This window comes from Archangium sp., from assembly GCF_045802675.1.
Classification (GTDB): domain Bacteria; phylum Myxococcota; class Myxococcia; order Myxococcales; family Myxococcaceae; genus Archangium.
Genome location: NZ_JBJMQO010000042.1, coordinates 1 through 56050, shown reverse-complemented (window position 1 = coordinate 56050; position 56050 = coordinate 1). Strand labels below are relative to the sequence as shown.

Here is a 56050-nt window from a genome sequence, read left to right as displayed (position 1 = left end):
TCCGGCGTCCCGCGCCGTGCGCCAGGGAGCGAAGCGCTCCATCGCGTTCTCGAGGGCGTGGGTCAACGCCCGCGCGCTCAGCGAGCCCCGCTCGAGCCATTCCATGGCCCCCGCCCGCAGCGCCGCCCGCTCCAGCTCACGCCCTCCCGCCGGGGCCACGGGAAGGACGACGACCGGGCAGGGCGGGACGGGACGGTCCTCGCGCAGCGCGGCCAGCACCTCCAGCGCATCCACCGCGGGCGGTTCGTGGGCGAGCAACACGCAGTCGGGCGCTCCCTCCCCGGTGGCCACGGCGTGCACCCCGGCCGCGCCGGTCGCGGCCTCGGCGAGCGCGTAACGCCCCTCGCAGTCTCCCTCCACCCACTGGCGTAGCTCGGAACGCAGCCCCGCGTCGTTGGCGATGATCAGGAGTCTGCCGGTCTGCCCGCTCACGTGGTGCTCTCTCATTCCAGTCCGGAAGCTGTGCATGAACGCGGCCCGGCTTCAAACGCCACGCCGTGGACGACAACGAGGTGGACGCCCTCCGCGACCCGCCAACGTCTCGCAAGACAGCTCCCTTGCCCTCCAAGCAACAGGGGAGCACGGCCATCGGTAGGGAACGGCTGTGAGGGGGGGGGCTCTTCCCCGTAGATGCAACAGGGTTGAATCTGGTTCCGGGGGACCCCTCACCCCGGCCCTCTCCCCAGGGAAGAGGCGGAGGCCTTCGCGAGGGCCGTGAGCAGCGCGGCCATGTCGCCCGGGGTGAGCACCTGGCTCGCCGCGCCCCGTGCCCTCGCCGCCCCCGGCATGCCGTCCACCACGCAGCTGGAGCCCTCCTGCGCCACCGTCAGCGCCCCCGCCTGGTGCATCGCCAGCAGGCCCCGCGCCCCGTCCTCCCCCATCCCCGTCAGCAGCAGCCCCACCGCCCTCGCCCCGTAGAAGCCCGCCACGCTCTCGAAGAGCACGTCCACCGAGGGCACCGCCACGCCTCGCGACGGCTGCGTCTGCAAGCGGCCCCCTCGCACCGAGAGGTCCCGGTCCGCTGGCGCCACGTACACCGTCCCCGGCTCCAGCCACTCGCCGCCCTGCGCCACCAGCGTCCGGTGTCCCGTGCCGCCCAGCCACTTCGCGAACCCTGGCTCGAAGCCCCGGACGATGTGCTGCGCCACCACCACCGGGAAGGGCGCCGGCACCGGCAACGCGCGCAACAGCTCGTACACCAGCGGCGGCGCGCCCGTGGAGCCTCCAATCGCCAGCAGCGAGCACGGCTTCGTCTCGAGCCCCGGCGCCACCGGAGGCGGCACGGGCTGCAACGCCTGCAGGCGCGGCGACGTCGTCCGCCTCCGGCCCACCACCCGCGCGTGCGCCATCACCCGCACCGTGCGCAGCAGCCGCTCGCGGAACTCCTTCACCGCCTCCAGCCCGCCCGCCGTCGGCTTGCCCAGCACGTCCACCGCTCCGGCCCGCAGCGACTCGAAGGTCCTGTCCCTCCCCGGCATGCCGAGCTGCCCGCTCAACACCACGATGGGGCACGGCGCCGTGGCCATGATCTCCGCGATGGCCTCCACCCCGTCCATGCCCCCGGGGAGCACCAGGTCCATCAGCACGAGCTGGGGATTCCAGCGCTGCACCGCCGCCACCGCGTCACGGCCATTGCCCACTGCCGGCAGCAGCTCGAGGTCCGGCTCGCGGCGCAGTATCTGCTCGAGGAAGGCGACGACGGAGCGCGAGTCCTCAACCAGCAGCAGCTTCAACGGTGCGGCCTCCCAACCCGTGAGCTCTCCACCAGGCCGAGGGGCCTGTGCGGCCCCAATCCTTATCACGTGCGCGGGCCGCACCGCCCGCTTGCCGTGTCACTTCTTGCCGGAGGCCTTGCCGGGGCTCTTCTTGAGCTGCGCCGTCACCTTCACCAGCGCGTCATGCGGGCAGAGCGTGGTGTGCTTCGCCCGCTCGTAGCCGCGCAGGGAGATGGAGACGATGACGGGCGTGCCCGGCAGACACTCGAGCCCCACCGACACCGGCGTCTCGCCCTGATCCCTCCCATCCACCAGCACGGTGGCCCCGGAGGGCTCCGAGTCGATCATCAGGACGGCGCCGTCGAAGTCGGCGCGCTCCTCGCGCGTCACCGAGCCCGGGGGCGCCTCCTGGGGAGCGGGCGTCTCCGCCGCCACGGGGGGCGGCGCCACCGGCTCCTCGGAGAAGGTGGGCTGGAGGGTGAGCATCCGCGGCGTCAGCGACAGCTCGCCGAGCAGCAGCGGGCGCACGACGAGCCCCACCGCCGCGAGCGCGCACAGGGCCGAGGCCAGCTTCAGCCCCGCGGCCAGCCACTCGGTGCGGGAGGGGCCCGGGGAAGCGGGGCCGCCCGGCTGCACGGGCCGGGGAGGGCCTCCATCCGAGGCGCGTGCCATGGGGGCGCCGCCGGGCAGGGCGGGCTCCGCCGTCTGTCCCGGAAGCTGCTCGGGCGCCCGCTCCGGCGCCTGGGGTGCATGGGTGCCGCTCACGACTCCACCTCCCGCACTGCGCCGCGCTCAGCCCACCACACGGAAGACCTCCTTGAGCGTCGTGGTCCCGGCATTCACGCGCGCCAGGCCCGCGGCCAGCAGGGGCACCATGCCCTCCTGCACGGCGACGTCCTGCGTGCGCGAGGTGGGCACCTTGGTGTTGACGCACTCGCGGATGGCCGGGCTGACGCGCAGCACCTCGTAGAGCGCGGCGCGTCCCAGGTAGCCCGAGCCGCCACAGCGCGCGCAGCCCACCGGCTTGAAGAAGGGCCCCGCGGTGGACAGCCCCGCGGCCTCCAGCCGGGCCAGCTCGTCGATTTCCAGGCTGCTGGGCACGCGGCAGTGCGGGCACAGCGCGCGCACGAGCCGCTGCGACACGCTGGCCACGGAGGCGGACGCGAGCAGGAAGGGCTCCACGCCCATCTCGATGAGGCGGTTGAAGACGCCCGCCGCCGAGGTGGCATGCACCGTGGTGAGCAGCAGGTGTCCGCTCAGGCCCGCCTGGATGGCGGTGCGCGCCGTCTCCGCGTCGCGAATCTCTCCCACCATGATGACGTTGGGGTCCTGCCGCAGCACCGAGCGCAGGCCCTGGGCGAAGGTGAAGCCCTGCTCGGCGTTCACCTGCGTCTGGGAGAAGAGGGGCACGTCGTACTCGACGGGATCCTCGATGGTGGCGATGCGCGTGAGGTCTCCGCGCGTCTGCTTGATGTAGCCGAGCGAGGAGTACAGCGTCGTCGTCTTGCCCGCGCCGGTGGCGCCCGCCACGAAGATGACGCCCTGGGGCGAGTCGAGCAGGCGCTGGTAGGACTCGACCACGCCCGGCGGAATGCCCAGCTTGACGAGCTCCGGCAGGCGCACGGTGCTGCGGGCGATGCGCAGCGCCACGGACTCGCCGTGGTTGGTGGGCAGCAATGACAGACGGATGTCGGCGGGGCCCTCGGGGGTGCTGATGCCGAAGTGGCCGTCCTGCGGCTTGTCCGAGCGGAACAGCACCACCTTGGCCAGCACCTTCATGCGGTTGATGAGGCGCGGGTGGTGCTCGCGCGGCATCATGAAGACCTCCTCGAGCACGCCGTGGACGCGGAAGGCCACGCGGGTGCCCGTCTCCAGCGGGTGCATGTGCACGTCGCTGGCGCCCACGCGGATGGCCCCGTCCAGCAGCACGTCCACGAAGGCGATCATGTCCGGCTCGGAGCGGGAGACGTAGCCGCGCAGCACCTGCTGGAGCTCGGCGAGCATCTCGCGCACGGCGAACGCCACGTCCGCGTCCACCACCGCCAGCGGCGAGAGCGCGGGCCGGCGCGCGAAGGCCAGGCGCGAGCGGCGTACGCGCGACTCGGCCCAGGCGCCTCCCGCGCCCAGCGCGAGGCACAGCCCCACGCACCCGAGCAGGGCCGGCGTGAAGATGAGCCCCAGGAAGCGCGAGCCCACGCGGCGCGCACTGTCCACGTCCGGGAGGGGATTCTGGTACAGCCACGCGCCGATGCTCCCCACGAGCACCAGCAGGGCCAACACCCAGAGGACCTGGGTGGCTCTTCTCAGAGGGTGGATCATTCGAGGCCTCGCACGCTAACAGGCGGCACCGCGTGCCTCAATGAACCGACACCCCGCGTGCGGGGCGGCGCGCGCGTCAGCGGAAATCCTCAGTTCAGACGAAACCGGGGGAGCCGTGAGATGATTCTTGCGAGCCGCACGGGCATCCCCGAAGGTGCGGCCCCTGTCAGACGTCGCGCGGCCGGGCTGCGTCTGCGCTCTTCCCTGGAGCCGTCTTCCATGTCTCGCCGAATCCTCGTCCTCTTGTGTGCGGTATTCGCGCCGGGCCTGGCCGTGGCCCAGGGCGGGAGCCCCCTGCCGACCTTTGGCCTGCAGCGCCTGCAGCTCGAGACCTCCGGGTTGGGCTCGCTGGTGGTGGGGACGGGCCGGACGCTGGACCCGGGCGTCGTGCGCGTCTCGGCGCAGGTGCACTACGAGAGCCTGCCGCTCAACTTCGCGCGCTCGTGGGACCCGGCCGTCAGCGCGAGCAGCACGGTGGAGAACAAGCTCACCGGGCACCTCACCGCCGCCGTCGGCGTGCTGCCCTGGCTGCAGGTGGGAGCGCAGCTGGCCTACGTCCTCGTGCAGGCGGGCCACGAGACGCGGAACGTCCCACCGCCCAATGGCCAGGGACTGGACTCGCCGTGGGTGTCGGTGCGCGCGGCGCCGCTGCAGGTGAAGAACGGGGCGCCGCTGAACCTCGGCGTGGAGCTGGCGGCGGCGCTGCCGGTGGGCCGGGCGGAGATTCTCGGGCGGGACACGTACGCGGTGAATCCCAAGCTGCAGGCGGGCCTCCAGGGCGAGAGCTACCAGGTGGGCGCCGAGGTGGGGGCCCTGCTGCGTCCGCGCCAGGATTTGTCGCGGCTGACGGGGCGCGAGCAGGACGTGGTGGGCAGCGAGCTGCGCGTGGGCACCACCGTCACCTCGCGAGGGAAGAACGACACCGCGACGCGGCCCGAGGTGAGCCTGCTGGTGAACCTGCCCCTGCAGGGCGGCCGGCCTGGCGGTGAGCTGCTGCTGGGCGTGCGCAAGCACACCGGGAGCACGCTGGACCTGTACTTCCTCGGAGGCTTCGGCCTCGGCACTTCCGTCGACCTGCCCGGCGTCCGGCTGCTGGCGGGCGCCTCGTTCGCCACCGGCGACGTGGACTAGCACCGCGGCGGCCAACGGGTGCGGGCCAGGCCCATGAGCGACGGCGTGGTGACGCTGGACGGCGACATCAACAGCCTCGCGGCCAGGCGCCTGGCCGGTGTGCCCGCCTGGTGGGTGCCCGGCGTGCGCGACGTGGTGCACGGCGAGCCGCGGCGCCGCATGGCGGAGAACGGCGTCTGGTACGTCTTCGGCGTGGACAAGGTGGAGAACCCGCTCACCGTCCTCGCGCCGTGAGCGGCCTGCTCCGGGCCCGGTGATGGCCCTACGGGACAGGCCAGGGTTACAGTGCTCGCCCGGGTGGACCCGCGTGGGGTCCCCGCCGCACTGGCACCACGAAGGAAGACTCGCCGATGAGCCGTCACCCCCTGCGCACCTGGATGCTGACCGGAGCCCTCGCGGGCTCCCTGGCCCTGTCCTGCACCTCCGAGGAGCCCTTCCCCAACGTCGACGAGCTGGAGCTGCTGCAGAGCCTGCACAGCCCCACGCGCACGCCCCCGAAGGACCCGACGAACAAGTATGGCGACCTCCCGGCCGCGGCGTCGCTCGGCCAGCGGCTCTTCAAGGACCCCGGCCTGTCAGGGTGCGGCAACATCTCGTGCCAGAGCTGCCATGACGGCGAGGGCCGCTCCGTGGACACGCCCAAGGCCACCGGCTGCGAGGGCCAGCTCACCGGGCGCAACCCGCCCTCCGTCCTCAACTCGGGCTACAGCACCTGGTTCATGTGGGACGGCCGCGCGGACCGGCTGTGGAACCAGGCCCTGCTGCCGCTGTTGAGCACCGTGGAGATGGCCTCCAGCCCCACCCTCCTCCGCGCCCGCCTCTCCGAGCTCTACGCCGAGGACTACCGCGCCCTCTTCGGCAAGCTGCCCTCGGAGGAGACGGACGACAACGTGCTGCTGGCCAACTTCGGCAAGGCCATCGCCGCGTACGAGCGCACGCTGGTGCGCAACGACGCGACCTTCGACCAGGACGTCATCCGCTTCCTCGAGGCGGTGCAGGCCGGCAAGGCCGAGTCGGACCCGGCGTACCTCGGGCTGAAGACGTTCGTGCGCACGGGCCAGTGCGCCGCGTGCCACAAGGGCCCCTCGCTCAGCGACGACCAGTTCCACAACATCGGCGTGAAGGACCTGAGCGACAGCAAGCGCGGCGTGGCGGAGGCGGCCGGCAAGATGCTCGGCTGGCCCTTCAACTCGGCGGGGCCCTACAGCGATGCGCCCTCGGGCGTCGAGTCCTCGCGGCTCCAGCGGCTGAGCAGCGACCTGCAGGAGAAGGGCCCGGAGCTGGAGGGCGCCTACAAGACGCCCACGCTGCGCAACGTGGAGCTCACGGCGCCGTACATGCACACCGGCGAGCTCAAGACGCTCGAAGACGTCGTCGAGCTGTACAACAAGGGCGGCGAGCCCGCGGGCAACTACGCCGGCGCGGTGTCGAAGACGATCAAGCCGCTGGACCTCTCCAAGGAGGAGAAGCAGGCATTGGTGAAGGTGCTCAAGTCGATGACGGGAGCGGCGAAGTAGGCCGCCCTCAGGGCTGCTGCGCGGCGGGGCCAGGGCCCTGCTGCGCGGGCGGCGCCGGAGCCGGCTTCACGTCCGTGTTCTGGCCGGCGACGATCCACCACCGGCCCCCCGTGCGCTTCATCACGAAGCGCATGCGGGTGCGCAGCACGCCCGGCTCGGTGGGCTGCACTCCCGGAGGCAGCCCCGTGTAGCCCGTCACCACGTGCTCCATGTCCACCACGGCCACGCCGGGCTCGAGGAAGCGCACCTGGCTCACCGTCACCTGCGTGTGGCTCTCCTTGAAGACGCGGGCGAAGACGAAGGCGTGCCGCTGCTCTATCTCCGCGCGGCCCCGGAAGACCGAGCCCACGATGTTGATGAAGTCCGCGTCCGGAGCGAAGTCCTTGCTCCAGGCCGCCGCGTCGTGACGGTTCCAGGCCTCGGCCTGCTCGGCCACCAACTGGCGCAGCACGGCCTCTTCCTTGGACTGTCCTCGTGCGCCCTCGGCGCGAGCGGGAGGGGCAACACAGAACGACAGGGCCAGGGCCGTGGCGGCCACGATTCGGAGGAACGGGTTCATGGAGGACTCCTCTACACTGGAGCGCATCCCCTGTGCACTTGCCACGCCATGGCGTGAGGGCCCGTAGCCGGGCCCGCTGACGTGTCAGTGGACGCGCCAGCCGCGCTTCACCCGCGCTGGGGACCGGGAGACTCCGCCGGCCGGGGCGCCTCGGCTCCAGCCCGGGGCGCCTGGATGAGCGGCCACGCGCGCTTGAGGGTGACGGCGACGGAGGCGGCGATGGCGGCCTTCACGCAGTCCCCGGGGACGAAGGCCAGCGAGCCCAACGCCGCCTTCGCCAGCGGCAGCTTCGCGGACACGGCGAGCCACGGAATCCCCACCGCGTAGATGACGCCGATGCCGCCGAGCACGTTGATGGCGAAGGCGAGCGGCACGGACAGCCGGCGCCAGGCGCGCTCGGTGAGCCAGCCGATGACGAAGGCCGCGGGCAGGAAGCCCACGAAGAAGCCGCCGGTGGGCCCGGGGTACACGGCGAGCCCGCCATTGCCTCCGGCGAGCAGCGGCAGCCCCGCGGCCACGAGCACGTGGAAGAGCAGCAGGGACAGGCCCGCCTTGCGCGCCCCGAGCGTGGAGCCCGCGAGCATCACGCCCAGCGTCTGCGCGGTGATGGGCACGGGGATGAAGGGCAGCGTCAGGGGAGGCATCAGCCCGAGCACGGCCATGAGGGCGGCGAACAGGGCGACATGGACGAGGTCGCGGGTCTTCACGAGGGTTCCTCGGGGTCGAAGCCACGCGCGTCGATGGCCTCGGCGAGCGTGTCCGCGGTGCGGAGGGTTTTCACGAGCAGCGGCACGAGCACCGCGACGGGGTTGGACTCCAGCCCGCGCACGCGCTGGGCCTCCTGGATTTCGCGCAGCCACTCGGCGAGCAGGGGGATGAAGCGCAGGGTGAGCGAGAGCAGCAGCCCCAGCCGCGCGGGATTCACCCCGAAGCGGGCCAGGGGACGCAGGGCGCGCTCCATCGCCTCGAGCATGTCCGAGGCCCGCGTCGTGAGGGACACGAGCGTGGCGAGCAGCAGCAGCACGGCGAGCCGCAGCACGGCCTCGAGCGCGGGGACCCAGCCGGAGAGCAGCGCGTGCACGAGCAAGAGCGGAACGAGCACGAAGGCGGAGAGGCGGAGGACGGGAGCCACCTCGCGCGGGCGCAGGCGGGCGAGCGCGTAGAGGCCGAGCGTCACCCCCAGTGCCGCGCAGAGGACGGGCAGCGAGGAGAAGAGCAGCAGCCCCGTGCCCGCCGCGAGCAGGCCGAGCATCTTCGCGCCCGCGGGGAGGGCGTGGAGGGGCGAGTCACGGTGGAGGTAGAGGCCGAGGCTCACGCCATCATCCGGACGTAGGCGTCGAGGGCGACGGAAGGGACGTCATCGAGGACGACGCGGCCCTCGTCGAACACGAGCACGCGGTCGAAGTCGCGCAGCAGTTCGAGGTCGTGCGAGACGACGATGGCCGTCTGGGGCATGTCGTGGATGACCTGGGCGAGCCGGCGCTTGTTGCGCAGGTCCAGCAGCGTGGTGGGCTCGTCGAAGACGACGTAGCGCGGCTCCATGACGAGCACCGAGGACAGCGCGAGCAGCTGCTTCTGCCCTCCGCTGAGCTGGTGCGCCGGGTGGTGGCGGAAGTCCTCCAGGCCGTAGCGGCGCAGGATGGTGGTGACGCGCGTGGAGATCTCCGCCGCGGGGAGCCGGAGGTTCTTCAGCCCGAAGGCGAGGTCCTCCTCGACGGTGGGGAGGACGATTTGATGGTCCGGGTTCTGGAAGACGAAGCCCACCTGGCGGCGGATGGCGCGGGCCTCCTTGCGGGTGTCGAGCCCATCCACGAGCACCTGCCCCTCGTCCGGCACCAGCAGCCCGTTGAGCAGCCGCGCGAAGGTGCTCTTCCCGCAGCCATTGCTCCCCACCACGGCGATGCGGCGCTCGGAGAGCGTGAGCTCCAGTCCCTTGAGGACGTGACGCTCACCGAAGTGGTGGTTGACGGCGTGGAGGCGGATCATCGCTACGGCTGGGGGCCGCGCGACTGTACCGCCTTTTCACGCCGTGGGGTGGAACCCGATTCCACGAGAGGGGAAGTATCCCCGCTCAGTGCACGTGCACCGGCTCGGACCCAGACGCCGGAGCCCTCGCGGTCTCGGCCTCCTCGGCGCGCTCCGCGGTGACCCCCGGGAGGCTCTTGGACTGGATGCGCGGCAGCCGGTTCGCGTGCAGGCCGGTGATGAGGCGCACGTCCCGCCGCTTGGTGAGATACGTGTACGCCCAGCCGACCATCACCGAGAGCTTGTTGCGGAAGCCCACGAGGAAGGTGATGTGGATGCCCAGCCACATCAACCACGCGGGCCGGCCACTTACGCGGACCTTGCCGTAGAGCACGCCGATCGCCGAGCCCCGGCCGATGACCGCGAACGAGCCCTTGTCGTGGTAGCGGAACGGCTCCAACGGCTGACCCTCGACCTTGCGGCGGATGTTCTTCGCCACGTACCGGCCCATCTGCATGGCCGCCGGAGCGATGCCCGGCACCGGCTTGCCGTCCTGCACCACCGAAGCGAGGTCCCCAATCACGAAGACGTCCTCATGGCCGGGCACGGTCAGCGTGGGCTCCACCTTCACCCGGCCCGCCTTGTCGAGCGGCACCCCCAGCGTGCGCGCCAGCGGCGAGGCCGCCACGCCCGCGCCCCAGAGCACCGTGCGCGCCGGGATGCGGGTGTCGCCCACGCTCACGCCCAGCTCGTCCACGCCGGTCACCATGGCACCGGTGCGCACCTCCACCCCCTGCTTCTCCAGGTCCTCGCGCGCCCGCTGCGAGAGCTCCTCGGGATAGGTGTTGAGCACGCGCGGGAGGCCCTCCAACAGGAGGATACGGGCGCTCGCCGTGTCGATGCGCCGGAAGTCCCTGGGCAGCGAGTGCCGCGTCATGAACGCGAGCGCTCCCGCCAGTTCCACACCCGTGGGGCCCGCGCCGATGATGATGAAGGTGAGCCACTCGCGCTGGCGCTCGGGGTCGGACTCGCGCTCGGCGGCCTCGAAGGCCAGCAGCACGCGCTCGCGGATGTCGCGCGCGTCGTCGATCGTCTTGAGCCCGGGAGCGAATCGCGCCCACTCGGGATGGCCGAAGTACGAGTGCGTCGCGCCCGTGGCGAGCACCAGCGAGTCATAGGGAATCTCGCCGCCATCGGAGACGACCACCTTGCGCGCCAGGTCGATGGACTGCGCCTCGGCGAGCAGCACGGTGGTGTTCGGGCTGCGCACCACCTGGCGGATGGGCGCGGAGATGTCACCCGGACTGAGCACCGCGGTGGCCACCTGGTAGAGCAGGGGCTGGAAGAGGTGGTGGTTGTAGCGGTCGATCAACGTCACATCCACGGGAGCGCGCTTCAGCCCGCGCGCCGCCTGGAGGCCACCGAAGCCTCCGCCGATGATGACGACGTGATGTCTTTCCCGGTTGCGTTCCATGGCGGCAAAGGTGCGGAGCCCTGGAGCCAGCGACCACCGTCCGGAAGGGACGGCCGGGCCTCTGGAAATCCCGCATGCCTGCTCGCCCTCGGAGCAGGAGCCCGAGCCACCGCCGGCCCCTCACCCCTTCAGGCGCCGTAACCCCATACCCAACGCGTAGAGCCCCGAGGCCCCGAGCAACAGGAACTTCATCCCCGCCGCGAGCGCCGCCAGGCGGAGCAGGGACTCGGGCGGCTGCGGGAACCGGTCCAGCGCGAGCCAGAGCGCCAGGTCCTCGAGCGCATCGAGCAGCGCCGCGACGAACGGGGCCACGGCGAGCCACGTCCCCAGCGCCGCGAGCCACCCGGACGCGGCCCGCGCGGCCAGCAACGTCAACGACGAGAACAGGAAGGGATAGACCAGCAGGTACGGCACGTCGTACCGCAAGGACGAGCGCGCCGCCTCCCTGCCAGCCTCGCCCCAGGCCGAGTACATCCGCATCGCCCGCTCGGCCGACCACGCGAATTCGTAGCAGACGATGCCGTACGGCTTCAGCGCCTCATTGATGGCGAACAGCTTCACCGACAGCACCGCCGTGAGGACCGCGGACAGGGCGGCGATGACCCAGAGTGTCCTGCTCGAAATGCCCGCGAGTCCCTTCATGGCGTGCGTCCCCTCGTGCGTGCCCGCTACTTCACCAGGTGGAAGGCGGTCTGCCGCTGGAAGGCCCAGCGTACCTTGCCACTCGCGTCGACGATGACGTCCTCCTCCTGCGCCGAGCGCACCTTCTGCCCGCCCCACTCCGGCACCGGGCTCGTCGCCTGCAACTCGATGGAGAACCACTGGTTGGCAATCACCTTGTGGTCCCCGTTGCCCGGCACGCCCTCCTGCCGGTCCCACAGGCCAATCATCGGTCCCGCGCCGTGCCCGTTGAGGCCAATGGGGTGCGAGTACACCGTGCCGTCGAGGCCCTCGGCCTTCATCCGCTCGCGCGAGGCCTCGAGCAGCTCATTGCCCGTCCGCCCCGGACGCAGCTCCGCGAAGACGATGTCCTGCAGCCGGTTGCTGCTCGCCAGCGCCGCCTTCAGGCCGGCGGGCACGTCCGTCTCGCCCTCGCGCAGCACGTAGCCCATGTGCTGCGTGTCCGTGTTCAGCCGCAGCGCCGTCACCCCGAAGTCGCAGTGCAGCACGTCACCGCGCTCGATGACGGGGTCCTCGCCCAGCTCCGCTTCCGTCTTCCCCTGCCGCTGCACCTCCACCGACGGCTGGAACCACGTCCCCAGCCCCAGGTCGTTCACCCGCTGCCGCATCCACCACACCACGTCGCTCGTGCGCGTCTTGCCCGGAGTAATCACCTGGTTCGAGAAGCCCGTCCCGATGATGTTCCACGCCAGCTTCGTCAGGTCCTCGTAGAAGCGCTCCTCGTCCGCGCTCCGCCACGCGATGAGGTCCACCGCGAGCCCCTCCGCGGGCTTCATGCGCGAGGTCCACCCGGTGCCCAGCGCCTCGGCCATGCCCTCGTACTCGCCATGCGACAGCCCGTCCGCGAAGGCGAACGTGCGCGACACGTTGATGCCGATGACCTTCGGCTCGCGCTCCTCGAGCACCGCCTTCAATAGCTTCCACTGGTCCGGGCCCCACAGCTCGGCCTGCCGCGTCACTCCGCCGCCGTCCACCTGCATCTGCGCGCGCCGGGCCTCGTACACCCCGCCCTGCGTCCCGCCGCCCAGCGCGAGCCGCTCCACGCCCTTCTCCGGCCCCCGGTCGTGGAAGACGTAGATGGTGCGCCGCCGCGCCGCGAACGTCGTGGGAGATACCAGCGCCGGGAAGACGGGATCCTCGTTGTACTCGCGCATCGGCACCACCCACAGCTCGATGCCGTACTGGCGCATCAGCGCGGGCAGCGCCGTGTCCATGCGCTCGCGCAACCACGCCTGCTGCCGCGTGGCCTGGTCTCGCAGCGAGCCGAAGGGACGCTCGGGCGCGGGGGATTCCGGTGCATGGGAGGCCGGGGCCGTGGTGGCACAGGCGGACGAGAGGAGGAACAGCGGGACGAGCAGACGACTCCAGGTGTTCTTCATGGCCGCGCAGCTTCGCACGAGCCGGCGCGGCTCGCGCGCTTCCGCGCCTTCACCCCGCGTCACGGCTCGGGCCGAGCGCCGGGTGTTAGCCTCGCGGGCCCAGGCCATCACTCGGAAGGCGCCCCATGCTCTCGCTCGTCTTACTGCTGCTCACCCAGGCTCCGATTTCGATTCCGTGCGCGCCGAATGACCTCACGGTGGTGTGCAGCTGCAAGCAGGGCGCACTGAGCGCGTGCCAGTCACTGTCGCTGAGCGAGCCGGAGCAGGCAGCGGAGCTCCTCAGGCAGTTGGAGCAGCTCGCGGCGCACGCGAAGGCGGAGGAGGAGTCCAGCCAGAAAGCGGAAGGGGAGATCCAGGCTCAAGCCCAGTCCTCCGAGGATTGTTCCGAGCCCGTTCAGTGCAAGGGGCAGTTGCACCACATCATCTCCAAGCGCATCGCGGATGCGCTGGATAACCATAAAGCCCTCAAGGGTCACTACACGGCCCGGGACCCACGCTTCGTCAGCCGGGCCGTAGATAAGAAATCCCACTGCGGCTACCAGGAGTGGCACCGGAAGGTGGATGCCGAGGTCGTCGCATGGCTCGATAAATACAGGCGAGCCACTCCCAAGCAGTTCGAGGACTTCCTTCGGGAGATCTACAATCGGCCCTTGATGCGAGCGAGATTCCCGAATGGCTTCTGAACCTCCGATGTCACCCCGGTTCTTCGTCCTGGAAGAAGGTGTCCTCGGGTCGCATTACGATGCCCAGGTCGACAAGGCCAGGCCCGTCAACCACGGGGAGGGAACCGACTGCTCCCGATGCGGTGGCCCCATCGGAATGCGGGAATGGCTCCCTCCCTACCGCGCGAACCTGAAGCTGTACGGTAAGGAGTTCGGCGACTACATCAAAGCGCTCGGAGACGACCTCCTCATCTCCGAACGCTTCGCCCAGGCTTTCCGTGACGAGGGCCTCAGGGGGCTCGAGGGCTTCCATCCCCTCGAAGTGCTCCGCGTCCGCAGGGGCAGGCGGGGCCCCAAGCCCTCCAGTGTTCCTCGCTACCTCATCGTCAGACCCTGCTTCGGCCGCGCGGCGGTGGACCTCGCGCGCAGTCACATCCGGGGAGCCCAGCCCCCCGCCTGCGAGGAATGCCGCCACACGCACTTCGACTCCATCTACGGCTTCACCCTGGAGCCCGGCACCTGGAATGGAGAGGACATCTTCCGTCCCCGGGGGCAACCTGGAGTCTTGACCGTCTCCGAGCGCTTCGAGCGCTTCGTCGCTCGCCATGGCTTCACCAACCTGCGGCTCACCCCCACCGAGGAGTACGTGTGGGATCCACATGCGCCCGAGCCGTTGCCCACCACGAAAGAGGGCTCGGCCTGAACCGGGCCTCCACGGGCCGTGTCATGGCGCGGCGCTGACCGGGAACTCCAGGCGCAGGCGCGCTCCGCCCTCCTCGCGGTTCTCCGCCACCAGCGAGCCCCCGAACTGCTCCACCATCTCCCGCGACAGCGCCAGTCCCAGCCCCGTGCCCTTCTCCGGCCCCTTCGTGGTGAAGAAGGTCTCGAACAGGCGCGGCAGCACGTGCGGCGGAAATCCCGGGCCGTTGTCCTCCACCCGCAGCACCACCCGCTCGCCCTCCCGCCGGCCGGTGATGCGCACCTCGGAGCCGTGCCGGCCCCGCGCCTCCAGCGCATCCCCCGCGTTCACCAGCAGGTTGAGCAGCACCTGCGCCAGCCTCCGCCGCACCGCGAGTACCGGCGGCAAGTTCTCCGCGATGTCCACCTCCAGCCGCGCCACGTGCTGCAGCCGCAGCCGGGCAATCCTCGCCGCGTCGCTCACCACGTCCGCCAGCGCGCACTCGGTGGGCTCCTCCTCGTCCATGCGCGAAAAGCCCCTCAAGTCCGCGATGATCTGCCGCACCCGCTCCACCCCGGCCCGCGTCTCCCGGAACACCTCGGCGAGCTCCTCGCGCGACACCTCCGCCCCGGACAGCACCTCGCGCTCCAGGTAGTCGAGGTTCGCTCCGATGAAGGCCACCGGGTTGTTGATTTCATGCATCACGCTCGCCGCGAGCTGGCCGATGGTGGCCAGCTTCTCGGAGTGCGCCCGGCGGCGCTCGCTGATGGCGAGTGTCTCCAGGGCCTCGCGGCGCGCGCGCTCCAGGCGGCCCTCGTTCTCCGCCCGCTGCGCCTCGCGGAACCGATGGACGCCATAGGCGCCGATGAGCGCCACCGTCACCACCACGCCCGCCCACAGGAGCACTTCGGAAGCCGGGCGGCCCTCCACCCACAGCAGGCCCGCCGCGCCCGCGCCACACAGCGCCCCGGACACGGTCGCCGCGGTCGAGTCCCGTGGATAGAGCAGGCACACGATAAGCGGGATGCACGGGAAGAAGTGGAAGTACGCGCTCGCGGTGGCCCCCGTGACGAGCACCAGCGCGGCGAAGGACAGGCTGGCCACCGCGCTCTGGAAGGCCGTGTGCAGGCGCACCGAGGACTCGGCGCGCTCGTCCAGCAGCAGCGCGGAGGTCACCATCCCCAGGGACCAGACGATGCGGACGGCCAGGGCCTGGAGGCTGTTGTGCCCCAACGCGAGCACGTCCAGCGAGTACTGGGACAGCACGCCCGCGGCGAACAACAGCAACATCTTCCGGCGCGGACCCCACTTCTCGGGTGAGGCCGGCGCGGACCCGACGGACCACACCCCGGACGGCTCCGGGTGGGCCCGAGCGCTGGAGCGGGAGACGGAGGGCCAGCCCATGGGTGTACCTCGACGGCGGAAAACACCCCCATGCTAGCCGGTTCTTCAGGAATCCATGCCACCTGCGTCCACGGCCTCAGCGCCTGTCCGTTGAGGCCCTACACGCACTTCATGGTTTCGCTGGTTCGAATCCAGCTCTCCCCGCTCCATGGGGAGATGGCCGAGGGGTCGAAGGCACCCGATTTCAACTCTGGCAAATCAATCCACACGGCTTCACCACTCGGGCGCATCCCTTTCTTCTCGTCAACTCCGCCTGTTGCGGCGGGCCGCGCGCGTGAGTGCCTCCAGCGCCTCGAGCAGCTTGCGGTACGAACGCGAGCGCCTCGCCATCGCGGGCGTGAAGGGAAACACCTCGGTGAAATCCGGCTGATCCGTCGTCTCCTCGTAGGGACGCCCGAGCAGCTGAGTCAGCCGCTTCTTGCAATCGCGAATGGTTTCGATGTCCGAGAGCGGCGCCGTCAGCCGGCTGGCGCGCGGGATGCGCGAGGCCCGACGCAGGCTGGCCAGGGACGCGAGAAACCAGGCCTCATACTCCCGATTGGCGACGACCACCTCGATGGGGATGTGGGGCGCGATGGCTCGGGCGCGCTGGAGGAGCTCGGGCCCGAGTCCAAGGGAGCGCTTCCTGGCGCGCTCCAGGCATTCGTCATCCGCGTCGAGCATGATGAGGATTCCATCGGGCCGCTCTCGGGCTGCCATCTCGACGTAGTACTCGATACCCAATTCGTCATCATCATCGTGGGCGCACTTGAGGGCCCCAGAGCCCGGAGCACGGATGGCGAGGTCCGGTGTCTCGAAGTCGCGGAAGCGGCGGTGTTGGAACCAGCGGCGCAGCAGCACGGGAACGGCTGTCTGCTCACCGTGTCCCTCGACGATGGCGAGAATCCGGAGCTTGAGACGCATGGTTACGGGGCCGCGAAGAAGTCGCCCTCGACACGCTCGGAGTCTCTCGCGGTGAAGAGCGCATTCGTCCGGAGCAGCTTGCCAACGGAACGTGGCGGCCGGCTCATCTCCTCCGCTCCCAGACTGAGCCTGAAAAGCGCACTGCTTCCCTCGCGCCACTCGACGACGCGAACCCGTTCGGGAGTCACGGCGGGGTGACTCAGAGCCTCGGGACTGTGTGAGGTCAGGAGAACCTGGCAGTGGCTGGTGCTCGCATCAATGGCATCCAACAGAACCCCCAGCGCCGCGGGGTGGACGGAGTCCTCGATTTCTTCCAGGCACACGAGCGCCGGGGTGGGCTTCTGCCGGAGCGCCAGGAGGAGGGCCAGACAGCGCAGGGTTCCGTCCGACATGTCCCCCACGTCGAAGACGACTCCGGCTGTCTTGCTCTTGTTGTAGCGCTGATGGAACCGGATGAGCCTGCGACCCGCAGCCGTCTCCGCTCTGACCCGGACGAGGCCAGGAACGATGGCCGCGAGGTGCTTGTTCAGCCAGGCCACATCCGCCTTGCTCCTCTCGAGGTGATGCAGCACGTCGCCCGCGTTGCTTCCGTTCCGGCTCAGGACACTCGCACCGCCGACGGGTGGCTCCGCCCGAATGGCGGCCGGTGAGAGGCTGTACGCACGGACGCTCGTCCTCAGCGCCTCCAATACGGCCCGCCACAGAACGTCAACATCAGCAACGAAAGGAAGTCCCAAAGCATCATTGCTCAATCGGAAACCCGGCCCCCCTGGCAAGGAAACAGCAGGTGAACGGTGCTGCTTCGCATTGCCAAGACCTCTCACGAAGTGTTGATGCTCGGAACGTGCAACCTCCCTCGTCACCACGAATCCCAACCCACCACGCTTGGGAGCGATGCTGAATCCATAGGTCACAAGGGTTCCATCACGCGAAGCGTCCGAAACAATGGGAAGCCTGGTACGGCCTTCCACTTCGTGGAGGTACCCGCCGGACAACCGCAGGTGAATGGCCACGGAGAGCACTTTCGCCTCGCGCGCACCGTGATGTAGCAGGGCCTGGATTCCGCCTCGGCGTTCCAGCGCATTGGCCAGTGAGTCGGTCAGCGCATCCCGGACAAACTCCAGCGCATCGAGGAGCGTGCTCTTTCCTGCCCCGTTCCGACCGACCAGCACCGTCAGGTCATCGAATTGCAAGCGGGCATTCTCGAAGGCCCGGTAGCCCGAGAGCCGAAGCTCTTCGATGTGGACACGCGCGGAGTCACTCATGCTCCGAGGGGTTTTACCCACTGCTCAGCGCGGTGCCTACTGGGGCCGCATGCAATCCCCTGCTTTGTCCGGCAACCGCGCGCGGAGCCCACCGGAGCCCGCTCCCCACGAGTGGGCCCCGGCGGCTCCCACCGTCTCATCGCGTGGCAAACACCAGGTCATCCACGTCGTCGAACACGCCGCCGGGACACGGCTCGGCGCTGCCCGCGTAGCGGAACACGCCTCGCACCGCCTGCAGCGCGCCCACCGGCAACACGTACGTGCCCGTCAACACCTGCTCGCCTGGCCGGCTCGGCGTGAGCGTCGTCAGGTACGTCCACGCCGGAGCCCGCGCGTCCGCCGCGTAGTACAGGTCCAACCGGTTCGCCTCCGGCTCCGCGTATGCCCACACCGTGGCCTCCACCCGCACCGTCTTCCCCGGCGCCAGCTGCCCCCCGTCCACCGTGCTCACCCGCAGCACGTCGAGCGTCTCGTCCCGCTCGCGCGTCCCGCCCTCGCCGTCCCCGCACGAGCCCCACAGCGTGTTGGGCGCGTTCGCCTCCGGGCCGAGCGGCCCCCGCCCCGTCAGCAGCGCCCCCGAGTGGCACACCGCCGCCGCCTCGTCGCACCGCGGCGCCCGCAGCTCTGGATCGAACACCGCCCGCTCCGAGCCACAGCCCTCCGCGCCACACGCCGGCACCACCTCGCACGGGCCGCACTCCAGCGTCCCGCCGCACCCGTCCGCCACCGTGCCGCACGTCTGGCCCGCCGCCTCGCACGTCAGCGGCATGCACACGCCCGGGTCGTACCCCTCGCTCGTGGCCAGCGTGCCCTCCATGTCGTTGGAGCCGCCCACCACCAGCACCCCGCCGTCCTCCAGCAACACCATCCCCGCGCCCCGCCGCGCCGACTGCAGCGCCGGCTCCGCGCTCCACGCGTCCGCCGCCGGGTCGTAGCTCTCCACCGACGCGAGCGCCCCCGTCGTCACGTGGAAGCCTCCCGCCACCAGCACCCGCCCATCCCCCGTCACCAGCGCCCCGTGCGCCTCGCGCGGCGTGCCCGGCGCCGCCACCAGCTTCCACCCGCCACCCGCTGGCTCATACAGCTCCGCCGTGGCCGCCGCGCGCGCCGTCGTCCCGCCCACCACCAGCACCCGCCCGTCCGCCAGCCGCGTCACCGAGTGCCCCGAGCGGTGCGTCCCCGCCGCGCCTCCCACCGGCCCCGCCTTCGTCCACTGGCCACTGGCCACGTCGTACAGCTCCGCCTGCAGCCCGCTCACGAAGAGCACCTTGCCATTGCCCAGCACCACCCCCGTGCCCGCGCCCCCGCGCGCCGACGTGGGCGCTCCCGTGCGCGACCAGCGGCCCGTCGCCGGCTCGTACAGCTCCGCCGAGCGCACCGGGTGCCGGTCCACGTCATAGCCGCCCACCACCAGCACGCGCCCGTCCGCCAGCGCCACCGCCGCCGGGTCGTTTCGCGCCTCGGCCATGTCCGCCACAACAGTCCACCGGCCCGTGCCGGGGTCGAACACCTCCGCGCTCGCCAGCGCGCCCAACGACGCCGAGTACGTGCCGCCCACCACCAGCACCCGCCCGTCCGCCATCCTCACCGCCGCGTGGTTGCGCCGCGCCGTGCGCATCGGCCCCACGGCGCGCCAGGCACCCGTCGCGGGCTCGAATACCTCCGCACTCGAGAGCGTGCGGTTGCCATCGTGCCCGCCCGCCGCCAGCACCCGCCCGTCCGCCAGCACCACCAGCGGCAGCAGCTTGCGCGGCGTGCTCAGCCCCTGCGCCACCGTCTCCCGCGACACATCGCCGGGCGGCGGCGCCGAGCTGCACGAAAAAACCAACGTGAAGAGCGCCAGCATGGCGCAGGACGTCGAAACCCTTTTCATGACCCTTCCCACTCCCTTTCGAGAAGGACGGGTCTACACGCCGGGTCTGACATCGCCGGGGCCGATAATCCTCGTAATTCCAAGGGTTTATCGTCCTCTGTATGACAGACCTGTCAGGTTGTGCGCGGCTCGTGCCGCACGCCGTCATGGGCGCGTCATGGCGGCGTCAGGGGCCCCCTCTCGGACCCCCTCACGGGCCCGCGTGCTGGGCCTCGGCCTCCACCTCCGAGAGGTTCACCGGCTCGCCCTCCAGGCCCTCGTGGTGGCGCGGCGGCAGCGCCCCGCCGTCGTCGTCCTCCAGCTTGAGCAGGTGCGGGGTGCGCTCGAGGTACAGCTCGCCGTCGCGCACGGAGCGCACGTCCGCGTACTCCACCAGGAACTCGTCGTGGGACAGCAGGCGCGGCTCGAGCTCGAAGTGGCTGTCTCCCACCGCGCGCACGCGGCCCACCTTGCGCCCGTCCACGTCCCGCACCACCATGCCCTCGCGTACGTCGTCCTGCACCACCATGGCGTCCTCCTCGCGCGCCCCGGCGCCCTCCCGCTCCGGACCGCTTCCTCTCTGAGTGGGGAACATCCGGCGCCGCGGCAACCGCCGAGGGCTGGCAGGAACAGCAACCCTCCAGACATGGGGTGGCCCCTCCCCCCGGCTCTCGTGCGACGGGCGCGAGCGCGGGCTCTCCCCACGCTCACGGTGCCTAACGTTTCCACGAAAGGAGAGCACCCCATGCTCCTGGAAATGAACGCCGTGGAGGCCCGCGAGCTCAAGGAAGTCCTCGACACGTCCCTGCGCGAGCTGCTCGTGGAGATCGACCACGCCGACAACCGCGCCTTCCGCGAGATGCTCAAGGAGCGCTACGACCGGCTCGAGCAGCTCGGCCGCAAGCTGGAGTCCTCCGGCGAGAGCGACCAGGTCTACGCCTGAGCCGCTCGCCCCGCCGCTTCCCTGGAGCCCGCGGCGGCTTCGATGAGGCCGTAAAACACAAGCCCCACGGGATGGGGGGAACGGCGCGGAAGCAAAGGTGCGTGCCCCGAGGACGTCCGGCATGCTTCCGGCCAGCGCGCCGGGAGTCCCGCCGCGCGCGGAGACACGCACGTGACGACACCGGCCGCTCCCATCCGCTTCCTCCTCTCCCCCTCGCTCGGGGAAGTGAAGGAGCACGTGCGCGCCGAGCTCTTCAGCCGGGCCCTCACGCAGCGGCTGGGCCGCCCGGTGGTGGTGGAGCTGGCGCCCACGTACGAGGCGCTGGAGCGGGAGTTGGTGGAGGGCCGGGTGGACCTGGCGTGGGCCACGGCCGAGCAGTGCACCGCCTTCGAGCCGCGGTCGCGCGCGGTGCTGCGCGCCGTGCGGGCCGGGCGCTGGTACTACCACGCGGCGCTCGTCTGCCGGGCCGAGCGCCCGCTCACCCTGGAGACGTTGAAGGGCACGCGGGCCGCCTGGGTGGCTCCGCGCTCCACCGGGGGCTACCTGCTGCCCGCGAGCCACCTCACCGCGCACGGCCTGCCCCCCGCGGACACCTTCGCCCAGGAGCGCTTCCACGGCACCTACCGCAAGGCGCTGCTCGCGGTGCTCGAGGGCGAGGCGGACGTGGCGAGCATCTACTCCAGCCACCCGGAGGAGAACACCGTGCGCGCCTACCTCGCCGAGCACGTGGGCGCGGACGAGCGGCGGCTCACCCCTTTCGAGTTCACCGAGCCCACGCTCGCCGACGGGCTCATCTTCACCGCCCGCATGCCGGAGGCGGACGTGACGGCGCTCGTGTCCATCCTCACCTCGCTGGCCGGCGGCGGCGCGGGGCTCGAGCCCCTGCTGGGCCTCTTCGACAGCGAGGGCTTCGTCCTCTCGTCCCCGCCCGGGCCCCGGGCGACGCCGGCCCCGCTCGGGGTGAAGCGGGCCGAGTACCTCGCGGCGGAGCTGGACGCGCGGGAGCGGTGCATGCGGCTGTGGACGCCCACGGGCCTGGCCTTCGGGCGCACCGTGCGCCACGCCGAGGGCCAGCCGCTGGAGGCGGTACTGGGGCCGGACGCGGGGGACGCCCTGGTGGCGCTCGCGCGCGCCGCGCGGCACAGCGGGGTGGGCGGCCGGGTGGAGTACCGCCTCGAGGTGGACGGCGAGACGCGCTGGTACGCGGCCGAGGCCACCGTGCGCGCGCCGGCCCCGGGCGCGCCGGGCAGCACCACCACGGCGCTGCTGGTGCGCGACGTCACCGAGTTGCGCGCGCTCGAGAACGAGCTCTACCGCCTGGCCTCCTTCCCGCTGCTGCACCCCGAGCCGATGCTGGAGCTGGGCCCCTCCGGCGAGCTGCGCTACGCCAACCCCGCGGCGCACACGGCGTTTCCGGACCTGCTGGTGCGCGGCACGGGGCACCCGCTGGTGGAGGCGGCGCTCGCATGGGCCCGGCGCGGCGCGGCGGTGGGCGAGACGCCCCCCACGGTGCACCTGGGCGGCCGGTACTGGGAGCTGACGGTGGCGCCGCTGGTGGACCCCGAGGGCCTGCGCGTCTTCGCCAAGAACGTGACGGCGCGCAAGCAGATGGAGGCCCAGCTCTTCAAGGCGGACCGGATGGCGGCGCTGGGCTCGCTCGCGGCGGCGGTGGGCCACGAGATGGGCAACCCGCTGGCGTACATGCTGGCCAACCTCGGCTTCGCGCGCGAGGAGCTCACGCGCCTCAAGCAGGCGCTGCGCGAGGAGGGCCATGCGCTGGCCGGGGACGTGGACGACGTGGTGGAGGCGCTCGTCGAGGCGACGGATGGAGCGGACCGGCTCAAGGCCATCGTCCAGGACTTGAGGATGCTCTCGCGCGCGCCGCCCGAGCACCGCGAGGCGGTGGAGGTGGTGCCGGTGCTGGAGCACGCGCTGAGCCTGGTGCGCGGCGAGCTGCGCCACCGCGCGCGGCTGGAGAAGGACTTCCGGCCGGTGCCCCTGGTGGAGGGTGACGAGGGGCGGCTGGGCCAGGTGTTCGTCAACCTGCTGCTCAACGCGGTGCAGGCGATGAGCGAGCTGGACGCCACGCGTAACGTGCTCCGGGTGGCCACGTACACGGGCCCCGCGGGCGAGGTGGTGGTGGAGGTGCAGGACACCGGCGTGGGCATGTCCCCCGAGGTGCTCGCGCGCCTCTTCGAGCCCTTCTTCTCCACGCGCCCGGCGAGCACCGGACTGGGACTCTCGGTGAGCCACGCCATCGTGTCGAGCCTCGGCGGCTCGCTGCGCGCCGAGAGCCGCGAGGGCGTGGGCACCACGCTCACCGTCATCCTCCCCGCCGCGCCGTCCACTCCCTCGCCCTCCGGGAGAGAGCCGGGGTGAGGGTATACCGGGGCCCCCGGGCCCTCCCTGTCACTCCCGCCGTCTGCGAGCCCCCAGCGAGAGCACGAGCACCCCGAGCCCCAGCCCCCACGCGCCTCCCGCTGGAGCCACGCCACACCCGAAGCCCACCTGGAGCGAGAGCCCCTCGCCCACGGTGAAGCCGAGCGCCTCCGAGGTGACGCTCCGCACGCGCAGCAGCTCGGCCCACGCGTGCACCTCGTGCGGCCCCTTCGCGAGCTCCACGGGCGAGACGAGCACGAAGTTGCCCGCCTCATCCGCCACCACGGGAGCCCCGAGTGGCGCGCCATCGAGGAACACCTGCACGCTGGCCCCGGGCGCCGTCCTGCCCTCGAACCGTGGCAGCGGATCCACGTCGTCCGCCCCGGCCCCGGGAGACACGAAGGAGGGCACGGCGGGCACGACGAAGCCCTGATCGATGACGGACTGGTCGCCCTCGAAGTCGGAGGCACCGTCGACGACGGGCTCGGCGCCCCGGGTGCCCTGGGGCGAGTTGCCCGCCAGCCCCGAACCCGCCGAGGCCGTGCACTCCGGCGGCACGCCCCCCGAGGACTGGACGAACAGCAGCCCGCCTCCACCGCCTCCGCCCGGCGCGGTGTCGCTGTCCGCGCCCGCGCCGCCCTTGGCCGACAGCCCGGTACAGCCGAGGCTCTGCGCCACGCGCACGTGCACCGTGCCGCCCGCACCACCACCGCCGCCGCCCCCGTGCATGCCGACGGACGAGGGCGCGGCCAGCCCGTTCGCGGTGATGAAGCCGCGCGGCTTGGGGCCTTGGATTTCCCGGGCGCGCACGAAGATGATGCCGCCGCCCGCGCCGCCCGCCGAGCCCTCGATGCCCGCGCCACCGCCGCCGCCGAGCAACAGCCGCTCCAGGGGCTCGTAGCGCAGCGCGGCGCCGCCACGGCCGCCCACGTCGCGCTCGGTCGTCTCCTGCGAGGAGCGGGCGCCCCGACCTCCCTGGCCAACATGGCCGCCGCCGCCTCCGCCCGAGTCATGGCAGTTGCCGCCCCCGCCTCCATTGGCGAGCTGCCCGTAGCCCCGCGTGGGCGCACCGGAGAGGGCACTGGCGAGGCCCTCGCCCTTGCGCGCGCCTCCGCCGCTCGCGCCGCCGCTGCCCGCGGGCCCGTCCAGCGCCGCGCAGTCGTAGGAGGAGCCAGCCACGCCCGCCTCGGCCGCGCCGCCCTGGAAGCCCATGCCGTCCGCCTCCAGCGAGCCCTGGTTGAAGACGGTGCCCGTGGCCAGGAACGCCAGCACTCCACCGCTGCGCCCGTTCCAGGCCGGGGCCCGTAGCGAGCCGGTGTTCTGGATGCGCACGTCCTTGTACTCGGGCACGAGCACCACCTGGGACGCGCGGGAGAAGGGGCTCACCAGCGGCGCGGTGAGGCGCAGCACGCCGGTGGCCACCTCGGACAGGCGCGCCAGCTCCCACCGGCCCGCGCCCTCGCCCGAGCGCCCCAGCTTGACCTTGTCGTCCCGGTACTCCGACAGCGGCTGCTCGCCGCCCATCTGCAGCACCATCACCAGTTGGCCCGCGGCGAAGCCCGAGGCGTCCACCACGCTCAGCTCGGTGACGCCCGCGGGGACGTCGGCGGCGAGGGGCGTGGAGGTATTGATGACGAAGCCGGGGTCCCTCACCTGCAGGGAGCCCTGCTGCGCATTGCCCAGGCCGAAGACGTCCGCCTCGGCGCGCCCCGGCGCGGGCAGCAGCGCGAGCACCAGGGCCAGCAGTCCGACTGGGAAGAAGGCCGGTGCGTGGTCCGGCACGAAGCGACGCGAGACGATGGGCGACACGGGCCCCCTCCGATGTCTGCCTCTCGTCATACGAGAAACAGGCGAGAGCCGCAACTCAGGCAACCTCGTCAGCTCCCGGCGTGCGTCCAGCCAGCGCGAGCCCGGAGGGGAACCCCCGTCTCAGAAGCGTCCCCGCGCGAGCGAGAACACGGGCACCACGCGGCCCGGCCGCGACATGTCCGGGGCGAGCACGGGGAGCGGAGCACCGAGGGAGACGCGCCGGCCCTCGACGTTGAGCAGCGAGGGCGAGGGGGCCCGGGAGGCGAAGAGGGGCTCCTGGGTGAGGTGGACGACGGCGGTCTGCACCAGGGCCACGAGGAACCAACTGGCCACGTGGGTGGGCCAGAGGATGAGCTCGAGGCCACCGTGGCGCGAGGGCTGGGCGGACTGCACGGCCCAGAAGGTGGCGTAGGTGGCGAGGCCGGAGAGCCACGTCCACAGGAAGCTGTGCGAGTAGGCCAGGTCCGTGCTGGCGATGAGCCAGATGGGCAAGGAGCTGAGCAGCGGGAGCACGGCGCCGTTGATGAAAATCATCGCCTGCGTGCCCACGCCGAGGACGACGTCCGTGCCCTCGCCACCGGTGAAGGCCGAGGTGAGGGCGGTGGCCCCGAAGAGGCCGATGACTTCCACGGCCCACATCGCCGAGCCCACGAGGAGCTGCGAGCCGAAGCCGGTGGATAGCTCCCCGAAGGCGCGCCAGAAGGAGAAGGGCGAGGAGCGCGCGGGCGTGCCGGGCACGTGCTCGTGCGAGAGCAGCCCGTACCCCGAGGGCGCGGCGGCGGCCGGAGCGAGCAGGCTCAACCCCCGGTGCTCCGAGGCGTCGAGCCGGGGCGCATCCGCCGGGGACAGTTGCAGCACGGAGAGGACGAGCAGGGTCGCGAGCATGGGGGCGGAAGTATGCCTTTGACGCCCGTCCGGAATGCGCGGAAGGCTGCCGGACGGGAATGTCCCCGCCCGGGGTTGTTGGTCATCGGACCCCGAGCCCCTTCCCCCCATTCCCCGGAGCCCTTCGCATGATGGTGCACATCCCCCACGTCCTCACCGCCGAGCAGGTGGCCCACTGCCGTGCCGTCTTCGATCAGGCCGCCTGGGTGGATGGCCGCGGCACCGCCGGACACCAGTCCGCCCAGGTGAAGAAGAACCTCCAGCTCCCGGAGGACAGCCCCCAGGCCCGCGAGCTGGGTGAGCTCGTGCTGCGGGCGCTCGAGCGCAGCCCGCTGTTCATCTCCGCCGTGCTGCCCCAGCGCGTCTTCCCGCCGCTCTTCAACCGCTACGACACGCAGATGAACTTCGGCTCGCATGTCGACAACGCCATCCGCCCCATCCCCGGCACGCCCCTGCGCCTGCGCACCGACGTCTCCGCCACCCTCTTCCTCTCCGACCCGGACAGCTATGACGGCGGCGAGCTCGTCGTCGAGGACACCTACGGCAGCCACTCGGTGAAGCTGCCCGCGGGAGAGCTCATCCTCTACCCGGCCTCCAGCCTCCACCACGTCACCCCCGTGACTCGCGGCGTCCGGCTGGCTTCCTTCTTCTGGATCCAGAGCATGGTCCGCGACGTCTCCCAGCGCGCCCTGCTCTTCGACCTCGACATGGCCCTCATGCAGCTCAACAAGGAGGTGCCCCAGAGCCCCTCCCTGGTCATGTTGACCGGCGTCTACCACAACCTCCTGCGCCAATGGGCCGAGCCCTGAGCCCGTGCGCCCCCGCCAGCCCGGCCCTACCTTGACGCCCCAACCAACGTGGGATATCTCTCCGCGCACTGCAAATGAGAATGATTCTCAATTTCCATATCGGGATGCAGGACGGAGTCACCGCCCCCGCCCAGGAGGTCCGGCCCGCCATGAGTCTCTTCCGTCTGGGGGAGCCCCCCGCGGGTGGGGGAGAGGGGCAGCGGTGGGGGTGGGCCGTCGTGCTCGCGGCGCTCGTCCACGCCGGGTTGATCCTGGCGTTCTGGGCCGCGCCCGCCGTGTCCGTGCGCGCGCCGACCGCCCCGCCCGAGGAGCCCGAGGTGGTGTTCTTCTCCTTCCCGCCTCCGCCCCCCGCCGCGGCCCAGGCCTCGGCGTCCCGGGCACCAGGTGCTGAGCGGGTGCGTCGCCAGGCGCGGCTCCACTCCGCGCGCCCGGCCCTGGTGCTCCCGGCGAAGGTGCCCGTGCCCGAGCGGCCCGTGGAGACGCCGGCCGAAGAGGCGTCGGAGCCCGCGCCGGAGCCGGAGCCCTCCGAGCCGGCCAACGTGGGTGGCGAGCCGGCGGGCACCGAGGGCGTGGGAGGTGTCGTCGCGGGGCTGGTGGGAGGAGTCCTCGGGGGAAGGGAAGGCGGGAGGGTGGGCGCCACGGGAGGCTCGGCGCTCGAGGTGACGCAGGTGGCGCGGGCCCCGGAAGTGCTCGAGCGGGTGCAGCCGCGCTACCCCCGGCGGGCCCGGGCCGATGGCATCGAGGGACTCGTCCTCGTGCGCGTCATCATCGGCATCGACGGGCGCATCGAGCCCGAGCACACGCGCGTCGTCCGCTCCGTTCCCGGGCTCGACGCCGCGGCCCTCTCCGCCGTCGGCCAGTGGCGCTTCACCCCGGCGCTCGGACACCAGGGCCGGCCGGTGCGCGTCATCGTCGAGATTCCCGTCCAGTTCTCCCTGAAGTAGCCGCCGTCGAGTCCCCCCATGCGCCTCAACCTCCGCAAGCTCCTCTTCTGGCCGCACCTGGTGTCCGGAGTCCTCGCCGGGCTCGTCATCGCGAGCATGTCCCTCACGGGTGCGGCGATTTCCTTCGAGCAGCAGATTCTCGGCCAGGCCGAACGCGACTCCCGGAGGGTAGCGGTGCCCACGCCGGACGCGCCCCGCCTCTCCGTCGACGAGCTGCTGGCCCGCGTGCGCGCCGCCCGGCCGGAAGCGCAGCCCTCGGGGGTGACGGTGTACTCCGAGCCGGACGCCGCCGTGCTGGTGAGCACCGGCCGCGACAGCGGCGTCTACGTCAATCCCTACACGGGCGAGGTGAAGGAGCCGGGCGCCCGGGGCTGGCGCGCCTTCTTCCACGCCATGGAGGAGTGGCACCGGTGGCTGGGCGCCCAGGGCGACAACCGCGCCGTGGGCAAGGCCATCACCGGCGTCTGCAACAGCGCCTTCCTCTTCCTCGCCCTCTCCGGCCTGTACCTGTGGTGGCCTCGCAAGTGGACGTGGAAGACGGTCCGCCCCACCCTCTGGTTCCGCGGCGGGCTGAAGGGCAAGGCCCGGGACTTCAACTGGCACAACGCCATCGGCTTCTGGTCGCTGCCCGTGCTCATCGTCCTGACGACGAGCGGCATGGTCATCTCCTACAGGTGGGCCTCGGACCTCGTCTACACGCTCACGGGCAACGAGCCCCCCGCCGCCCAGGGCCCGGCCGCCACGCCGGAGGTCAAGGTTCCCGCGCCTCCCGAAGGGACTCCACGGCTCGGTCTCGAGGCGCTCTTCACCGAGGCGCGAAAGCAGGTGCCGGCCTGGGAGAACATCACCCTGCGCCTCGGCGGCCCCCCGCGCGGCAATGCCCCGGGCCCCTCGGAAGCGCCCCGCCAGGGCGGCCCGAAGGCCCTCACCTTCTCCATCCGGGAGCAGGGCGGCTGGCCGCTCTTCGCGTCCGCGCAGGTGTCGCTGAATCCCTTCACCGGCGAGGTGCTGCGCAAGGAGACGTACGCGGACTCCAACTCCGGCCGGAAGCTCCGCGTGTGGATGCGCTTCCTGCACACGGGTGAGGCCCTCGGCGTCGTGGGGCAATTCCTCGCCGCCCTCGCCTCTCTGGGTGGAGCCGTCCTCGTGTGGACTGGCTTCGCCCTCGCCTGGAGGCGGTTCTTCCCGCGCCGCCAGGCCCGGACCCCTTCCCCCGAAACCCTCACGGCACCGGAGCCGTCCGAACCGGCGGCCTGAGCTCCTCCCCATTTCCCTGACACGCCCCCGGCTCGCGACCGCCGCGAGTCCTGGCCGTGCCTTGCCCGAAATCCCCCCACCTCTCGAGGTCTCGCATGTCATCCCCCCGGAACACCCGTCCCGGCATCCGCTCGTCGAAGGGCCACGCAGGAGGCGTTCGCGGCTCGCTACAGGCCGCGATGGGCCTCGCCTCGGTGCTGGCCGCCAGTGGCGCGCTCGCCCAGGAGCCCACGCCCCCGGCCGACGCACCGAAGGCGGAGAAGCAGACGGAGAAGCCGGACACGTTCGTGCTGCCCACGGTGAAGGTGCAGGAGGAGGCGGAGAGCTACCACGCCCCGGAGAGCCACCTCACGCGGCTGCCCAGGCCGCTCGTCGACACGCCCCAGAGCGTCACCGTGGTGTCCGAGGCGGTGCTCGAGGAGCAGCAGGCGACGACGGTGCGCGATGCCCTGCGCAACGTCTCCGGCATCACGGTCACCGCGGGCGAGGGCGGCCGCCAGGGTGACACCTTCAACCTGCGCGGCTTCTCGGCGCAGACGGACACCTTCCGCGACGGCGTGAGAGACCTCGGCTGGTTCACGCGCGACACCTTCAACCTCCAGGGCGTCGAGGTCTTCTTCGGGCCGTCCGCCGTCCTCTTCGGGCGGGGCTCCACGGGAGGCGCGCTCAACCTCGTCACGAAGAAGCCTGGCCGGCGCTCCTTCCGCAATGTGAGCCTGACGAGCGGGACGGCGCCCTCGGGCCGCGTCGAGGCCGACATCAACGAGGCGCTCAGCGACCGCATCCAGGTGCGCGTCAACGCGGTGGGGCAGCTCGCTGGGGTGGCGGGCCGGGACCATGTCTCGGAGAACCGGGCCGGCGTCGCGCCCTCGGCGCGCTTCTCCCTGGGTGACGCCACCTCGCTGGAGCTCGACTACCTCTACCAGCGCGAGGACAGCGTGCCGGACTACGGCCAGCCCTACTTCAACGGCTACCCCGTCTCCACGAGCCTGGGCGTCTCGCGCGGCGCCTTCTACGGCGTGGAGGGCTCGGACACCGAGCGGGTGAATGCCCATGTCGCCACCGCGCAGCTCCAGCACCGCTTCGGCGACAGCCTCCAGCTGACGAACTCGCTGCGCTTCGGCTCGGTGGACCGCTACGCCCTACCCACGGCGCCCCGCGGCCTCACGCCCACCGGCAACCCGACCGCCATCGGCCGGCAGCGCTTCGAGACGAACACGGACAACACCTACCTCGCCAACCAGCTCAACCTGCGCGGCGAGCTCCAGACGGGCCTCCTCAAGCACACCGCCAACGCCGGGCTCGAGCTGTCCTACGAGACGCGCCAGCAGAGCCGCGACAACCTCAACGCGGTGGGGCTTCCCACCGGACCCAACCTCACCGCCGACCTGTTCACGCCCGATCCCACGCCGGACCTCTCCGCCGTCAGCCCGGTCTTCAACAGCGCCAGCGACAGCAAGCAGTGGTCGCTGGGCGTCTACGCGGCGGATCAGCTCGAGCTCACCCGCTTCCTCGAGGTGCTCGGCTCCGTGCGCGTCGACGTCTTCGACACCGGCTACGTGGCCGAGGACGCCACGCACACGCGCACCGCGCTGGAGAACCAGGACGCCCTCTTCAACTGGCGCGTGGGCGTGCTCGCGCACCCCGTGGAGAACACGAGCCTCTACGCCACGTATGGCACGTCCGCCAATCCCTCGGCGGAGGCCGGCGTGCTCACCACCGGCACGGCGAGCCTCGAGCCGGAGCGCAACGCCACCCTCGAATTCGGCGCCAAGGCGGAGCTGCTCGAGGAGCGGCTGGGACTGAACGCGGCGCTCTTCCGCATCGACAAGCTGAACGCGCGCGTGCCCAACACCAACCCCGAGGGGCCGCCCACCGTGCTCGAGGGCGCCCAGCGCGTGCAGGGCTTCAACGTCGGAGTGACGGGGACGCTCACGAGCCGCTGGAGGGTGATCGCCAACTACACCCACCTGGACTCGGAGATCCGGGAGCACACCAACCCGTACCTCGTGGGCCAGCCGCTGCCGAGCACCCCCCAGCGCAGCTTCTCGCTGTGGACGACCGTCACCCCGCTGGAGCACCTCACCGTGGGCGCGGGCGCCGTGTACCAGGACGTGACCACGGCGAACAATCCCACCTCGGACGCCGTGGCCCTCGTGAAGGTGCCCAACTTCTGGCGCTTCGATGCCTACGCCAGTTACGCGCTGTGGAGCCGGGTGGACCTCCAGCTCAACCTCAACAACCTCTCCAACGCGCTCTACTTCGAGCAGTACTCCGGCGCGCAGGCCGTGCCGGCCGAGGCCCGCTCGGCCAACCTCACCGCCCGGGTACGCTTCTGACGCGCGCGGCCCAGCTCCGCACCCCGTCCAGACAGACCGTTGCCACGCCGAGGACCTCCTCCACCGCGTTCGCGTCGCGTCTCTGATAACCTCACGTCACGGCGCCCCCCGCCGCCCCCCATGCGCTGTCCGGTCTGCCACCGCCGCCTCACTCCCGGCGACCCCTGCCCCCTGCACGCGGAGCGGCCCCGGCCCCCTCCCGAGCCCGAGCCCTTCGCCCTGCCCCAGGTGCCCGGCCTCGCACCGCGCGCGCTGCTGGGCACCGGAGGCTTCTCCCGCGTCTTCTCCGCCCGGCGCGAGGAGGACGGCCGCGAGGTGGCCCTCAAGGTGGCGACCGGCCCCTTCACCGAGCGCTTCGCCCGCGAGGCCGCCGCCCTGCGCCGCGTGGGCCCGCCCACCGTCCCCGAGCTGCTCCTCCAGGGCACCACCCCCGAGGGCCGGCCCTTCCTCGCCCTCGAGCGCCTGCGGGGCCAGACGCTCGCCGCGTGGATGGCCGCGCTGCCCGGCTCCGGCGCCGCGCCCCTCTCGCACGTGCGCGACGTGCTCGCCGGCCTGTGCGCCGCCCTCGAGCGCGTGCACGGCGCGGGGCTCGTCCACCGCGACCTCAAGCCGGAGAACGTCTTCCTGCGCGAGGGCGGCACGCTCGGCCTGCTGGACTTCGGCCTCGCGCGCTTCCTCGACGCCGCGGACCCCGGCGAGCCCGAGGAGTCAGTCAGCCTCACCCGCACGGGCCAGCGGCTGGGCACCGCCATGTACATGGCCCCCGAGCAGTGCCTGGAGTCGCGCGACGTGGACGCGCGCACGGACCTCTACGCGCTCGGCGTGCTCCTCTTCGAGCTGCTCACCGGCGCCCCGCCCTTCACCGGCGGGCCGGACGAGGTGCTGCACGGCCACGTGAACCTGCGGCCTCCCCGCCCCTCCGAGCGCGCCCCCGTGCCAGCGGCCCTCGACGAGGTGCTGCTGCGCTGCCTCGCCAAGGACCGGGCCTCGCGCTTCGGCTCCGCCGCCGAGCTGCTCGCCGCCTTCGACACCGCCCGCCGCACCACTCCCGGCGCGCCCACGGCCACCACCGTGGAGGCCCTCGCGCCCGCGCGGCCCCGGGGCCTGCGCGCCGTGGCGCTCCTCGGCGTGGGCGGTGACCTGGACGCGGAGCAACTGGCCGCCACGGTGATGCCCGAGGGCGGACTGCTCGCGCGCGTGCACCCGGGCCGCTACCTCGTCGCCTTTCCCGAGCACCCCTCGGCCGAGGCGGGCCTGCGCGCCGCCGCCCGCGCCGCCCGGCAACTCACCGCCGGGCCCGGCACCACCGCCGTCCTCCACTTCGCCGAGCTGCGCGTGCGCCCCGGCGCCACCCTCACGCGCATGGCGGGCCCGGCCCTGGAGGAGCCCGATTCCTGGTGGCCCTCCTTCCCGCCGGACACCCCCCTGCTGGCCACACCCGAGGCGGCGGAACGGCTCGGCACGGGCGCGACGCTTCCCGGCCCCGCGGGCGCCCTGCGGCTCGGCGACTCCTCGCTCACCCGGGCCCAGGCCTCCGCCGAGCCCCCGCCCCTGCTCGGCCGCGACGCGCTGCTCGACACGCTCCTCGCCGACGCCGCGCGCGCCTTCTCGGGCCAGGGCCCCGGCCTCTCCGTCCTCACGGGCGAGCCGGGCCACGGCAAGACGCGCCTGCTCGACGCGCTCGCCGCACGGCTGGAGGCGGACGGCCGCACCCGCGTCCTGCGCCTCGCCGCGCCCCACCCCGACGCTTCCGGCGCCGAGGCCCTCCTCCACGCGCTGTGGGCGTGCGGCAACCCGGACACGCCGCTGCCCACCACCCGCTCCGGTGCCCGGCGCCACGCCCTCGCGCGCGCCGTCGCCGAGTCCCTGCGCCGCCTCGCCGCCCGGCAGCCGCTCGCGCTCCTCCTGGACGACGCGCACCAGGCGGACCCCACCAGCCTGGACGCACTCGAGGTGGCCACGCTCGCCGCGCCCGAGGTGCCCCTCTGGGTGTGCGCCGCCGGAGGCCCGGAGCTGCTCGGCCTGCGTCCCCTCCTCGGCGAGCGCGCCGGCCACCCCGCGCACCACGTGCTGCCCCCGCTCGCGCCCGAGGCCAGCCGCGCGCTGCTGCGCCACCTGCTGCGCTCCGCCGAATTCATCCCCGAGCCGGTGCTCGCCCGCCTGGAGCAGCTGACGCAGGGCGTGCCGCTGTCGCTGGTGGAGGTGGCCGGGGCGCTGCGCACCTCGGGGGCCCTGCGCGCCTCGCCCGAGGGCGAGGGGTACGTGGCCGCGGACGAGCTGCTGCACGTCTCGGTGACGCCCCTCTTCGAGCGGCTCGCCGTGCGCGCCCTCTCCGTGCTGCCCGCGGCGCACCAGGGCCTGGCGCAGCTGTGCGCGGTGCTCGGCCAGGAGCTGACGGTGGCGCAGGTGGACGCGGCCCAGCGCCACCTCGACGCGAAGGAGGACAGCGCGCGCGTGGCGGGCCTGGACACGGGCAGGGGGCTCGCGAGGCTGGAGCGCACCGGGCTGCTGCGCTCCACGGGCCCGGAGCGCTACACCTTCCGCCAGCCCCAGTTGCGCGAGGCCCTCGAGCGCGCCCTGCCCGCCCCCTGGCGCCGGGCCCTGCATGCCGCCGCCCTGCGGGGACTCTCGGGAGGAGGAGACGCGGAGCAGCGCCGCCGTGCCCGGCATGCCGCGGCGTGCGGCGCCAACGAGGAGTCCTTCACCGCGTGGTTCTCCCTGGGCGAGGCCGCGCGGCTGGCCCACCGTCCGGTGGAGGCCGAGCAGCACTACACCCACGCCCTGGCGCAGCTGCCCGAGGGAGACACGGCGCGGCGCGCGCGGGTGCTGGCGGGGCGGGGCCGGGTGCGCTACCGCATCCACCGCTTCCGCGAGGCGCTGGGGGACCTGGGCGCGGCGCGGGCGCTGGCCGGAGCGCGGGGGGACACGGCGCTGGAGGTGGACCTGCTGTTGGAGGAGGCCACCGTGCTGGACTGGCTGGAGGACGCGGAGGGCACGGCGGAGCGCACGCGGGAGGCGCTGGAGAAGGCCGAGTCGCTGGATGATCCGCGCCTGTCCGTGCGCTGCTCGCTGGCCCGGGCGCGCCAGGCCTGGAGGCAGGGGGATTGGGCGCGCGCGACGCGGCTGCTCACCGCCACCGAGGAGGCCGCCACGCTCGCCCGCGACACGGAGACGCGCGTCATCGCACTGATGATGCAGGGCACGGGGCTGGCGCTGGACGGGCAACAGGAGGCCTCGGCGCGGGCCTTCGACGAGGGGCTCGCTTCGTGCCGCAAGGAGGGCGACGCGCTGCACGAGGCCGCCACGCTCCTCAACCGCCCCTTCCTCTGGCGCGCGCGGGGCGACGTGGAGTCGGCGCTGGAGGACCTGCGGCGCTCCACGGCGCTGGCGCGCGAGCTGGGCCACCCGCAGGTGGAGCGCTGGGCCTCGGGCAACCTCGCCGAGTTCCTCCACTGGATGGGCCGGGAGGGGGAGGCCTACCGGCTGGCGCGGCGCGCGCACGAGCTGGGGGTGCGCTTCTTCGGCGAGCACCCGGTGGCGGTGGACGCGGTGCTGCTGGCGCGGGTGTGCGCGGCGCGCGCCGGGTGGGAGGAAGCGCGGGGGCTGTTGGACTGGCTCTCCGCCCACTGCCGGGCCGAGCACACCCCGCCCAACACCCTGGCCCTGTGGCGGCTGGTGGAGCTTCAGGTGCGCGAGGCGCGGGGCGGGGACCGGGACGCCGAGGCCTGGAAGGCGCTCGCCGGGGAGTCCCAGCCGAACACCTCGGCCGACGAGCTCACCGAGGTGCTCTACCAGGCCACCCTCTCCGCGCTCCGGAGCGGGGAGCGGGACGAGGCCCGCGAGTGGCTCACCCGCGCCGAGAGCACCGCGGCCACCTCGCCGCTGTGGCGCCCTCGCCTGGAGGCCCTCCATGTGGCCTGGGCGGCAACTCCCGTCCCCCTCCGCCCGTAGCCTCCGCGGCTACACGTCTCCCCATCCGCCCCTCCTCGCGAGGGGACGCCGCGCTCCTCCCAGGTGGCCCGCTCCATGCAATCGAGCCCATCCATGAATTCCCAGCGAATCAGGTCATTCCCCCGCTCCCTGCACTTTCGGTTCCAAGCCCTCGCACTGGGGGTCTCCATGTTCCTCGGCGCCTCGGGCTGCCAGCCGGAGGCCCCGGGCGAGGACGCGCTGGGAGCGGCACCCGCCGCGGCGAAGCAGGGGATGCGGGTGGCCAACTCGCTCACCACCCAGGCGCTGGTGCTCAACGCCCTCTCCACCAACCCCACGGCGAGCCCCCTGCTGGTGAGCACGGGGCTGGTGCCGCTGTTCAACCCGGTGTCGGGCAACAGCTACCTCCAGCTGCAGCTGCGGGACGTGGATGCGCAGCACTTCATGTCGTACCTGGTGAGCTGTGCGCTCGAGTCCGGACACGCCGTCACCTGGAAGGATCCCCTCACGCTAGCGGTGAAGACGTGGCAGGGGCAGGCGGGGCTGTGTCCCCAGTGGGAGACGGGCGCCCCGACGCAGGCGTGCAAGAACCGGGTGTCGGCCTGTCTGCTGGCGCGCAACAACGCCTATGGCCGGCGCGTGGAGCTGTCCATGCGCGGGGAGGACCCGGCGAGGCCGGCGCTCTTCGCGCTGGAGACCGAGACGCGCCCGGTGGAGATAGACCCGGACACCGCGAGCCGGGTGCCGAGCTACGAGACGTGCACCACGCCGCAGACGTCGATGAACCGCGACTGTGGCTGGAAGGCGGACTTCATCGGCCGGTGCACGCCGGGGCAGACGGTGCGGCTGGGGGCGGGAGGCAAGGCGCCGGACCAGTGCACCTCGAGCTCGGCGCTGGTGCTGGGCAGCGCGAGTGGGGCGCGCATGATGCTGCGCGTCTGTGACAACACGCTCGGCTGCGACCAGGGCAGCACGCGCCAGCTCGGGCAGAGCCAGGGGACGTGCGCCACCACGAACCCCGCGGTGAGCTTCACCTGCCCGGCGTCGGGCTTCTTCAACGTGATGGCGGCGCCCTACGACAGCACGCAGGTGGGGACGGTGTCGGTGGGGGTGGAGACGGGCACCTCGGCGAACACCCGCTACCGGCTGTCGGAGGCCGAGGTGTACCCGGTGCGCGAGGGCGCCTACTACGGGAACATCTTCGACGCCTCGGCGCTGGCGGCGACGGTGTACGTGGAGGAGGGCGGCCGCATCCAGGGCAAGGAGCAGGTGGTGAAGGGCGCGGTGTACAAGAAGATGTTCTCCTGCCAGGCGCCCGAGTGGAGCGACGCGGCGGCCTATGCCACGCACCGGGTGTGCGCGCTGCCGGGCTCCGAGTCCAACTGCGCGGCCCGCTCGACGGGGGTGTGCATCGACTGGACGAACCGCGGCTACCCGGCCTCGAAGTGCGGCAAGGACGACGGCACGGTGGTGGATGGGGATGGGGACTTCGAGGAGTGCTACGATTCGTATGGAGAGCAGTGGAAGGAGCCCGTGACCGTGTTCCTCCACGAGACGTGCGGGATGCCGGGCATCCCCTCCAACGACTGTGCCTGGCGCGGCACCACGAAGTAGTGGGGGAGCGGCGGCATGACGGACAGGAAGGACGACGCGCCCGGCTCGCCCCGAGCCCACGAGGAGCGGGCGCAGTCGCTCTATGGCGAGGAGCTGTCGGCGGGAGCGCTCGTGGGTGGCTACCTCGTGGAGGGCACGCACTACCGGGGCACCGTCGCGACGCTCTACCGCGCGCGCGAGGCCCGCACGGGGGCGCCAGTGGCGCTCAAGGTGATGAGGCCGCAGTACACGGCGGCGCGAGGGGCGCTGCGCCGCTTCCAGCAGGAGGCGGAGACGCTGCGCCGGCTGCGGCACCCGCATATCGTCGACGTGCTGGAGCAGGGGACGCTGGCGGACGGCAGGCCCTTCATCGCCATGGAGTGGCTGGAGGGGAGGGACCTGGCGGCGGAGCTGGCGGCGCGAGGGCCCTACTCGGCGAGGGAGGCGCTGGAGCTGCTGGAGCAGGTGGGCTCGGCGCTGAAGGCGGCGCACGGGGCGGGCGTCATCCACCGGGACTTGAAGGCGCAGAACGTGGTGGTGCGTGCGGGGAGCGCGGGGCCGGTGGTGAAGCTGGTGGACTTCGGGGTGGCGAAGCTGCTGGCGCCGGAGGAGCCGGGCACGGCGGCGACGAGCACGGGGCTGGTGCTGGGCACGCCGCTGTCGATGGCGCCGGAGCAGATTCGGGGCGAGACGCCGGACGCGCGTACGGACCTCTACGGGCTGGGGGTGCTGCTGTACCAGCTCGTCACGGGGAGGCCGCCCTTCCAGGGGACGACGCAGGTGGAGCTGGAGGAGCAGCACCTGCACGCGCCGGTGCCGAGGGCGAGTGAGCGGGCGCCGGTGCCCGCGGCGCTGGACGCGGTGGTGGCGCGCTGCCTGGAGAAGCGGAGGGAGGCACGCTACGCGGACGTGGACGCGGTGCTGGAGGAGTTGCGGCGCGCGGTGGGGGGCGAGGGCGCGGGCCGGGTGAGACAGGTGCGGGCGGTGGGGCTGTACGTGGAGGCGAGGATGGGGGGGCTGGTGGACGGCGAGCTGCTGGAGACGGTGGACGCGCTGCTGGAGGGGGCGCGGGCGCGGATGAAGGCGCGAGGGCTGACGGTGATGGTGGAGGGGAGCAACTTCCTGCTGGGAGTGGCGGCGCTGCCGGAGGAGGCGGAGGCCGAGCGGGAGGCACGCCGGAGGATGCTGGAGCTGGCGCTCGTGCTGGAGGAGGAGCCGCACGAGGAAGCACAGCTGAAGCGGGTGTCGCTGACGCCCACGCTGCACGTGGACCTGGCGACGTTGCGGCCGGACACGGGGGGCAGGACGAGCCTGGGAGGAGGCCGGCTGTTGCGGCTGTCGGCGTGGACGGGAGGGCACCCGGGCCACGGCGTGCTGGCGACGGAGGCGGCGCTCTCGGGGCTGGAGGACACCTTCCAGGTGCGAGGGATTCCGGGCCGCGAGGGCCTGCGGCACGTCTGTAAGGGGACACCTTCGTAGCGACGCTCTCGCGACATTGACCCTTCAGAACGGGCTCCGCTACCGTTCATCATCCCATGCGAGAGTTCGCGGTCGTTCTATTGACCCACATGGCGCTCATTGCGCTGGCGTGTGCGCCCGCCCAGCAGCCTGGGGTCATACTGATTACACCAGAGGGAGCCTCGCATCTTCCTGGACCGATGCCGGATTTCGGCCCATTTCCGACGTACTCCGATGCCCTATTGGCGGCATGCCCGAAGATCCTGTCCTACGACAATGCCGTCGTCACCCGACCGGTATCTCCACGTCTCCGGTTCGCCCGTAGCATTCCCAAGGAGTATTGCGCCTGGATCTACCAGACTCCCGAGGGGCTCTACGAGATGAGTCTGGTCGCCATGAATCCGAACCAGAAGCAGATCAGGTGCAAGCTACCTGATCATGTTCTCGACCCCCGCTATACGAGCGATAGCCTTGGATACGTCTTCGCGGTCCACAACCACCCTCTGGGAAGTGAACTGTCTTTCGATGACATCGGGTTCATCGTGGAGGAGGCCAGGATTCACGGGCTGACCGTCAAGGCACACGGCAAGGAGATCGACCTTGGGATTGCCGCGTTCTTCTCTCGAAGCCTCACGGACGAAGCACCCAATTGCGATGGCTTCTATCTCTACTTTCCCAGGACGGGTGAGTTGCTGAAGTGGACCAGGAGTTCCCAGCAGGGCTGGGTCAAGAAGCAATACGGGCAGGTGACGCTGAAGGAAAAACCAGATCCTCCTGGCTTCGACATCCAGATCGAGAGGATCGAGGAATGAGCATGCCTTCACGAGTGGCTCTCCTGCTCTGCTGTCTTGCCATCTCGGGGTGTGCGCATGGTCCCTGTAGGACGCTGGGTGCGCTCTTCGGCTGCGCCTGTACGAGCAAGCCAGAACAGCCCGAGTATCAAGACCTGAGCGTCCAACTCCCTGTCTTCGACTCCAAGCTGGCTCTGGACACCGACCTGGATGGCCAGACGCTTCAGGCCATTCGAATCGCCGCCGATGACTTCCTGAGCGCGGACTCGAAAGAGCCGTCCTGCTCGAACAAGCAGTCCTCGCATCGCTACCGGGCCGTGAGGCGAGGGGACGTCATCTTCGTGCGCATCGACTACAAGCCAGAAAACTGTGGTCAGACGGTGCGCATGCTCGACGCGGGGGCCACCTACGCCGTCAGCGCGGAGGGCAAGCTCCTGCGCCGGAGTCTGGACGGGCTCGGCGACTGGTGATCACTTGATGCCGTGCCGGCGCAGCAGCCGGTAGAGGTACACGCGGTCCATGTCCGCGCCCACGGCGGCCTGGGACACCTTGCCCTGGTGCAGCTCCAGCAGCGCGCGCAGGTAGCGCCGCTCGAAGTCGTCCAGGGCCAGCCGCCGGGCCTCGGCATAGGGCAGCTTCGCATCCACCTCGAAGCGGCTGCCCGCCGGGGCCACGTCCGTGAGCGCCAGCGTGTCCTCGAAGACGAGACACCGCTCCAGGTAGTTGCGCAGCTCGCGCACGTTGCCCGGCCACGCCGCCTGCTCCAGCTTCGCGATGAAGCCGGGCGAGCGCAGCGCCTTCGTCCGCTCGGGGTCCGCGCCCAGCGCGTCCAGAATCTGCTCCACCAGCAACTGCAGGTCCTCGGGCCGCTGGCGCACGGGCGGCAGCGGAATGCGCAGCACCGCGAGCCGGAAGAAGAGGTCCGAGCGGAACCGGCCCGCGTTCACCTCGGCGCGCAGGTCCCGGTTGGTGGCGGCGATGATGCGCACGTCCACCGGCACGTAGGTGTTGGTGCCCACGCGCCGGATTTCCCGCACCTCGAGCACGCGCAGGAGCTTCGGCTGGAGCTCGGCGGGCAGCTCGCCAATCTCGTCGAGGAAGACGGTGCCGCCGTGGGCCTCCTCGAAGGCGCCGATGCGCCGCTGGGCCGCGCCGGTGAAGGCGCCCTTCTCGTGGCCGAACAGCTCGCTCTCCAGCAGGTCCGCGGGAATGGCGCCGCAGTCCACGGTGAGGAAGGGCTTGTCGCGCCGGGCGCTCTCCTGGTGGATGGCCTGGGCCGCCTGGCTCTTGCCGGTGCCCGTCTCTCCCTCCAGCAGCACCGTCACGTCCTTGCCGGCGGCGCGCTCGAGCAGGGCGAAGCACATGCGCATCGGCACCGAGTTGCCCACCAGCGAGCCGAAACGCGTGCGCTCGGACACCGGGAGCCGGTTGCTGTCGGTGCTGTAGTCGAAGCGCACCACCGCCCGGCCCAGCCGCAGGAGGCTGCCGCCGCGCAGGTACCCATCGGCCACCTGCACCCCATCCACCAGGACGCCGTTGGTGCTGTCGAGATCCTTCACCCGCGCGCCCTTGGGGCCCACGCGGATTTCGCAGTGGAAGCGCGACACCGTGGGGTCATCGAGGTTGAAGTCGTTGCTCGGGTGCGAGCCGATGGAGCACGCATCGGACACCGAGTCCCAGACGGTGCCGGCGCCCGGGCCCTCCACCACGGTGAGCAGGAACCTGCGGACGGCGGGAGACTCCGAGGCGCGCGGCGCATGCGCGTAGGGCCGCGTCACGCTGACGTCCTCGGCTCCGGGGGCCTCGGGCAAGACGTCCCGCGCCTCGCCCTCTTTCTGGGAAGAGGGAGTGCCGCGAGCTCGATCGACGGGAGGCATGGACGGAGGTTACCACGCTCGGTGAAAGCCGGGCGCCCCGGAGCGGCGAGAGCCGGTCCGGGGCGCGAGGGCCTACAGGGCGGAGAGGGAATCAGGCGAGCACGGCGATGAACTTCGCCAGGCACCAGGCCTTCTTGGCGCAGTTCCACGGCTTGTACCACTTGCACTCGCCGGCGCTGTTCCAGCAGCCCACGAACTCGTTCCAGGCGTTGATGACAACAGGAGCCGCGTTACCGATGCACTGCAGACACGCGCCCCAGTTCTTGGCCACGCAGGGGCCGATGCACTTGGCGATCTGCGCCGCCTCGGCGGTGGGGAGGATGAAGTTGCCCAGGACCGAGGCCGCCGACTTGCACGAGCCCACGAAGGACTTCTGCTCCGCCTCGCCGCGGGCGGCGATCTTCAGGAAGTCGGGGCGCACCATGTCGTCACGGCGCGTGAGCTGCTGCAGGCCCTCCTGGGTGAGCTGCTTCACGGGGCTGGTCGAGCCCTCCTGGCGCTCCAGGGCGGCCTGCTTGATTTCCCCCTGGGTGATGGCCGCGTGGATCTTCTCCCACTTGAGCGCCAGCGCGATGGTGCGGGGCTCGTGCTTGGAGGCCACCAGCTCGAAGTCGGAGGTGAGGCGCGCGTCGCCCTCGCGGCCCTCGCTCTTGGCGGCCAGCTCGGCGGCCGTGTAGACGACCTGGTACGCCGAGAACATGCTCGCGGCGTAGTCGTTGGTGAGGGAGTCGTTGCGCGCGCCATCCGCGTCGGTCATCGCGCCCCGCGCGAGAATGCCGTCGGCCAGCTTCTCCAGCTCGGTGAGCTGCTGCTCGGCCCTGGCGGAGTAGGCGTCGTACTCCTTGCGATCGTACTGGCCGCAATCCTGGGCGGAGGCGCGGGCCGACGACAGCAGGAGGACACAGCACAGCAGGGACATCAGCACGTGACGGATGTGACTCATGGCAGCAACTCCTTGGGGGGTGGGAGACGCGGAGCTCGTCCGGCCTCGTTCGTGAGGCCTCGCGACCAGCGGGAGGAGGTACTGCAGCGGGCATGCCATCAGTCCGGAAGACGGGCTCTCCCTGTGAAACCCGGACAACCGTTTGAGCAGGAACAGCCTGACGGGCCACGGACAAGAGCAACCGTGTTGCGTCACGAGCAACAGCGGGGCGGGGCGCACGGGGAGAGGCCCCGCTGGAGCGGAAATCAGGCCCCCGGACGTTGCCCGACGGGCTACAGGGCGGCTTTCCGTCTCCTGGCACGTCTGCGCACCGGCCGCCCGCCGCCCCAGCGTCGCGGCGGGCATCCGAATCGTGGACGCGCACGCCAGAACGCGCGACCTTGGGGACAGCGGAGAGCCCCTTCATGACGACCCCCCCCGACGACCTCTTCCACCTCGAGCTGCTCAAGCTGCTGCTGCACGTGGCCTGGAGTGACGACGAGCTCAAGCCGAGCGAGGCCCAGGCCCTCCTCGGCGCGGCGAGGCGATGGAACATGCCCGTGGCCGAGCTGCAGCGGCTCGAGCGCGGCCTGGAGCTGGGCGAGCCCCTGCCCGCGCCCAACCTGGGCCTCTTGCGCCAGCGCGCGGACGAGGTGCTCGCCTCGGTGCGCACGCTCATCGCGAGCGATGCCGACGTGCACCTCTCCGAGCAGGAGATGCTCGCGCAGATTCGCGAGCTGCTGGGCCTGCCCCCGGCCTGAGACGCGCCCGGGCGCGCGCACGCTACGTGTCGAGCAGTGCCGACCAGAAGGCGACGAGCCGCCAGACCTCGGTGGCACTCGTCTTCCGGTCGAGCTCGGCGTGGGTGATGAGGGGCGTGAGCAGCAGACGCACGCGCGTCCGGGACTCCAGCCAGCGCGCGAGGAGCGTGGACTCGACGGCGGGGATGACGGTGTCGTCCGTGCCGTGGAGGAGGAAGACGGGCGTGGGCGGGGCTGGCGAGCGCTCGGGTGAGAGCGACGGGTCGCTCGCGAAGGCCTTCGCGTGCGGCAGCAGCAGCGGCCCGAGCGAGGCGACATCGCGCTCGTTGACGTACTTCATGAGGGTGGCGGCGGGCTCGGGCATTTCCGATTGCAGCCGCCGGGCCTCGGCGAAGGTCTCATGGGCGCGCTGGGCGTCGTGCATCGCGAAGTGCGAGGCGCGCAGGAAGGTGAGGATGCCCGCGCGCAGGGGCTCCACCTGCTCGGGCGGGACGACCTGGGCGGCCACGTTGAGCAGGATGATGGCCACGCCGTAGTCGTGGGGCTTGCGAGGCTGGCCATCGGGCTGGACGCCGGTGCACAGGAAGGCGAGCACGCGCGAGAGGTCCCCGTGTCCCCCGAGCGAGAAGGTGAAGGCGACCTTGTCCGCGAGCGAGGGACGGCCCGCGGCGACGACGGAGAGCCCACCGGCGAAGCTGATGCCCATGAGGCCCACGCGGCCATCGGGCGCGAGCTCCGGGCGCGAGGCGGCCCAGAGCGCGGCGTCTTCGATCATGTCCGGCTCGCGCGGGGTGATGCGGTAGAGGCGGAGGTCGGGCAGGTCGGGGGTGAGGACGGTGAGGCCTCCGGCGGCGAGTTGCCGGGCGAGCGCCATGAGGCGGGGCTCGTCGATGCCACTGGCGTGCACGCCGGGGACGAGGAGGACGGTGCGTCCGCGGGGGTGCTCGGGCCGGAAGAGGCGGGCGCGCAGGGGGCCGTGGCGCGAAGGCACCTGGGCGTCCTCGACGGTGACGGGAGCCGTGCCCCAGTGAGCGATGCGCTCGATGAGGCCGCCCTTCATCCCGGCGGCGCGGGCCACGAGGGACAGTCCGCGCAGGTAGTGCGGCACGGCCAGCGCGGCGGCGAGCAGCAGCCCCCCGAGGAGGGCCAGGAACAGCACTCTGCGGGAGCGGGGACGCATCGGGGGAAGCATTCAAGCAGCGAACGAGCGAATCCCCTTCAGGTAGGTCGGCGAAGATGTGCCCCCGGGTACATGCACGGCGCCGGGCCCGGAAAAGGCGAAGGGCCAGACCCGCCGGGGCATCCGCCCCACGAGCCTGGCCCCCTGGGAGCCTCCGTGACGGAGGACTCAGTTGGACATGATGCGCTTCAGCTCTTCCTTGTCGGTGGAGAACGAGAAGGCGTTGTAGAGCTGGAAGCCGTTCTGCCGGTCCAGCACGCGCGCCCACAGGCCGCGCACCACCTCGAGCTTGTCCTTGGAGAACTGGAACTGGCCGAGCACCTGCTGCACCTGGCTCACGAGGAAGTAGTTGTTACCCACGGCGCTCTGCAGGATGTTGATCTTGTCCTCGGCGAAGGGCTCGCGCGACATGGTGCCGAGGATGCTCCGCAGCTGGCCATCGGCGATGGGCTGGTAGGCCGGGGGCGGGGGCGGCGTGGGATACGGCGAGGGAGCGGGACGCGGGTTGTAGTCGCGCACGCTGGGGGCATCGGCGAGCAGGTCGCGGATGTCATTCAGCTGCTCGTAGGCCTCGCGGAGCTTGCCCCGGCCGCGGCCGCCGCCGCGCTCGAAGGCCTCACCGAGCAGCTTCTCCAGGTCGGCCAGGCGCTGCTCCACGTCCTCGCGCTCGACCACCACCATGGTGCCGCGCCGGCCGCGGCGGAACTCGTTGTTGTCGTCGGCGCGGAAGCCGGAGGAGACAGGGGGCGCGTTGCCGGTGGCCTGGCCCGAGGGCGGCGGCGGCGCGATGGACGGGGCGGTCTGGGCGGAGGCGGTGAGGGCGGTGAGCAGGGTGATGGCGACGAAGAGGGCCTTCATGGGGGTCATCCTTACGGGGAGTGTCCTTGCTGCATCTGCCCACTCAGACGGGGGCAGGGCGTTCGCATTCAAATGCCCGCATCCTGCCATGCGGGCCCGTTCCGGGGCGCTGGGGGCCAGGAGGGAGCCCCGGGCTCGCGGTCGTGGGTCCACCAACGAGCGGAGCGGCCTCCTTCCCACGAAGCCCGGAGGGGGAGGCTGCCGGGCGCGTTCTTCACGGACTGGTACGACCATCGGACCAGTCGGCGTGGAACGCGACCGGGAGGCCTCCCCGCGCATTGCCCGCCGTCATCCTCGCCGGACGGAGAATCCCGAGCCTGGACGCGCCGGACGTCCAAGTGCCGGAAGACACGAGGGCCGGACCTGGGTCCAGGCTTGCACCGGGCCCGGGCATGACGACTCTCTCCAACCCATCCTTCCGTCCTCCGCTCGCGCGGGGCGTGTCCCTCAAGACGTGGTTCGAAGCGCTGAAGCTCCTGTCGGCCCTGCTGGTGGCCATCGGCTGCGGAGGCATGGCCCTCGTGCTCTGGGAGAGACCCCCGGCCGGCTCCGTGGCCCGCCCCGGGTCCGCGGCCCTCGTGCTCGCGAGCCTCTTCTGCGTGGGCCTGGTGCTCGACCAGTGGCGCCGCTGGCAGGTGGGCCGGCTGGAGCAGCGGGGCTGGGAGCTGCTCGAGGCGGGCAGGCCCGAGGCGGCCATCCGCGCGCTCGACGTCGCGGCGTCCGGCGGCACCGACACCTCGCGGGCGCGGAGCCTCCATGGGCTGACGGTCGCGTGGCTGCGCCAGGGGGACTACGAGCGGGCCCTCGCCCTGAGTGAGCGGACCGCCCGCGCCCGGAAGGGAGGAGCCACGGCCCTTCGGCTGGCGCAAGCTCCGGCCCTGAAGGCGACCGTGCTGGCCCTGTACGGCGAGCTGGACGAGGCCCGGCGCCAGGTGCGGGAAATCCAGCGTCCCCTCTTCGACAGGACGGACTACGCGATGCTGGCGCAGGCCGTGGTGCTCTGCCGCGAGGGCAGGTACGTGGAGGCGGTGAAGCGCATGCAGCACTCCGTGCGGCAGCACGTCCCCGAGCTGGACGTGGGCGCGGTGGCCGTCGTCCACGCCTTCGCGCGCGGCCGGCTGGGAGGGCAGCTCGTTCCGCTCAAACCGGGGTGCGTGCTGCCCGAGAAACCCGCCCGGGGCTCGGAACACGAGTACCTCGCGCTCGAGTGGCCCGAGCTCGCCGCCTGGCTCCGGGGAGAGGAGGCCCCGGCCCCGGCGCGTGGCGCGCTCAGGTGTAATCCCGGGTGATGACCTCGCCGGGCAGGAGTTCGGCATCCTCACGCCGGACCCTGAGCTTCGAGGTCGACACCTTCGGCGTCTTCTCCCCGTGAGTCCCCCTCCGGGAGCCGGTGGCGTAGCATGCCCCGCATGAGCGCCGCTCCCCTCGCCCGCGCACAGGTGCTCCCCGCGCGCGGGCGGTTGTTCGTGCTGCCCTTGATGCTCCTCGTCGTCGCGCTCGGGCTGGGCTCGCGCACGCCGGCCGCCCGGGAGTCTCTGCCCCGCTTCCTCACCGACTACGCGGGCGACTCGCTGTGGGCCGTCATGGTGTACCTGTGCCTCGTCTTCGCCCTGCCCCGTCTGCCCGTGCGGCTCGCCGCGGCGGGGGCCCTCGCCATCTCCGTGCTCGATGAGCTCAGCCAGCTCGTCCACACGCCCTGGCTCGACGCGCTCCGCGCCAACCGGCTCGGCGCCCTCGTGCTGGGCCGGGGTTTCTTGTGGTCGGACCTCGTCTGCTACGCGGTGGGCGTGGCGCTCGCGGCGGGAGTGGACCTGCTGCGGCTGGCCCGGCGGCGCCCGCCCCTGAGCTGAGCCGGGGGCAAACCGCTCGCTCGCGTGCCTGTCCTCCAGGCCGATGGCTGGAAGCCTCGCCAGGGTCCCATTGTTGCTCTACCCCCGGGACCCTCCCCAGCCCTCGACGCCACCGACATGCTCGCCACGCCGCTGCCGCCGCCCCCCGACTTCCGACTCCTCTTCGAGCAGCTCCCGGGCGCCTACCTCGCCCTCGCGCCGAACGTGGACTTCACCATCCTGGCGGTGAGCGACGCCTACCTGCGGGCCACCCGGACCAAACGCGAGAACCTCCTCGGCCACCGCCTCTTCGAGATGATCCCCGACAACCCGGCGGATCCGAACGCCACGGGCGAGCGCAACGCCCGCGCTTCCCTCGAGCGGGCGCTGACCACTCGCGCCCCCGACACCCTGGGCCTGCTCCAATACGACATCCGTCGTCCCGAGGCCGAAGGGGGCGGCTTCGAGGAGCGGTACTGGACTCCCATCAACACCCCCATCCTCTCGCCCACCGGGGAGGTGCTCTACCTGCTGCACCGGGTGGAGGACGTGACGGACTTCGTGCACCTGTCGCGCCGCAGCGAGGAGGAGCAGCAGCGCACGGCGGCCCTGCGCAACCGGAACCTGGAGATGGAGCTGGAGCTGCTGCGCCGCAGCCAGGAGCTCCAGGCCGCCAACCAGCGGCTGCGGTCGGTGGTGGGCGAGCGCGACGAGTCCCTCGTCCTGGCCTCCCAGGCCCGCACGGAGGCCGAGCGTCAGCGCGCCTGGCTCCATTCGCTCTTCATGCAGGCGCCCACCGCCATCGCCATCATGCGCGGGCCCCGCTACGTGCTCGAGCTGGCCAATCCCCCGGTGTGCCGCATCTGGGGCCGCCCCCCCGAGCAGCTGCTGGGCCGGCCCCTGTTCGAGGCCCTCCCGGAGGCGGCGGGCCAGGGGGTGGAGGAGCTGCTGGACCGGGTGCTCGCCACCGGGGAGCCCTACGTCGGCAAGGAGCTGCCCGTGCGGCTGGCACGCCTGGAGGGGGGTGCCCTCGAGGAGGTGTACTTCAACTTCGTCTACGAGCCCCTGCGCGATTCCCAGGGCCGGGTGGAGGGCGTCATCGTCGTCGCCTCGGACGTGACGGAGCTGGTGCGGGCCCGCCAGCGCACGGAGGCGCTCGCCGCCCAGGAGGTGCACGCCGCCGAGGAGCGGCTGCGCCTGGCCATGGAGGCCATGGAGGTGGGCACGTGGGACATGGACCTCACCACGGGCGCGCTGGCCTGGGACGAGCGCGTGCGCGCCCTCTTCGGGCTGTCCGCGGACGCGCCCGTGGACTACCCCACCTACCTCTCCCGCGTGCATCCCGAGGACCGCCCCCACGTGGAGCGGCACGTGCAGGAGGCCCTCGCGCCGGACGGCACGGGCACCTTCGCCCTGGAGTACCGCACCCTCGCCCACGAGCCCCAGAAGGAGCGGTGGGTGGGCAGCAAGGGCCGCGTCTACCGCGATGCCGCGGGGCGTCCCATCCGCTTCCTGGGCACGGGCCTGGACATCACCGAGCGCAAGCGCGCCGAGACGGAGCTGCGGCAGACGGCGGAGTTCCGCGAGCGCTTCCTCGGCATCGTCTCCCATGATCTGCGCAACCCGCTCAATGCCATCCTCCTGTCCGTCAAGGCGCTGATGCGTTCGGATGACGTGGTGCAACACCACCTGAAGAACGTGCGCCGCATCGCCACCAGCGCCGAGCGGATGGAGCGGATGATCGCCGACCTGCTCGACTTCACGCGCGGGCGGTTGGGCAACGGCATCCCCATCACTCCCCGCCCCACCCAGCTGCGCTACCTCTGCCAACATGTGCTGGAGGAGCTCGAGGCCGGCAATCCCCAGCGCGAGCTCCGGCTGAGGACGGAAGGAGCCCTCTTCCAGGGCGAATGGGACCCCGACCGGCTCGCCCAGCTGCTCGGCAATCTGGGCAAGAACGCGCTGGACTACAGCCCCGCGGACAGTCCGGTGGACTTCGTGCTGCGCGACGAGGGGGACAGCGTGTGCGTGGAGGTCCACAACCAGGGCGTGCCCATCCCGGCGCAGCTGCTCCCGCGCATCTTCGAGCCCTTCAAGCGGGCCTCGGAAGGACGGCATGCGATGTCCGGCCTGGGGCTGGGGCTCTTCATCGTCCAGCAGATTGCCCGGGCCCACGGGGGCCGCGTCGAGGTGCGCTCCACCCGGGCGGAGGGCACCACGTTCAGCGTGCGGCTGCCGCACTCCGTGCCCCCGGCCTGAAGGCGCTCCTCCCAGGAACAGGTGCTTCCGGGAGAATGTTCTCTTCTGGATCCACGCCGTGTACCCGACAACGCGAAATCGCCGGACCGGGGATTTACCGGCTCGACTTCGCTCGCGGGGGGGTGCTACGCCCGGCCTTCGCTCCAGTGAGGGCGGACGGTCGGGCGATGGACGCCCGGCTGTGTAGGAGAAAGATTAGAGCAATGGCCAGTGGCACCGTGAAGTGGTTCAACGACTCGAAGGGCTTCGGTTTCATCACCCAGGACAGCGTGGCCCGGACGTGTTCTGCCACCACACCGCGATCGTGTCGGATGGATTCCGCACCCTCGCCGAGGGTCAGAAGGTGGAGTTCGACGTCAAGAAGGGGCCCAAGGGCCTCCAGGCCGAGAACGTTCGCCCGGTCAGCTGAGCGCGCGAGCCCGGCGCCCTATCTTTGAATGCACGAGGCCCGGCCTCCCGAGAGGCTGGGCTTCTTTTTTCCCTCTTTCCCCGGAGTAGCCATGCAGGGAAGGTCCACGAAGCGACAGAAGGAAATGGCTCGCCAGCAGCGCCAGCGCGAGAAGGAGGCCAAGAAGGTCGAGCGCCAGCGCGAGAAGGACGCCCGCCCCCAGCGCCAGCCCGGTGATGAGGATCCGGACATCGCCGGAATCATTCCCGGCCCCCAGCCGCCGCTCGAGATGTGAGGAGCTAGCAGCCAGGCGCTGCGGCCCGCTGCCAGGGCTCGGAACCGCGAGGCCGGTTCCGGGCTCTTCGTGTTTCTGGGCTCCCCTTGCCCCCGCCGCCCTCCGACGCCATGCATTACTTCCGGAACCCGACAGACGGAGCGTCGGGCCGCTCGAAAGGAGCAGGGCATGGCGAAGGGTGAGGATGGAATCGGCGGAGCGCCCACCGAGAAGGGCGTCTTCGAGCAGCCCGCCACCCTGCGCGAGCCCGCCGCGCCCCGCGTCCCCCGCGTCGCACCGCCCGCCCCCGTGCCGGTCATCCCCATTCCCGGCGAAGAGCGCGCCCTCGCCGGCCCCGAGGCCCCCCACGAGACGCTCCAGGAGGCCCGTGAGGCCACCGATGCGTTGCTCCACGAGCTTCTGGAGGGGGAGGAGCTCCCGGAGTCCTCCGAGGCCCCCCCACGCGCTCCCCGGGCCAGTCCCTCGCGCGAGGAGGACTGGCCCTCGGAGCTGCACGCCCTGCACCTGCCGGAGGAGTGAGACACGGCCGGGGCCCCTCACCCCGGCCCTCTCCCGGAGGGCGAGGGAGGGAGGGAGGGCCCGCGCTCAAGGCTCGCTACTTCGTGTCGTGCTCGTTCGTGTCTTGCTGGGGCGTGTCGTGCGGGGGCGTGTCGCGCTGCCCGTCCACGCCCACGCCGTCGGGGAGCTCCTGCCGCTCCGGCACCGACTGGAAGCCCTCCTCGTCCGGCAGCTTGTTCATGTCCTCCGGCCGCCCCGAGCCGCCCTGGCCCTGGTTCTCGTCCTGGATGCCGCTGGGGAGCTCCTCCTGCTCGGGCACCGTCTTCATGCCCTCCTGATCCTTCTGCGGATTCACGTCCACCGGCTGCTGCCCGCGGTCCGTCGCCCCCGCGCCGCCCGTGCCCTGGTCCTGCTGGGACGGGACGTACTGTGGGCCCTGCTTGCCCCGCTCGTCGCGGCACCCCCCCGCCAGCAGCAGGGCCGAAGCAGCCAGGCCGAGCACCATCGCGCGCTTGAATCCCTTCGTCGTCATCCGGGTCTCCTTGCTGGGAACCGTCCGTCGCCATCCGCTATCCGCAAGGGTTTGGCGTGGGGGGCGCCGATGCAGCACGCGAACGAGGGCCCGCCTGGCCGCCCGCCCGTCCTCAGGGGCGCGGCTCCGCGTTCCGCCAGCGGGGCAGCATGGACTCGACGACGCGGAGCAGCTCCTCCAGCTCGAAGGGCTTGCTCAGGCAGCCCGCCGCGTCCACCTCGCGCGCGCGGCGCCGGGCGTCCTCGGCCGCCGTGCACACCACGATGGGGGCCGCCGAGGCATGGCGCCGGCGCAGCTCCGCCGCGAACGTCCACCCGTCCATCACCGGCATGCGCATGTCGAGCAGGATGAGGTCCGGCATCCCCTCCTCCACCCGCTCCAGCGCCTGCTGGCCATTCGAGGCCCTGGACACCTCGTAGCCCCCCAGCTCCAGCGTGAGGGCCATGACGTCCTGCATGTCCGGGTCATCGTCCACGACGAGGATGCGCGCTCGCGCCATGCCGCTCACCTCCACTCCGGAAACTAGGAACGCTCCCGCGCCTTCTCCCGGCGGGGCGAGTAGGGGACGGAGAAGCAGAAGGTGCTCCCCTTGCCCTCTTCGCTCGACACCCGCATGGAGCCGCCGTGGTGGAAGATGATCTCGCGCGAGATGTAGAGCCCCACGCCCATGCCGCCCCGGTCGTGCGGCGTGCCCGAGTGCGCGCGGTAGAAGCGCTCGAAGAGCCGGGCCTGGCGCTCGAGCGGAATGCCGATGCCCTCGTCGCTCACGCACACCTCCACCTCGTGCGCGTGGGGCTCCAGCCGCACCTCCACGCGGCCTCCGGAGGGTGAGTAGCGCACGGCGTTGTCGAGCAGCACCACCAGCACCTGCCGCAGCCGCGCCCGGTCGCCCTGGACCTGCACGGGCGCCCCCGCCCGCACGCGGAAGCGGTGCTGCGTGCTCAGGCTGGCCATGTTCGCCACCGTCTCCTCGGCCAGCTCGCGCAGGTCCACCGGCTCCTCGGTGAGCTCCAGCTGCCCCAGGTGCAACTGCGAGACGTCCAGCAGCTCGCGCACGATGCCGTCGATGCGGTCGGCGCCCCGGTTGATGGCGTCGAGCATCTTGCGGTACGTGGCCGGCGTGGGCTCCGTCTTCAGCGCGAGCTGGGCGTAGGACTTCATGATGGCCACGGGCGTCTTCAGCTCGTGGGCGGCCACCCGGACGAACTCGTCCTTGAGCTGGTCCAACTCCACCATCTCGGTGACGTCGCGGGCCACGGCGACGGCGCCGGTGATGAGGCCCTGCTCGTCGCGGATGGGCGCGGCGTTGGTGCGCAGGTAGAGGGTGCGGCGGTGCTCGGGCGCGGGGATGCTCAGGTCCGCGTCCACGACGACGTTGCCGTGCAGCGCCCGGCGCAGGGGCATCTCCTCGAGCCGGAGGGTTCCGCCCGTCCCCGAGCGCAGCCCCTGCCGGGCAAGCAGCGAGTCGGAGAGCCGCACCCCGTCCGCCCCCACGTCCCCGAAGAAGTGGCGCCCGGCCTTGTTCACGAAGGTGATGCGGCCCTCCAGGTCGCTCACCATCACGCTGTCCACCATGTTGTCCATGATGGCCCGCAGCTCCGCGCCGCGCTGCTGGAGCTGCCCGAGCAGCCGGGTCCGCTCCTCCTCCGCGCGCTGCCGCCCGGTGACGTCGGCCACGAAGACGTAGTGCACGGGCGCCTCCCCGGACGACACGGACGTGGCGGACAGCTCCACCGGGAAGAGCTCGCCGTCATGCCGCCGCGCCACCGAGCAGACGCGCTGGTGCAGGGGTGCATGCTCGCGCCGCTCCAGAAGGGCCCGCAGCTCCGGCCCGACGCCCGCGGCCCCGGCCAGCAGGGTCTCCGAGGCCGGCCGCCCGAGCACCTCCTCGCGCTTCCAGCCGAAGGTGCGCTCGGCCTCCGCGTTCCAGTCGATGACGCGGCCCCAGCAGTCCACGGCGAGCACGGCGTCGAGCGCGGTCTCCAGCACGTCGCGCAGCCTGCGCTCGCTGCGCTCCAGCACCTTGTGCACCCGCCGCCGCTCCTCGAGCACGAGGGACAGCTCGCGCAGGCGCACGGTGCGGTGGATGACGAACGGCATGGCCAGCAGCACCGCCCAGAGCGCCACGCCCAGCAGGACGACGGCGAGCTTGAAGCGCCGCAGGCTGGCGAACAGCGAGGCCTCCGTCGAGGAGATGTGTACGCTCCACCCCGACTCGCCAATCTCCACCTGGGCGGTGCGCCGCCCCGGCCCGTGCTCCGCCTCGTACCGGCGCACGTCCGCGAGCGAGAGGTCCTCCAGCGTCCCGGCCTTCAGCCCCCGAGCCCGGGCCCACTCGCGCAGGCGCGCAGCGTCGGGGTGGGCGAAGAGCTGGCCCCGCGGGGTGGTGATGTAGAGGAGCTCCTCCTCGGAGCTGTTGGCCTCCTGGAGGATGGTCTCGAGCGGCTCGCCGAAGACGTCCACGACGACCAGCCCCAGCACCTTCCCGGAGGGCTCGGTGATGGCACGCACGTGAATGCGGTAGATGGAGTCCCTCAGGTGCACGGGCTCCAGATAGACGGGTGCACCCCCGGCCTCCAGGCCCTGCTGGTACCAGGGCTGCTGGCGAAGGTCCTCCTGCCTGTCGCGCGGCGTCTCCACGACGACTCCCGAATCCAGGCTCGGCCGGAGCCGGCGGGCGTAGTGCGGCCGGGGCGGGGGCCGGCCGGGAAAGGCGGAAGGCTCCCACCAGATGCCGAGTCCCTCGATGGCGGCCGCGGGCGTGGAGGCGAGCAGCGATTGGACGAGCCGCTCCAGCTCGCTCTCGTCCCGGGCGACGCCCGCGACGGCGGCCACGGATTCGGTGAGGTGCTTGGAGTAGCCGATGCCCGGCTTGAGCTGGAAGGCGACGTCCTTGGCCCGGAGCATCTGGCGTAGCAGCGCCTCGTCTTCCAGGCGCTGGCGCGTCATGGAATAGAACCCCACCAGGCCGGCGGTGAAGGCCGCCCCGAGGAGGAAGAGCAACAGCAGGAGGGACTTCACGGGCAGCTTCATGGAGGACGTCCTCCTGGGGGCAACAGCCAAGGTGCCCCCACTGCCCGCTGTCCATCACCCCCGGAGGCGGAGGCCCGCCATCTGGTTCACACTCCTCGGGGGCAGAGCGCCGCCAGCCCTCCCGGCTACAGCCCCATCTGCTTGGCGATGATGACCTTCATGATTTCGTTGGTGCCCGCGTAGATGCGCTGCACACGGGCGTCCATGAAGGCGCGGCTGATGGGGTACTCCAGCATGTAGCCGTAGCCGCCGAAGAACTGCAGACACTCGTCGGCGACCTTGCCGAGCATCTCCGTCTGCCACAGCTTGGCCATCGAGCACTCCTTCACGAGGTACTCGCCCGCCACGTGCTCGGAGATGAGCCGGTCCAGGAAGGCGCGGCCCACCTCGAGCTGCGTGGCGCACTCGGCCAGCTTGAACTGGGTGTTCTGGAACTTGCCGATGGGCTTGCCGAAGGCCTTGCGCTCCTGGACGTAGTCCAGCGTGTCCGCGAGCACCTGCTCGGCCGAGGCCTGCGCCGCCACCGCCACCACCAGCCGCTCCTGCTGCAGCTTCTTCATCAGTTGCAGGAAGCCCGCGCCCTCCTCGCCGAGGCGGTTGGCCACGGGCACCCGGCAGTCGTCGAAGGCCAGCTCCGACGTGTCCTGCGCCGCCATGCCCATCTTCTTGAGCTTCTTGCCCTTGAGGAACCCCGGCGTGCCCGCCTCCACGACGAAGAGGGAAATGCCCTGGTGCGCGTTCTTGGGGTCGGGGTCCGTCTTGGCCGCCACCACGCACAGGTCGCAGAGGATGCCGTTGGAGATGAACGTCTTGGCGCCGTTGAGGACGTAGAAGTCCCCGTCGCGCACCGCCGTGGTGGCGATCGCCGCGAGGTCCGAGCCCGTGCCCGGCTCCGTCATCGCCACGGCCGTCACTGCCTCGCCCGAGGCGCACCTGGGCAGCCAGCGCTTCTTCTGCGCGTCATTGCCGAACTCGTGGAGGTAGGGCACCACCACGTCCGAGTGCAGCGGCATGGCGAGCCCGGACTCGTAGATGCGCGCGAGCTCCTCCATCACCACCACCGAGTGCAGGAAGTCGCCACCCGCGCCGCCGTACTCGGGCTCGAGCCAGGGGCAGAGGAAGCCGGCCTCGCCGGCCTTGCGCCACACCTCGCGGTCGACGATGCCCGACTCGCTCCAGCGCTCCTGGTGCGGCTTCACCTCGCGCTCGAGGAACTGGCGGAACGACTGGCGGAACTGCTCATGGTCCTCGCGAAAGAGCTTCCTCTGCACGCCGTGGCCTCCCCGTGCTCGGCGGGCGGAGCGCCCGCGCATGGGAGGCGGATGCTCTCCCGGGACTGACTGGGAAATCAACCGAGCGCCACGCGCTAGCATCCGCCGGATGAGCCCCCTGCCTTTCCCGAGGAGCCTCGCGCTCTTCTGCGTGCTGCTGAGCGCCTGTGCCACCACGAGGTCCGCCGGGCCCGCGGAGGAGATTGAAGCGACGGACGCCGTGTATTCGTGGGAGGAGGCCCGCGCGGATCCGAGCTGCGTGGTGCCGCTGTGCGACGCGGAGCGCTGCAATGGCCCGTTCGTGTCCTACGATTGTGACTGAGCAGAGGGACTGAGAACCCACGCATGAACTACTTCACCATCGAGGAAGACAAGACCTCGGGCTACACGGGCTACGTCGATGGCACATACAAATGGGGGCTGCCGGGCGTCATCTGCCCGCATTGCAAATCCCCTTGGAGTGGCGGCTTCGCGTATCCCTCCGTGGACCTGACTCCCGTGGCCGCGCTGGCCGACTTCGAGACTCCCCGGCCCGAACCCATCGAGGAGTACGAGCGACTCTGTGAGTTGATACGACCCCTGTTGCCTCCTGGAGCCGTCCTGGACCCGGGGACGGAATTTGGCCCGTTCGTGGGGAAAGGCCAGGGCCGATTCGGCGCATTCGTGGCGCCCGTTCGCTGGGTGTTGATGGTGCAGCGCGACGCCCTCGAGAAGCTCCAAGCCGAAGGGCTGCGCGGCCTCGCGGGCTACCCGCCCCTCCTGCGTTTCCGCCAGCGGAATTCGCCCGAGTTTCTCGAGCTGGAAGTCCTCCCGGTGGCCCGCCTGCACCCGGACTGCATGCCACCCGAGCATCAGCCCCCCTGCCCTCGCTGCGGCCGACGAAGGACGCCCCTCCCCAAGTCGCCTCTGTTGGACGCCACCACGGTGCCAGAGTCCCTGGACCTGTTCCGGCTGCGGGACTACTCCACCTTGCTCGTCTGCACCGAGCGCTTCGTCGACGCCTGCCAGCGTCTGGGATTGGACGGCATCGCCTTCCAGGCGCTCCCTACACGTGCGTCGAGGAATCCTCCGAGGCGATGAGTCAGACCAGGACAGCCAGGCTCATCACCATCTGCGTAGCGCACTCGGCAAGCGTGAACCGCATGTCCTGGAACTTGCCGGGGGCCTGCCTACGTTCGCGGGTAGCATCGGCCAGATGAGCCCCCTGCCCTTGCCGAGGAGCCTCGCCCTCTTCTGCGTGCTGCTGAGCGCCTGTGCCACCACGCAGTCCGCCGGGCCCGCGGAGGACATTGAAGCGACGGACGCCGTGTACTCGTGGGAGGAGGCCCGCGCGGATCCGAGCTGCGTGGTGCCGCTGTGTGACACGGAGCGCTGCGCGCTCTGGCGCTGTCGGGACGTGGTGGAGGCACACGCACGCCCGGTGCTGCTGGCGCAGGCCGTGATTCCGGAGGCGGAGACGGTGCTCCGCCTTCCCGTGGAGGACAATCCCGGCCGCTGGTGGGGAAGGCCCCTGGCCGCGCCCTCGGGAACGGAACCCGTCTTCGAAATCCCCTGGCACAATTGGAAGCCGCAGGAGCGGCTCGCCTTCAAGGACTACCGCTCCTTCTGCATCACCCGCCCGCGTGAGCCCTTCGAGAAGCACCACATCTTTCCGCAGCAGCCGGTCCTCGCCGATTGGTTCGCCATCAAGCGCATCGACATCCAT

General features: G+C 71.6%; 51 protein-coding genes and 1 pseudogene (1 of these 52 cut by a window edge). 26 read left to right on the top strand and 26 right to left on the bottom strand.

Features of this window, described 5'->3' with window-relative positions; all coding sequences use genetic code 11:
• The 4 genes from ACJ8AN_RS12555 to ACJ8AN_RS12540 form a co-directional block, all read right to left on the bottom strand.
• Positions 1 to 432: the 5' portion of a PAS domain S-box protein gene (locus ACJ8AN_RS12555; RefSeq protein ID WP_407755547.1), read on the bottom strand. It extends 2820 nt beyond the left edge of the window; only the first 432 of its 3252 coding nucleotides appear in the window; its start codon is at positions 430 to 432; its stop codon lies beyond the left edge, outside the window.
• 233 nt (positions 433 to 665) lie between these two features.
• Positions 666 to 1733, bottom strand: coding sequence for a chemotaxis protein CheB (locus tag ACJ8AN_RS12550; protein ID WP_407755546.1), 1068 nt, complete (start codon positions 1731 to 1733; stop codon positions 666 to 668).
• A 99-nt stretch (positions 1734 to 1832) separates the two neighbouring features.
• Positions 1833 to 2480 (bottom strand): PEGA domain-containing protein, encoded by a 648-nt coding sequence (locus tag ACJ8AN_RS12545; RefSeq protein WP_407755545.1) that lies wholly within the window; start codon positions 2478 to 2480, stop codon positions 1833 to 1835.
• A gap of 27 nt (positions 2481 to 2507) precedes the next feature.
• Complete coding sequence (locus tag ACJ8AN_RS12540) at positions 2508 to 4034, bottom strand: GspE/PulE family protein (RefSeq protein ID WP_407755544.1); 1527 nt, start codon at positions 4032 to 4034, stop codon at positions 2508 to 2510.
• Between the two features lie 219 nt (positions 4035 to 4253).
• Between ACJ8AN_RS12540 and ACJ8AN_RS12535 the strand changes: the two genes are divergently transcribed.
• From ACJ8AN_RS12535 to ACJ8AN_RS12525, 3 genes are all read left to right on the top strand, one after another.
• Positions 4254 to 5165, top strand: coding sequence for a flagellar motor protein MotB (locus ACJ8AN_RS12535; RefSeq protein ID WP_407755543.1), 912 nt, complete (start codon positions 4254 to 4256; stop codon positions 5163 to 5165).
• Positions 5166 to 5198: 33 nt separating this feature from the next.
• A complete protein-coding gene (locus ACJ8AN_RS12530; RefSeq protein WP_407755542.1) occupies positions 5199 to 5399 on the top strand; it encodes a BON domain-containing protein in 201 nt (66 codons plus the stop codon).
• A 116-nt stretch (positions 5400 to 5515) separates the two neighbouring features.
• A complete protein-coding gene (locus tag ACJ8AN_RS12525; RefSeq protein ID WP_407755541.1) occupies positions 5516 to 6682 on the top strand; it encodes a cytochrome-c peroxidase in 1167 nt (388 codons plus the stop codon).
• 7 nt (positions 6683 to 6689) lie between these two features.
• Here the strand turns inward: ACJ8AN_RS12525 and ACJ8AN_RS12520 are convergent, their stop codons facing one another.
• The 7 genes from ACJ8AN_RS12520 to ACJ8AN_RS12490 form a co-directional block, all read right to left on the bottom strand.
• A complete protein-coding gene (locus ACJ8AN_RS12520; protein ID WP_407755540.1) occupies positions 6690 to 7241 on the bottom strand; it encodes an SgcJ/EcaC family oxidoreductase in 552 nt (183 codons plus the stop codon).
• 107 nt (positions 7242 to 7348) lie between these two features.
• The gene (locus tag ACJ8AN_RS12515) at positions 7349 to 7948 is read right to left on the bottom strand and encodes a biotin transporter BioY (RefSeq protein WP_407755539.1); all 600 of its coding nucleotides are present in this window, start codon (positions 7946 to 7948) and stop codon (positions 7349 to 7351) included.
• Entirely contained in the window at positions 7945 to 8556 is a 612-nt protein-coding gene (locus ACJ8AN_RS12510) for an energy-coupling factor transporter transmembrane component T family protein (RefSeq protein ID WP_407755538.1), read from the bottom strand. Before ACJ8AN_RS12510 ends, ACJ8AN_RS12515 begins: the two co-directional genes overlap by 4 nt.
• Complete coding sequence (locus ACJ8AN_RS12505; protein ID WP_407755537.1) at positions 8553 to 9227, bottom strand: energy-coupling factor ABC transporter ATP-binding protein; 675 nt, start codon at positions 9225 to 9227, stop codon at positions 8553 to 8555. Before ACJ8AN_RS12505 ends, ACJ8AN_RS12510 begins: the two co-directional genes overlap by 4 nt.
• Before the next feature lie 85 nt (positions 9228 to 9312).
• Positions 9313 to 10680: an NAD(P)/FAD-dependent oxidoreductase gene (locus ACJ8AN_RS12500; RefSeq protein ID WP_407755536.1), complete on the bottom strand. Its 1368-nt coding sequence runs from the start codon at positions 10678 to 10680 to the stop codon at positions 9313 to 9315.
• 120 nt (positions 10681 to 10800) lie between these two features.
• A complete protein-coding gene (locus ACJ8AN_RS12495; protein ID WP_407755535.1) occupies positions 10801 to 11322 on the bottom strand; it encodes a hypothetical protein in 522 nt (173 codons plus the stop codon).
• 26 nt (positions 11323 to 11348) lie between these two features.
• Entirely contained in the window at positions 11349 to 12740 is a 1392-nt protein-coding gene (locus tag ACJ8AN_RS12490) for a M24 family metallopeptidase (RefSeq protein ID WP_407755534.1), read from the bottom strand.
• A gap of 125 nt (positions 12741 to 12865) precedes the next feature.
• Between ACJ8AN_RS12490 and ACJ8AN_RS12485 the strand changes: the two genes are divergently transcribed.
• A complete protein-coding gene (locus ACJ8AN_RS12485) occupies positions 12866 to 13423 on the top strand; it encodes a Wall-associated protein precursor (protein ID WP_407755533.1) in 558 nt (185 codons plus the stop codon).
• A gap of 136 nt (positions 13424 to 13559) precedes the next feature.
• Positions 13560 to 14105 carry a hypothetical protein gene (locus tag ACJ8AN_RS12480; protein ID WP_407755532.1) on the top strand — a complete coding sequence of 182 codons (546 nt, stop codon included), beginning with the start codon at positions 13560 to 13562 and terminating at the stop codon, positions 14103 to 14105.
• Positions 14106 to 14126: 21 nt separating this feature from the next.
• Here the strand turns inward: ACJ8AN_RS12480 and ACJ8AN_RS12475 are convergent, their stop codons facing one another.
• The 5 genes from ACJ8AN_RS12475 to ACJ8AN_RS12455 form a co-directional block, all read right to left on the bottom strand.
• Positions 14127 to 15485, bottom strand: coding sequence for a sensor histidine kinase (locus ACJ8AN_RS12475; protein WP_407755531.1), 1359 nt, complete (start codon positions 15483 to 15485; stop codon positions 14127 to 14129).
• Between the two features lie 243 nt (positions 15486 to 15728).
• Entirely contained in the window at positions 15729 to 16388 is a 660-nt protein-coding gene (locus tag ACJ8AN_RS12470) for a DUF4276 family protein (protein ID WP_407755530.1), read from the bottom strand.
• A gap of 2 nt (positions 16389 to 16390) precedes the next feature.
• Entirely contained in the window at positions 16391 to 17653 is a 1263-nt protein-coding gene (locus tag ACJ8AN_RS12465; RefSeq protein WP_407755529.1) for an AAA family ATPase, read from the bottom strand.
• Between the two features lie 136 nt (positions 17654 to 17789).
• Complete coding sequence (locus ACJ8AN_RS12460; RefSeq protein WP_407755528.1) at positions 17790 to 19526, bottom strand: Kelch repeat-containing protein; 1737 nt, start codon at positions 19524 to 19526, stop codon at positions 17790 to 17792.
• 190 nt (positions 19527 to 19716) lie between these two features.
• Positions 19717 to 20034, bottom strand: coding sequence for a DUF2171 domain-containing protein (locus ACJ8AN_RS12455; RefSeq protein ID WP_407755527.1), 318 nt, complete (start codon positions 20032 to 20034; stop codon positions 19717 to 19719).
• Positions 20035 to 20250: 216 nt separating this feature from the next.
• Between ACJ8AN_RS12455 and ACJ8AN_RS12450 the strand changes: the two genes are divergently transcribed.
• Both ACJ8AN_RS12450 and ACJ8AN_RS12445 read left to right on the top strand, forming a co-directional pair.
• Positions 20251 to 20448 (top strand): hypothetical protein, encoded by a 198-nt coding sequence (locus ACJ8AN_RS12450; RefSeq protein ID WP_407755526.1) that lies wholly within the window; start codon positions 20251 to 20253, stop codon positions 20446 to 20448.
• A gap of 171 nt (positions 20449 to 20619) precedes the next feature.
• Positions 20620 to 22827 carry a PhnD/SsuA/transferrin family substrate-binding protein gene (locus ACJ8AN_RS12445; protein WP_407755525.1) on the top strand — a complete coding sequence of 736 codons (2208 nt, stop codon included), beginning with the start codon at positions 20620 to 20622 and terminating at the stop codon, positions 22825 to 22827.
• A 30-nt stretch (positions 22828 to 22857) separates the two neighbouring features.
• On the opposite strand, the gene agmC is transcribed toward ACJ8AN_RS12445, so the two are convergent.
• Together agmC and ACJ8AN_RS12435 are read right to left on the bottom strand one after the other, a co-directional pair.
• The gene (agmC, locus tag ACJ8AN_RS12440) at positions 22858 to 24636 is read right to left on the bottom strand and encodes an adventurous gliding motility protein AgmC (RefSeq protein WP_407755524.1); all 1779 of its coding nucleotides are present in this window, start codon (positions 24634 to 24636) and stop codon (positions 22858 to 22860) included.
• Positions 24637 to 24756: 120 nt separating this feature from the next.
• A complete protein-coding gene (locus ACJ8AN_RS12435; RefSeq protein WP_407755523.1) occupies positions 24757 to 25521 on the bottom strand; it encodes a hypothetical protein in 765 nt (254 codons plus the stop codon).
• A 128-nt stretch (positions 25522 to 25649) separates the two neighbouring features.
• Between ACJ8AN_RS12435 and ACJ8AN_RS12430 the strand changes: the two genes are divergently transcribed.
• The 9 genes from ACJ8AN_RS12430 (at position 25650) to ACJ8AN_RS12390 (ending at position 39112) form a co-directional block, all read left to right on the top strand.
• Complete coding sequence (locus ACJ8AN_RS12430; RefSeq protein WP_407755522.1) at positions 25650 to 26330, top strand: Fe2+-dependent dioxygenase; 681 nt, start codon at positions 25650 to 25652, stop codon at positions 26328 to 26330.
• A gap of 149 nt (positions 26331 to 26479) precedes the next feature.
• Positions 26480 to 27274 carry an energy transducer TonB gene (locus ACJ8AN_RS12425; protein WP_407755521.1) on the top strand — a complete coding sequence of 265 codons (795 nt, stop codon included), beginning with the start codon at positions 26480 to 26482 and terminating at the stop codon, positions 27272 to 27274.
• An 18-nt stretch (positions 27275 to 27292) separates the two neighbouring features.
• Positions 27293 to 28531 (top strand): PepSY-associated TM helix domain-containing protein, encoded by a 1239-nt coding sequence (locus ACJ8AN_RS12420; protein ID WP_407755520.1) that lies wholly within the window; start codon positions 27293 to 27295, stop codon positions 28529 to 28531.
• Between the two features lie 95 nt (positions 28532 to 28626).
• Positions 28627 to 30870: a TonB-dependent receptor gene (locus tag ACJ8AN_RS12415; protein ID WP_407755519.1), complete on the top strand. Its 2244-nt coding sequence runs from the start codon at positions 28627 to 28629 to the stop codon at positions 30868 to 30870.
• Between the two features lie 120 nt (positions 30871 to 30990).
• A complete protein-coding gene (locus tag ACJ8AN_RS12410) occupies positions 30991 to 34821 on the top strand; it encodes a serine/threonine-protein kinase PknK (RefSeq protein WP_407755518.1) in 3831 nt (1276 codons plus the stop codon).
• A gap of 168 nt (positions 34822 to 34989) precedes the next feature.
• Complete coding sequence (locus tag ACJ8AN_RS12405; RefSeq protein WP_407755517.1) at positions 34990 to 36414, top strand: hypothetical protein; 1425 nt, start codon at positions 34990 to 34992, stop codon at positions 36412 to 36414.
• Between the two features lie 15 nt (positions 36415 to 36429).
• On the top strand, positions 36430 to 37872 hold the full coding sequence (locus ACJ8AN_RS12400; RefSeq protein WP_407755516.1) for a serine/threonine-protein kinase: 1443 nt from the start codon (positions 36430 to 36432) through the stop codon (positions 37870 to 37872).
• Between the two features lie 56 nt (positions 37873 to 37928).
• Complete coding sequence (locus tag ACJ8AN_RS12395; protein WP_407755515.1) at positions 37929 to 38663, top strand: hypothetical protein; 735 nt, start codon at positions 37929 to 37931, stop codon at positions 38661 to 38663.
• 2 nt (positions 38664 to 38665) lie between these two features.
• Positions 38666 to 39112, top strand: a complete 447-nt coding sequence (locus tag ACJ8AN_RS12390) for a hypothetical protein (RefSeq protein WP_407755514.1) — start codon at positions 38666 to 38668, stop codon at positions 39110 to 39112.
• On the opposite strand, the gene ACJ8AN_RS12385 is transcribed toward ACJ8AN_RS12390, so the two are convergent.
• Positions 39113 to 40519 carry a sigma 54-interacting transcriptional regulator gene (locus ACJ8AN_RS12385; protein WP_407755513.1) on the bottom strand — a complete coding sequence of 469 codons (1407 nt, stop codon included), beginning with the start codon at positions 40517 to 40519 and terminating at the stop codon, positions 39113 to 39115.
• A gap of 91 nt (positions 40520 to 40610) precedes the next feature.
• On the bottom strand, positions 40611 to 41462 hold the full coding sequence (locus tag ACJ8AN_RS12380) for a hypothetical protein (RefSeq protein WP_407755512.1): 852 nt from the start codon (positions 41460 to 41462) through the stop codon (positions 40611 to 40613).
• A gap of 404 nt (positions 41463 to 41866) precedes the next feature.
• On the opposite strand from ACJ8AN_RS12380, the gene ACJ8AN_RS12375 reads away from it, so the two are divergent.
• Positions 41867 to 42202, top strand: a complete 336-nt coding sequence (locus ACJ8AN_RS12375) for a TerB family tellurite resistance protein (RefSeq protein ID WP_407755511.1) — start codon at positions 41867 to 41869, stop codon at positions 42200 to 42202.
• A 22-nt stretch (positions 42203 to 42224) separates the two neighbouring features.
• On the opposite strand, the gene ACJ8AN_RS12370 is transcribed toward ACJ8AN_RS12375, so the two are convergent.
• Positions 42225 to 43382 (bottom strand): hypothetical protein, encoded by a 1158-nt coding sequence (locus ACJ8AN_RS12370; RefSeq protein WP_407755510.1) that lies wholly within the window; start codon positions 43380 to 43382, stop codon positions 42225 to 42227.
• 168 nt (positions 43383 to 43550) lie between these two features.
• Complete coding sequence (locus tag ACJ8AN_RS12365; protein ID WP_407755509.1) at positions 43551 to 44240, bottom strand: DUF4476 domain-containing protein; 690 nt, start codon at positions 44238 to 44240, stop codon at positions 43551 to 43553.
• 392 nt (positions 44241 to 44632) lie between these two features.
• Between ACJ8AN_RS12365 and ACJ8AN_RS12360 the strand changes: the two genes are divergently transcribed.
• The 6 genes and pseudogenes from ACJ8AN_RS12360 (at position 44633) to ACJ8AN_RS12335 (ending at position 49530) form a co-directional block, all read left to right on the top strand.
• Positions 44633 to 45529 (top strand): hypothetical protein, encoded by an 897-nt coding sequence (locus ACJ8AN_RS12360; RefSeq protein ID WP_407755508.1) that lies wholly within the window; start codon positions 44633 to 44635, stop codon positions 45527 to 45529.
• Positions 45530 to 45649: 120 nt separating this feature from the next.
• On the top strand, positions 45650 to 46090 hold the full coding sequence (locus tag ACJ8AN_RS12355; RefSeq protein WP_407755507.1) for a DUF2809 domain-containing protein: 441 nt from the start codon (positions 45650 to 45652) through the stop codon (positions 46088 to 46090).
• Between the two features lie 117 nt (positions 46091 to 46207).
• Positions 46208 to 48328 (top strand): PAS domain-containing protein, encoded by a 2121-nt coding sequence (locus tag ACJ8AN_RS12350; RefSeq protein ID WP_407755506.1) that lies wholly within the window; start codon positions 46208 to 46210, stop codon positions 48326 to 48328.
• Positions 48329 to 48531: 203 nt separating this feature from the next.
• Positions 48532 to 48737: pseudogene (locus ACJ8AN_RS12345) on the top strand (cold-shock protein).
• A 91-nt stretch (positions 48738 to 48828) separates the two neighbouring features.
• Positions 48829 to 49011 (top strand): hypothetical protein, encoded by a 183-nt coding sequence (locus tag ACJ8AN_RS12340; protein ID WP_407755505.1) that lies wholly within the window; start codon positions 48829 to 48831, stop codon positions 49009 to 49011.
• 168 nt (positions 49012 to 49179) lie between these two features.
• Positions 49180 to 49530, top strand: a complete 351-nt coding sequence (locus ACJ8AN_RS12335) for a hypothetical protein (protein WP_407755504.1) — start codon at positions 49180 to 49182, stop codon at positions 49528 to 49530.
• 76 nt (positions 49531 to 49606) lie between these two features.
• On the opposite strand, the gene ACJ8AN_RS12330 is transcribed toward ACJ8AN_RS12335, so the two are convergent.
• The 4 genes from ACJ8AN_RS12330 to ACJ8AN_RS12315 form a co-directional block, all read right to left on the bottom strand.
• Positions 49607 to 50041: a hypothetical protein gene (locus ACJ8AN_RS12330; RefSeq protein ID WP_407755503.1), complete on the bottom strand. Its 435-nt coding sequence runs from the start codon at positions 50039 to 50041 to the stop codon at positions 49607 to 49609.
• A gap of 112 nt (positions 50042 to 50153) precedes the next feature.
• Positions 50154 to 50540, bottom strand: a complete 387-nt coding sequence (locus tag ACJ8AN_RS12325; RefSeq protein WP_407755502.1) for a response regulator — start codon at positions 50538 to 50540, stop codon at positions 50154 to 50156.
• A gap of 23 nt (positions 50541 to 50563) precedes the next feature.
• A complete protein-coding gene (locus tag ACJ8AN_RS12320; RefSeq protein WP_407755501.1) occupies positions 50564 to 53074 on the bottom strand; it encodes a PAS domain S-box protein in 2511 nt (836 codons plus the stop codon).
• Between the two features lie 125 nt (positions 53075 to 53199).
• A complete protein-coding gene (locus tag ACJ8AN_RS12315; protein WP_407755500.1) occupies positions 53200 to 54345 on the bottom strand; it encodes an acyl-CoA dehydrogenase family protein in 1146 nt (381 codons plus the stop codon).
• A gap of 109 nt (positions 54346 to 54454) precedes the next feature.
• Here ACJ8AN_RS12315 and ACJ8AN_RS12310 point away from each other — a divergent pair, with 109 nt between their 5' ends.
• The 3 genes from ACJ8AN_RS12310 to ACJ8AN_RS12300 all read left to right on the top strand — a co-directional run.
• Positions 54455 to 54667 carry a hypothetical protein gene (locus ACJ8AN_RS12310; RefSeq protein WP_407755499.1) on the top strand — a complete coding sequence of 71 codons (213 nt, stop codon included), beginning with the start codon at positions 54455 to 54457 and terminating at the stop codon, positions 54665 to 54667.
• 23 nt (positions 54668 to 54690) lie between these two features.
• A complete protein-coding gene (locus ACJ8AN_RS12305; protein ID WP_407755498.1) occupies positions 54691 to 55425 on the top strand; it encodes a double-CXXCG motif protein in 735 nt (244 codons plus the stop codon).
• A gap of 115 nt (positions 55426 to 55540) precedes the next feature.
• Positions 55541 to 56050 (top strand): DUF2380 domain-containing protein (locus tag ACJ8AN_RS12300; RefSeq protein WP_407755497.1); only part of this gene is annotated, 510 nt, incomplete at its 3' end.

Coding starts and splice junctions, on each gene's coding strand:
- ACJ8AN_RS12520 (WP_407755540.1), bottom strand. CDS start 7,241: ATGAACCCGTTCCTCCGAATCGTGGCCGCCACGGCCCTGGCCCTGTCG.
- ACJ8AN_RS12340 (WP_407755505.1), top strand. CDS start 48,829: ATGCAGGGAAGGTCCACGAAGCGACAGAAGGAAATGGCTCGCCAGCAG.
- ACJ8AN_RS12305 (WP_407755498.1), top strand. CDS start 54,691: ATGAACTACTTCACCATCGAGGAAGACAAGACCTCGGGCTACACGGGC.
- ACJ8AN_RS12380 (WP_407755512.1), bottom strand. CDS start 41,462: ATGAGTCACATCCGTCACGTGCTGATGTCCCTGCTGTGCTGTGTCCTC.
- ACJ8AN_RS12370 (WP_407755510.1), bottom strand. CDS start 43,382: ATGCGTCCCCGCTCCCGCAGAGTGCTGTTCCTGGCCCTCCTCGGGGGG.
- ACJ8AN_RS12495 (WP_407755535.1), bottom strand. CDS start 11,322: ATGAAGGGACTCGCGGGCATTTCGAGCAGGACACTCTGGGTCATCGCC.
- ACJ8AN_RS12465 (WP_407755529.1), bottom strand. CDS start 17,653: ATGAGTGACTCCGCGCGTGTCCACATCGAAGAGCTTCGGCTCTCGGGC.
- ACJ8AN_RS12410 (WP_407755518.1), top strand. CDS start 30,991: ATGCGCTGTCCGGTCTGCCACCGCCGCCTCACTCCCGGCGACCCCTGC.
- ACJ8AN_RS12470 (WP_407755530.1), bottom strand. CDS start 16,388: ATGCGTCTCAAGCTCCGGATTCTCGCCATCGTCGAGGGACACGGTGAG.
- ACJ8AN_RS12310 (WP_407755499.1), top strand. CDS start 54,455: ATGAGCCCCCTGCCTTTCCCGAGGAGCCTCGCGCTCTTCTGCGTGCTG.
- ACJ8AN_RS12425 (WP_407755521.1), top strand. CDS start 26,480: ATGAGTCTCTTCCGTCTGGGGGAGCCCCCCGCGGGTGGGGGAGAGGGG.
- ACJ8AN_RS12360 (WP_407755508.1), top strand. CDS start 44,633: ATGACGACTCTCTCCAACCCATCCTTCCGTCCTCCGCTCGCGCGGGGC.
- ACJ8AN_RS12335 (WP_407755504.1), top strand. CDS start 49,180: ATGGCGAAGGGTGAGGATGGAATCGGCGGAGCGCCCACCGAGAAGGGC.
- ACJ8AN_RS12350 (WP_407755506.1), top strand. CDS start 46,208: ATGCTCGCCACGCCGCTGCCGCCGCCCCCCGACTTCCGACTCCTCTTC.
- ACJ8AN_RS12390 (WP_407755514.1), top strand. CDS start 38,666: ATGCCTTCACGAGTGGCTCTCCTGCTCTGCTGTCTTGCCATCTCGGGG.
- ACJ8AN_RS12535 (WP_407755543.1), top strand. CDS start 4,254: ATGTCTCGCCGAATCCTCGTCCTCTTGTGTGCGGTATTCGCGCCGGGC.
- ACJ8AN_RS12405 (WP_407755517.1), top strand. CDS start 34,990: ATGTTCCTCGGCGCCTCGGGCTGCCAGCCGGAGGCCCCGGGCGAGGAC.
- ACJ8AN_RS12365 (WP_407755509.1), bottom strand. CDS start 44,240: ATGAAGGCCCTCTTCGTCGCCATCACCCTGCTCACCGCCCTCACCGCC.
- ACJ8AN_RS12355 (WP_407755507.1), top strand. CDS start 45,650: ATGAGCGCCGCTCCCCTCGCCCGCGCACAGGTGCTCCCCGCGCGCGGG.
- ACJ8AN_RS12485 (WP_407755533.1), top strand. CDS start 12,866: ATGCTCTCGCTCGTCTTACTGCTGCTCACCCAGGCTCCGATTTCGATT.
- ACJ8AN_RS12395 (WP_407755515.1), top strand. CDS start 37,929: ATGCGAGAGTTCGCGGTCGTTCTATTGACCCACATGGCGCTCATTGCG.
- ACJ8AN_RS12480 (WP_407755532.1), top strand. CDS start 13,560: ATGCGGGAATGGCTCCCTCCCTACCGCGCGAACCTGAAGCTGTACGGT.
- ACJ8AN_RS12330 (WP_407755503.1), bottom strand. CDS start 50,041: ATGACGACGAAGGGATTCAAGCGCGCGATGGTGCTCGGCCTGGCTGCT.
- ACJ8AN_RS12400 (WP_407755516.1), top strand. CDS start 36,430: ATGACGGACAGGAAGGACGACGCGCCCGGCTCGCCCCGAGCCCACGAG.
- ACJ8AN_RS12460 (WP_407755528.1), bottom strand. CDS start 19,526: ATGAAAAGGGTTTCGACGTCCTGCGCCATGCTGGCGCTCTTCACGTTG.
- ACJ8AN_RS12420 (WP_407755520.1), top strand. CDS start 27,293: ATGCGCCTCAACCTCCGCAAGCTCCTCTTCTGGCCGCACCTGGTGTCC.
- ACJ8AN_RS12320 (WP_407755501.1), bottom strand. CDS start 53,074: ATGAAGCTGCCCGTGAAGTCCCTCCTGCTGTTGCTCTTCCTCCTCGGG.
- ACJ8AN_RS12505 (WP_407755537.1), bottom strand. CDS start 9,227: ATGATCCGCCTCCACGCCGTCAACCACCACTTCGGTGAGCGTCACGTC.
- ACJ8AN_RS12530 (WP_407755542.1), top strand. CDS start 5,199: ATGAGCGACGGCGTGGTGACGCTGGACGGCGACATCAACAGCCTCGCG.
- ACJ8AN_RS12475 (WP_407755531.1), bottom strand. CDS start 15,485: ATGGGCTGGCCCTCCGTCTCCCGCTCCAGCGCTCGGGCCCACCCGGAG.
- ACJ8AN_RS12325 (WP_407755502.1), bottom strand. CDS start 50,540: ATGGCGCGAGCGCGCATCCTCGTCGTGGACGATGACCCGGACATGCAG.
- ACJ8AN_RS12540 (WP_407755544.1), bottom strand. CDS start 4,034: ATGATCCACCCTCTGAGAAGAGCCACCCAGGTCCTCTGGGTGTTGGCC.
- ACJ8AN_RS12415 (WP_407755519.1), top strand. CDS start 28,627: ATGTCATCCCCCCGGAACACCCGTCCCGGCATCCGCTCGTCGAAGGGC.
- ACJ8AN_RS12525 (WP_407755541.1), top strand. CDS start 5,516: ATGAGCCGTCACCCCCTGCGCACCTGGATGCTGACCGGAGCCCTCGCG.
- ACJ8AN_RS12500 (WP_407755536.1), bottom strand. CDS start 10,680: ATGGAACGCAACCGGGAAAGACATCACGTCGTCATCATCGGCGGAGGC.
- ACJ8AN_RS12490 (WP_407755534.1), bottom strand. CDS start 12,740: ATGAAGAACACCTGGAGTCGTCTGCTCGTCCCGCTGTTCCTCCTCTCG.
- ACJ8AN_RS12385 (WP_407755513.1), bottom strand. CDS start 40,519: ATGCCTCCCGTCGATCGAGCTCGCGGCACTCCCTCTTCCCAGAAAGAG.
- ACJ8AN_RS12430 (WP_407755522.1), top strand. CDS start 25,650: ATGATGGTGCACATCCCCCACGTCCTCACCGCCGAGCAGGTGGCCCAC.
- ACJ8AN_RS12455 (WP_407755527.1), bottom strand. CDS start 20,034: ATGGTGGTGCAGGACGACGTACGCGAGGGCATGGTGGTGCGGGACGTG.
- ACJ8AN_RS12375 (WP_407755511.1), top strand. CDS start 41,867: ATGACGACCCCCCCCGACGACCTCTTCCACCTCGAGCTGCTCAAGCTG.
- ACJ8AN_RS12435 (WP_407755523.1), bottom strand. CDS start 25,521: ATGCTCGCGACCCTGCTCGTCCTCTCCGTGCTGCAACTGTCCCCGGCG.
- ACJ8AN_RS12450 (WP_407755526.1), top strand. CDS start 20,251: ATGCTCCTGGAAATGAACGCCGTGGAGGCCCGCGAGCTCAAGGAAGTC.